The organism is Neisseria sp. HMSC073G10 (assembly GCF_001812605.1).
GTDB classification, from domain to species: domain Bacteria; phylum Pseudomonadota; class Gammaproteobacteria; order Burkholderiales; family Neisseriaceae; genus Neisseria; species Neisseria subflava_A.
The window spans coordinates 1-57428 of record NZ_KV809499.1 but is presented as its reverse complement, the minus strand read 5'-3'; the positions used below and the strand labels follow the sequence as shown (position 1 = coordinate 57428).

Sequence of the window (57428 nt, the reverse complement as noted above, 5' to 3'; positions counted from 1 at the left end):
GGTATAAGAAGTGTACATGCGCTCGAAGTCGGCTTGAGTCGTGCCGGCCGGAACACCTTCTTCAGGCCAGTTGTCGCGTTTGAGCGGGTAAATGCCTGCCACAACGTCTTTGTCGGCCAAAAGCAGACGGTAGAATGAATCGGGAGAGAAGCCGATGTCGGAGTCAATCCAAAATAAATGCGTCCATTCTTTGTTTTCTAAGAATGTGGCCACGCAGTTGTTGCGCGCGCGCGTAATCAGGCTCTCGCCGCGCTGCATCATCACTTGAAGCGGCAGGCCGTGTGCGGCATTGGTGTGGACGATGTTCAGAAGTGAGAGGGTGTAGTTGTGGAAATATTTGCCGTCATGGCTGGGGGTCATAATGACGGGATACATTTCGGCAAGGGCTGATTCGGGCAACATGACTTTTCCTTATTGTTTATTGTGAACCTCGGTATTGTAAGGTATTTGATAGTATATATAAACTGGACTATTTTAATTTATTGATTAATTGGCATTGTGTGCGTAAGAATTCGTCCAAAACCGCCTGTTGGATTTCCAAACGTTTGGCTACGGGCGAGGCAAAGCGCACGATGATGTTGTACACCTTGTCATCATGTGGCACGCGGGATACACGAGGCTGGGCGGCGGGCGTGATAAACAACTTTTGGGTTTGCACGTTTTCCAAATGCTGCTTGATGGCAGGGACATAAGGCTCGCACAATGGCTCAAGAACATCTTTCAGACGGCCTATGATTTCGTCCGAATCCAAATGAATCGGCACGGGGATTTCCACCGTATGAATCACATAATCGCCCAAAATATTGTCGCGGCGCACAGTGTGGCTCAGAAGCAGGCTGTTGGGAAACGAGAGTGTTTTGCCGGAAAGCTGGCCAATCAACGGATTGGGGCCGATTTGCATCATCAGCGTGTTCAGCATATTGATATCGACCACCCGTCCGCGCAGGCCGTTGATTTCGATGTAGTCGCCGATGGAATATTGTTTGGTTACCGAGCGCAGGATGCTGCCGGACAAACACATAATCAATTCTTTGGTCGCCACCACAATTGCCGCAGCTACCGCAAACATCGACAACGCCAAAGTTTGAATCTGCGCCGCCCAAATCATCGCCAGCCCGAACAAGAGCAGCAGCATGGTGATGTTGCGGCTGACCACCAGCGAACGGCGTTTGTTTTCGATGCTTAAATCCGGATGGCTGCGAAAATGAGCCGAGAGCAAAATGCTGCGCCCGGCAATGACGGCCACAATCATCAATACCGACATCAAAGCCGATTTGATGATTTCTTCACTGACAGGCAAAGCGTTCAGCCATTCCTGTATGGTGTTCCACATAATGCTGTTTCCTTTCCCTTTTTAGGCCGTCTGAAAATCCACGCGTTCAAAAATTTCTGCTGCACACGCTTCCGATACCGCAAACAAAGTTGCCACACTGCCCAAAGCCCGTTGTGCTGCCACGCTCAAATCATCGCGGTCTACTTCGCCCAGCCACTCAACCGGCCGCACCAGCGACATTTTCTCATCGTCCCATTGCGGACAATGCACCGCTTCGCCTGTAATCCTGCCGATCCGATAACGGCGCAAAGCAGGCGAGTAGGTCAGTACGGCATCTCCATCAGCCAATTCGTTGACAAACCGCCACATTTGAGCCGCGCCCGATTGCGCCGTTCTCAATTTCACATCCGGCACGGCCGAACGGTAAATATCGGCCAGTTCCTCACGGCCAAAACCCTTGGCCGCCGCTTCGGCCAGCATGGGCCAGGCCAATGCCGCCACACCGCGCTCGAAAAATACGTCATAAAGCGCACCTTGCGTGCTGCGAACCATATAAAGTCTGGCTTGTTTTCCCATTGCAGTACCTATTTGTTTGAAGAACCCATCCCTTTGTTTCCATGTTACCTGTTACGGCTGAAAAATTCGATATTTTATATTGCTGGAAGGGTTTGAAGTTCTCGCTGAAAATAAATGAATTATAGATGAAAGGCCGTCTGAAAAATAAAATAGGCTTATATATCAATAGATGATATATCGTAACAATATATTAATAATTGTAAAATTTTTTACGTTTGCATCAAAAAAAGATAAGATGGAATAATCAATCGAGAAAGATTGCTATTCACTGAACATTAGGAGAGAAAAAAATGACCTGCAAAACCCACGAACATCATGACCACGTTCACGGCGCAAACTGCGGCCACACTGCCATCAAACACGAAGGCCACGTCGATTATCTGCACGACGGCCACCTGCATCATGAGCACAACGGCCACTACGACGAACATACCCTGAGCGTCAATGACACCAATCCTGACGGCTGCCATCCGGTTGACACCTGCCACGGTCACGTTCACGGCGAAGGTTGCGGCCACGAAACTGTACCGCACGGCGATCACGTCGACTACATCGTCAACGGCCGTCTGCATCACCAACACGGAGATCACTGCGACGACCACGGCCCGGTTGAAATCGTTAAATAAAACTGTTTTTCAGACGGCCTTTAATATGGGGCTTCTATAGAAAAAGGGGGTGTATTTTCACCCCCTTTGTTTGGTTATCCCTGTATTTCAGACTGCTGCGGCTTACCGCTGCAAAATCTGTACTGAACCAATGTATTTACTGGGTGATTGGCATTGTTTTGGCATTGTCGCTCCCCTTTGTTGTTGCCTATCTTTCCTTATTGGTCAAAGGCTTTGTGCAATAAACTTTTCAGATAATTGCTTTATTCAATAAGGCCGTCTGAAAGCCTAAATCTTTATCCGATTTATGTTTTTAAAGCGCTTTTTAAATTAAAGGCCGTCTGAACGTATAGTTTCAGACGGCCTTTAGTTTTACCAATTCACGCGGACAGCCCTGCTGCCGAGCAATGTTTCCAGTTCGTCAAACAAGGCGGTGCTTGGCGTTACCATCCATTTTGGCGCAATTTTCAATTTGCCTGATGCTTTGCCGTTGCTGTACGACAGTTGCAGTGGGATGTGCGACGTGTCGGGCAGGCGGTGTGTAGTGAGGATGGTGGCGAGGCGTGCGATGTCGTGACCGGGGGCAAGGGCGAGGCTGAGGCTGCGGGCGTAGCGTTCGCGCGCCATTTGCAGGGTCATGACTTGGTTGGCCATGATGCGCAGTCCGTCACCACCGCCATAGTCGTCGCGGCTAACTTTGGATTCGATAATCAGCACTTGGTCGGATTTGAGGTAGTCGGCACAGTTTTCCAGCGTGTGGCCGCTGACCATGATTTCAATCTGTCCGCTCAAATCTTCGAGGCTGACGAAGGCGATTTTGCCGCGCTTGCCCATCATGGTGCGCACGGCGGTCACGAATCCGGCGAGGCGCACGCTGTCTTGCGGTTTCAGACGACCTAATTTGGTCGGGGCGATTTGACGGACTTCTTGGGCATACGGACCGAACGGGTGGCCGGACAAGTAGAAGCCGATGACGGTTTTTTCTTCGGCGAGTTTTTCCGATTCGCTCCACATGGGCGCGTCGACGAGCTGCACCGGTTCGATGGCGTCTTCCATCATGTCGAAGAGCCCGCCCTGATTGGCGTTGGCGGCTTTTTGGTCGGCGTTGTTCATGGCAAGGTCGATGTTAGCCAAGAGCATGGCGCGGTTGGGTTCGATGCTGTCGAACGCGCCGCCGCGTATCAGGGCTTCGAGGGTGCGGCGGTTCATGTGTTCTTTGCCGACGCGCTCGCAGAAGTCCAAGAGGCCGGTAAATTTTCCGCCGCTTTGCCGCGCGGCGATGATGGATTCGACGGCGGCTTCGCCCGTGCCTTTAATCGCGCCGAGTGCGTAGCGGATTTTCATGTTCGGATACGGCGTGAAGCGGTAGTCGGATTCGTTGATGTCGGGCGGTAGGAACTCGATGCCGTTGGCGCGGCAGTCGTCGTAGAAATGCTTGAGCTGGTCGGTGTTGTCCAATTCAGACGACATGGTTGCCGCCATAAATTCGGCGGGGTAGTGCGCTTTGAGCCATGCAGTCTGGTAGGAAATCAGGGCGTAGGCGGCGGCGTGGGATTTGTTGAAACCGTAGCCGGCGAATTTTTCCATGTAGTTGAAGATTTCGTCGGATTTTTCGCGCGAAATGCCTTGTTTTGCCGCACCTTCGGCGAAGATTTCGCGGTGTTTCACCATTTCTTCGGGCTTTTTCTTACCCATGGCGCGGCGCAGCAAGTCCGCGCCGCCGAGCGAGTAACCGCCGATAATCTGCGCCGCCTGCATCACTTGTTCCTGATACACCATAATGCCGTAGGTCGGCGCGAGGATGCCTTCGAGCAACGGATGGATGTATTGGAATTCCTGACCCTTCATACGCGCGACGAAGTCGGGGATGTTGTCCATCGGGCCGGGACGGTAGAGCGACACGAAGGCGATAAGTTCTTCAAACTTGGTGGTGTGCGCCGTTTTCAGCATTTTCTTCATGCCGGTCGACTCAAACTGGAACACGGCGGTGGTGTTTGCATCGCGGAAGATTTGGTAGGCGGCCTGGTCGTCAAGCGGAATCTTGCCGACATCGACGATATCGCCGGTGGTGCTTTTGATGTTGTTCTGTGCCATTTCGATAATGGTCAGGTTGCGCAGACCCAAAAAGTCGAATTTCACCAAACCCACGTCTTCCACGTCGCCCTTGTCGTACATGGATACGGGCGAGGCGGATTCGTCCGCCTGATACACGGGGCTGTAATCGGAAATCTTGCCCGGCGCAATCAATACGCCGCCCGCGTGCATACCCAAACCGCGCGTCAGGTCTTCCAGCTTTTTCGCCAGTGTAATCAGTTCGTCCGCTTCTTCTGCTTCAATCAATTCCTGAATCTGCGGCTCGGCCTCCATGGCTTTTTCCAAACTCAGAGGTTTGTTGGCTTCCAACGGAATCAGCTTGGACAGTTTGTCGCACAGCATAAACGGCAGCTCCAGCACGCGTCCGACGTCGCGAATCACCGCTTTGGACGACATCGTGCCGAAGGTAACAATCTGGCTTACCGCATCCGCGCCGTATTTCTCGCGCACATATTCAATTACGCGGCCGCGGTTTGCCTGACAGAAGTCGACGTCAAAGTCAGGCATGGAAACGCGTTCAGGGTTTAAGAAACGTTCGAATAGCAGGGCGTATTTGAGCGGATCAAGGTCGGTAATCTTCAATGAATACGCCACCAGCGAGCCTGCGCCCGAACCACGGCCCGGCCCGACCGGACAGCCGTGCGTTTTCGCCCAGTTGATAAAGTCTTGTACGATAAGGAAATAGCCGGGGAATTCCATCTGGATGATGATGTTCAGCTCAAAATCCAAACGTTCTTGATATTCCGGCATTTTTGCCGCACGCTCCGCCTCGTCGGGATAAAGCTGAACCATGCGTTCCTGCAAACCCTCGTTGGACAGCTTTACCAGATAATCATCCAGCGACAAGCCGTCCGGGGTAGGGAAGAGCGGCAGGAAGTTTTTGCCCAATGTGATGTGCAGATTACAGCGTTTGGCAATTTCTACCGTGTTTTCCAAGGCTTCAGGCAAATCGGAGAAACGTTCGGCCATGGTTTCCGGCGGAATGAAAAACTGGCTCGGCGTGAAATCGCGCGGACGTTTTTTGTCCGTCAATACCCAGCCGCCTGCGATACACACCCGTGCCTCGTGTGCATTGAAATCGTCGCGGCTCATAAACTGTGTCGGATGCGTCGCCACCACCGGCAAACCCAGTTCCTCCGCCAGCTTCACGCTGCCGGAAACGCAAGCCTCCCATTCAGGGCGTTCGGGCAGGCGTTGCAGCTCTAAATAAAACGCATCGGGAAACCACTCCGCATATTTCAACGCCGCCGCACGCGCCGCGTCTTCATTGCCGTTCAACAGATTCACGCCCACTTCGCCGTAATGCGCGCCGCTCAAACAAATCAAGCCGCTGTTGTCGCCGTTTTCCAGCCATTCGGGATTGAGTTCCGCATGATGGATATTGCGGTCTTTGCCGACATAAGCCTCCGTTAAAAGCTCGCTCAAGCGCAGATAGCCCGCATCGTTGCGGATAATCAGCATGGCGCGAAACGGCTTGTCGGGCGCATTCGGATTGCCTATCCACACATCTGCCGCGCCGATGGGCTTAATCCCTGCACCGCGGCAGGCTTTATAGAATTTCACCAAGCCGAATTCGTTCATCAAATCGCTGATGCCCAAAGCAGGTAAACCGTATTCCTGCGCTTTGGCAATCAGTTTTTTAATCCTCACCATACCGTCGGTAATCGAGAATTCGGTATGCAGGCGCAGGGGGATGTAGGTCGGCTCGGTCATGGCAAAATCGGCGTGAACAATAAAAGGCGTATTGTAGCAGGGTTGGCAGCTAAAGGCCGTCTGAAAACCAAATGTAATGGGGTTGGATAAAGCAAATAAAACAGAAGGGGGCTTTCTTTCAGACGGCCATGTTAAAATATCGCCATTATTGAAAAGGATTGAATGATGGAAGCAACCGTCTATCTTGAAGACAACGAATACATCGCTTTATGCGACCTGTTGAAATTGGCCGGTCTTGCCGAAAGCGGCGGACAGGCAAAAGCGTTTATCGCCGAAGGGCTGGTGTTGCGCAACGGCGAAACTGAAACGCGTAAAACCGCCAAAATACGCGGCGGCGAAGTGATTGAGTTTGACGGTGCGCGCTTGGAAATCGCCGATGGATACGACCCTGAAGAATAAAGCCGAAGCCATCTTGGGCGAGCCGTTATTAGACGAACCTGTCCGCCCTGAGTCGTGGGAATGTTGCGGCAGCGAGTGCGGCGATGCCTGTATCCAGACAATGTATTGGGCGGAAAAAGCCCGATATGATGCGCAACAGCGGAAATTGAAAGAAGCAGGTTGGATTGATGGCGAAGATGGTGCAAAGGCCGTCTGAAAAAGGTTTAGTTGAATAAGACCATGCTTTTTAAGATTTTTCACTGATACGTTGTTATTTTGAGTTTGCGATAAGAAAATAAAAGGCGCAATAAAAAAGGGCATGTGCATACATACTCTTTGGAAGTCAGATAGAAAACGGCATTATCGAAAAACAAATGACGGAATAAGATTTGCGGTTGGTCAACTTATCTTATTCCGCCTTGTTTTACAATCACTCAGGCGATGTTTCGCCTGCAAGATTCTCGATTTCTTCGCGATGCTCGTCAAACCATGAGCCGACCACTTGATTGACTTCGTCCATGCCTTGCTTTTTCAGGCTGGAGAACAGTTGAACGCTGATTTTTTGACGCTCGGTGTAGGGTTTGAGTGATTTTTTTACCGCCGCCAAAGTTTTAATCTGATCATTTTTAGACAGCTTGTCTGCTTTTGACAACAGGATATGCACAGGGCGGCCGGTAATGTGGAAAAAGTCCAGCATTTGAATGTCTAAAGCTTTGAGCGGATGGCGCGAGTCCATAATCAAAATCAGGCCGATCAGTTGGCGGCGTTGTTGCAGGTAGTCGCCCAAGAGTTTGACCCAGTGCGCACGGATGGCCTCCGGTACTTGCGCGTAGCCGTAGCCGGGCAAGTCGACCATGAAATTGCCGTTTTCCAGTTCAAAGAAATTGATGTGTTGGGTGCGGCCCGGTGTTTTGGAAACGTAGGCAAGGCGCACATGATTGGTTAAGGTATTGATGGCGCTGGATTTGCCGGCATTGCTTCGGCCGACAAAGGCAATCTCGGCCGGCGTGTCGGGCAGATCTTTCAGATGGTTGACCGTTGTAAAGAATTTGGCGTTTTGAAAAAGGTTCATCAGTATTTCCTTGCATGGAAACAAAACTGCAACATCATAATTTGTATCGGGCATTTATGTTGCAGCAGTTTGGTAATTTGAGTAGTAATTTAATGTAAACTTGGTATAGAATAGCACGTTTATAGAATTATCGGTTTTAATCGGGAAAATTCCCCGGTATTTGAGTATAAAAAAGGCATTGACGCGGTACGCAATGCTGTAATCAGGAGCACTCCATGAAACGATTGACTTTATTGGCCTTGGTATTGGCTGCCGGTGCGGTTTCCGCTGCCCCTAAAGCAGATGCTGAAAAAGGCAAACAGGTAGCGACTACTATCTGTGCGGCGTGTCACGCAGCCGATGGTAACAGCGGTATCGCAACTTATCCTAAACTGGCAGGTCAGGCCGCGGCCTACACCTACGGTCAAACCATGGCCATCAAAGACGGTACCCGTACCCACGGTGCTGCCGGCGTGATGAAACCGATGGTGATGAACTTGTCCGAACAAGACATCCGCGACGCTGCCGCCTACTACGCCAAACAACAAGGCAAACCGGGCGAAGCCAATCCTAAAGAAAACCCAGAGCTGGGCGCGAAAATCTATCGCGGCGGCCTGAGCGCTAAAAAACTGCCGGCATGTATGTCTTGCCACGGTCCTGGCGGAGCAGGTATCCCTGGCGGCGGTACTGAAATCCAAGCCTATCCTCGTCTGGGCGGCCAACACAAAGCTTACGTTGTCGAGCAAATGAAAGCTTACCAATCCGGCCAACGCAAAAACGCCATCATGGCCGATATTGCCAATCGCCTGAGCGAAGAAGAGTTGAACGCAGTAGCCAACTTCATCCAAGGTTTGCACTAATTTCGTTTTGAAACGAGCTTATTGATACAGGCCGTCTGAAAACCCTTCAGACGGCCTTAGCCAATATAGGCCGATAAGCCTGATTGTTTTTTTCAAATAGCGACAGAAAGATTTTTACTACAATATGCAGTATTCTTCCTTTCGCATCATAACGTCCATCGCAGCCCGATTGATTGGGTTGTTCAAAGCCGACATTTGAGACATGAGTAAATCTTCATCATCCGTCCCACTCATCCGCAGACCGTGGTTTGCCTTTTTCAGCTCCATGCGTTTTGCCGTCGCCCTGCTCAGCCTGTTGGGCGTGGCTTCGATTATCGGTACGGTCTTGCAGCAAAACCAGCCACAAGTCGATTATTTGGTGAAATTCGGCCCGTTTTGGTCGCAGATTTTCGGCTTTTTGGGCCTGTACGACGTATACGCCTCGGCGTGGTTCGTTGTCATCATGATGTTTTTGGTGATTTCCACCGGATTGTGCCTAATTCGCAATGTTCCGCCGTTTTTGCGCGAGATTCGTTCCTTTCGTGAAAACGCGAAGGAAAAATCATTGGCGGCAATGCGCCATTCCATCGTTTTAGACGGACAGGTGACGCCCGAAGTCGCGCAACGTTATTTGGAAGTGCAGGGCTATGGCTGCAAAACCGTTACGCGTGAAGACGGTTCGGTTTTGGTGGCGGCGAAAAAAGGTGCGATGAACAAATGGGGCTATATCTTTGCCCATGCCGCACTGATTGTGATTTGTTTGGGCGGTTTGATAGACAGCAATATCCTGCTGAAAATCGGTATGCTCACCGGCCAAGTCGTGCCGGACAATACTGCGGTTTACGCCAAAGACTTTAAGCCTGAAAGTGTGTTGGGAGAATCCAACCTGTCGTTTAGGGGCAACGTCAATATTGCGGAAGGGCAGAGTGCGGACGTGGTGTTTCTGAATGCGGATAACGGCATGCTGGTGCAAGACCTGCCGTTTTCGGTCAAATTAAAGAAATTCCATATCGACTTTTACGATACCGGTATGCCGCGCGATTTCGCCAGCGACTTGGAAGTCACGGACAAGGCAACCGGCAAAGTCAGCGAACACACCATCCGCGTCAACCATCCTTTGATGCTGCACGGTATTACGGTTTATCAGGCAAGTTTTGCCGACGGCGGCTCTGACTTGACGTTTAAAGCGTGGAATCTGGCTGATGCCGACCGTACTCCGGTCAAACTCAAAGCGACTTCCATGCGCGAGTTTCCGCTGGATTTGGGCAATACCTCTTATAAACTGGAATTCGACCAGTTTACTTCGATGAACGTCGAAGACATGAGCGAGCCGTCTGAAAAAGAGCAAAACCTAAAATCCGCCATCAACGATGTTCGCTCCGTCCGTCAAGAAGGCAAAAAATACACTAACATCGGCCCGTCTATCGTTTACCGTATCCGCGACAAAGCAGGGCAGGCGGTCGAATATAAAAACTATATGTTGCCGGTAAAACAAGATGAAGACTATTTCTTCATTACCGGCACACGCAGCGGCTTGGCGCAGCAATACCGCTGGTTGCGCATTCCGATGGATAAAAACGGCCAAATCGACACCTTTATGGCTTTGCGCCAATATCTGAAAGACGATGCGGCACGCCGTAAAACCGTTGCCAACGCCGTTAAAGGCGCGCCTGCCGAAATCCGTGAGCAATTCATGGCGGCGGCGGAAAACACTTTGTCGATTTTTGCCAAAGGCGGCTATTTGGCTTTGGACGAATTTGTTACCACCAACATTCCGAAAGATCAGCAGGAAAAAATGCAGGGCTATTTCTATGAGATGCTCTATGGCGTGATGAATGCCGCTTTGGAAGATACGATCAGCACATACAATCTGCCGGCTTGGCCGCAAGATGAAAAACGCAACCGATTCCTGCTGCATGCAATGGACGCTTATACCGGTTTGACTGAATATCCTGCGCCAATGATGCTGCAACTGGAAAGTTTTGCCGAAGTACGCTCTTCCGGCCTGCAGATGACCCGTTCGCCGGGCGCATTCTTAGTGTATTTGGGTTCGGTATTGCTGGTGTTGGGTACGGTGTTTATGTTCTATATCCGTGAAAAACGTGCTTGGCTGCTGTTTTCAGACGGCCGTATCCGTTTTGCCATGTCTTCCAGCCGCAACGAACGCGACTTGCAGAAAGAATTTCCGCAACACACACGGCAATTGCAGCAGCTTGCCAAGGATTTGAACCATGAATAACAAACATCAGGCCTTGCCCGAGCATGAGCTTCTGACACACAAATCATTTATCCGAAACCTCAACCTTTTCGACTGGGCATTTGCGCTGCTGATTGCAGTCGGTGCGTTTATTGCCCAAACCCAAGCCGGTTTACACATGGACATCTACGAAATGGTCATTTTGTGGGCGAGTGTCGGTATTGCCGTTTTTCTGGGTTGGTTTTTCAAACCGATGCGCTGGTTTATCCCTTTGGGCGTGTGCTTGGCGTATTTGGCCGTTGATTTGTATGGCGGCGACATCAAACACGCAGACGGCTTCCTGCTCAAATACCTGTTAAGCAGCCAGTCGGCGATTATGTGGCAATGCGCGTTTGTGTTCTTTGCCTTGTTTGCCTATATCGTCGGTGCGATAGCGGCGGTGCGCAAAAATGTGCCGTCCAATACGCTTTTGGGCATGGGTACTGTGTTTGCATGGGTTTCCGCGATGGCGGGCTTTGTCGGTTTGCTGGTGCGCTGGCATGAAAGCTATCTGTTGCGTCCCGATGCCGGCCATATTCCGGTTTCCAACCTTTACGAAGTATTCATCTTGTTCTTGGTCATTACGGCGCTGATGTACCTCTATTACGAAGGCCGTTTTGCCGTACAAAAACTGGGTGGCTTTGTCTTCAGCTTTATGGCAATTGTGGTCGGATTTGTCTTGTGGTACAGCGTTTCACGCGAGGCGCATGCCATTCAGCCGCTGATTCCGGCTTTGCAGTCTTGGTGGATGAAAATCCACGTTCCGGCCAACTTTATCGGCTACGGCGCATTTTGTATCGCCGCCATGCTGGGTATTGCCGAACTGCTGGCGCTCAGAAAAGAAGATGCGGGCAAAAAATCATGGCTGCCGCACTCGCAGGTCATTGAAGAAGTCATGTACAAAGCGATTGCCGTCGGTTTCCTGTTCTTCACGATTGCCACCATTCTCGGCGCATTGTGGGCGGCCGATGCGTGGGGCCGCTATTGGAGCTGGGACCCGAAAGAAACTTGGGCATTCATCGTTTGGCTGAATTACGCTATCTGGTTGCATTTGCGGCTGGTAGCAGGTTGGCGCGGCAAAGTGTTGGCTTGGTGGGCGGTTATCGGCCTGGTCATTACCGCCTTTGCCTTTATCGGCGTGAATATGTTCTTGAGCGGCCTGCATTCTTACGGCACTTTGTAAGCAGCCTATCCCGCACTTTATTTCAGACGGCCTTTTTCCGTTTTCGGAGAAAACGCCGTCTGAATCGTTTTTAATCATTTTTTCAGACGGCCTCAAACCATGTTGGTATTAGGAATTGAATCATCTTGCGACGAAACCGGCGTTGCGCTCTACGATACCGAGCGCGGCCTGTTGGCGCATCATTTGCACACACAGATGGCGATGCACGCCGAATACGGCGGCGTTGTTCCCGAATTGGCCAGCCGTGACCATATCCGCCGTGTCGTGCCGTTGACGCAAGGTTGCTTGAAGGAAGCAGGCGTAGGCTATGCCGACATCGACGCGGTTGCCTTTACGCAAGGTCCGGGCTTGGGTGGCGCATTACTGGCCGGTTCAGGCTTCGCCAATGCCTTGGCATTTGCCATCGGCAAGCCCGTTATCCCCGTTCACCATCTTGAAGGCCATTTGCTCTCGCCCTTGTTGGCAGACGACAAGCCTGAATTTCCATTTGTCGCTTTGCTGGTGTCGGGCGGGCATACACAATTTATGGCTGTACGCGGTATCGGCAATTACACCTTGCTGGGTGAAAGTGTGGATGATGCGGCAGGCGAGGCATTTGATAAAACGGCCAAGCTTTTAGGTTTGCCTTATCCCGGCGGTGCCAAATTATCCGAGCTGGCCAAACTCGGCACGCCTGATGCCTTCACATTCCCACGCCCCATGCTCCATTCGCACGATTTGCAGATGAGCTTTTCCGGTTTGAAAACCGCCGTTTTGACCGCTGTCGAAAAAGTCCGTGCCGAAACCGGTAGCGATGAAATTCCGGAACAAACACGCAACGATATTTGCCGTGCTTTCCAAGATGCGGTGGTTGACGTATTGGCGGCCAAAGCCAAAAAAGCATTGTTGGATACCGGCTTCAGAACTTTAGTGGTTGCCGGCGGTGTGGGCGCAAACTGGAAACTGCGCGATGAATTTTCGCGCTTAACCGTCAAAGTGCCGTCTGAAAAAGGCAAACCCAAACCGCAGGAAGAAAAAATCAATGTTTATTTTCCGCCGATGGCATACTGTACCGACAACGGCGCAATGATTGCCTTTGCCGGCGCGATGCGTCTTGCCGAGCGTCAGGCTGTCAGTGCATTCAATGTTAAGCCGCGCTGGCCGCTGTCGGATATTGTGAAGCAGGGCTGATGTATTAGACTGCTTCGATGCAATGAAAGGCCGTCTGAAAACCTGAAGATATGGTTTTCAGACGGCCTTTAATGAAACGGATGTTTGCGGTAAAACTTCATTCAAAAAGATGAGTAATTTTTTCATCCGTTTTTTCTACAATATTAACTTTGATTGATTGCAAAAGGCCGTCTGAAATGACGAATTTATCCAAAGGTTTGCTGGCTGCGATAGCGTCCAATTTGTTGTTTGCCATGCTGTTTCTGTACGGCGTATGGATGCAGCCGATGAGTGGCACAGAAATTTTCGCGTGGCGTATGGTGGCGATGTTGTCGGCTTTATGCGTGCTGATGACGATGGTCAACGGTTGGCGGGCGGCGGCGCGGTTTGCGAGCAATATCGGCCGCGATTGGAAGCGGTGGCTATTGATTGTATTGCCGACGCCGATATTTGCCAGCCAGTTGTGGCTGTTTGTCTGGGGGCCGGTCAACGGGGAAGGGGTAAACATCGCCATGGGTTATTTCCTGTTTCCTTTGGCGATGATGCTGGGTGGACGGATTTGGTTTAAAGAGCGTTTAAACCGATTGCAGACGGTTGCCGTTGCGTTGGCGTGTGCAGGCGTGGCATGTGAATTGGTACGGTCGGGTGCGTTTTCGTGGACGACTGTATGGGTGTTCGGCACCTATCCGTTTTATTATCTGCCACGCCGAAAACTGGGTGTGCCTTCTTTAATCGGTCTGACTTTTGATTTGATGATGATTACGCCATTTGCGTTGGCGTATATTATATTTGCAACGGATACGCCGGCGATGATTGCGGCCAAACCGGTTTTAATTTTCTTTATTGTGTTGCTAGGCTTCAATAGCGCAATATCTATGCATTTGAATTTGAAGGCGAGTCAGTTGTTGCAGGTTGCGGTGTTCGGCATGTTGAGCTATTTGGAGCCTGTATTGCTTTTTATTGTGTCGATTGTATGGCTGGGTGAGCCGGTGCAAAAAGGCGCATTGATCGGCTATGGCCTGATTTGGTCGGGATTGTGCGTGATGATTGTCAATGGCTTGTTGGGAATGAAGAAAGAAAAGAAATTGGCTAAAGCTTGATGATAGATTAAGGCCGTCTGAAAACTGAGTTGGTCAATATTTTCAGACGGCCTTTGATATTGAAAGGGACGTATCGGATACGCCCCTTTTGTTTTACCAGCTTTGGGCGACACGGTCGGCTTCTTGCAGGCGTTCGACTGTGCCGACGTCCAACCAAAGGCCGTTGTGGTGTTCGCCGCTGATTTGGCTTTGGCTCATGGCTTGACGCAACAGAGGGGCAAGTTTGGCAGCCTGATGCGCCGGGGTATCTTTGAAAAGTGCGGGATGATAAACGCCCACGCCGCTGAAAGTCAGGGCTTGGCCGTCTGCAGATGAGGCGGATACCAGGCCGTCTGAAAGCAGGCCGAAGTCGCCTTCGGGATGGTGTGGTGGATTGTCCACCAGCCATAAATGGGCGAGAAGGTTGTGTTCCTGCATACGCTGGGCAGCCAGTCGTGCAGCTTGGAAATCAATGTCAGTCAACACATCGCCATTGACGACCAAAAACGGCTCGTCGCCCAAAAGAGGCAGGGCAGTGGCAATGCCACCGGCGGTTTCCAGGCCTCCGGCGAGTTCTGGAGAATAGGCAATGCGCACGCCGTAGTCCGAACCGTCTTTCAAGGTATCTTCGATTTGTTGGCCAAGCCAGGCATGGTTGATGACGATTTCAGTGAAACCGGCTTGTTGCAGGCGGCGCAAGTGCCAGCCGATAAGCGGCGTGCCTGCTACTTCGAGTAAGGGTTTGGGCGTGTGGTCGGTCAGCGGGCGCATGCGTTCGCCGCGACCGGCGGCCAATATCATTGCTTTCATGGGTGTGCCTATAATGTGTGAAACAGAAAAAGTCTCAGGCCGTCTGAAACATCGGTTTCATTTTTCAGACGGCCTGAGACCTTTATTTATGCCAAAGATTTGAATTGCCTACGAAAATACAGCAATGCCGGTGCCTGCGTGTCGGTATTGCGGATTTCGTTGAGCTGAACGAAAAAGACATAATGCGTGCCGATTTCGCGTTGATCGACAATGCTGCCGTGCAGATGCGCCAGCGCGCCTTCGACTTCGAGCTGCCCGGTTTGCCCTCTATGCCAAATATGGTATTCGAAGCGTTCTTCGGGTGAGAGGTCGGTCAGTCCGGCAAAGTGTTCGGCAACATCCTGCTGGCTGTCGTTGAGTGTGTTGATGCACAAATCACGGTTACCTTGCAGGATGGGAATGATGGCGGATTGGCGGTTGATGCACAGCATGACCGTCGGCGGCTCGTCGGTAACGGCAGTTACGGCAGTCATGGTAATGCCATAGCGTCCTGCTTCGCCGTCTGTCGTGATAACGTGCACGCCGGCGGCACAGGAGGCCATGGCATCTCGGAAGGATCTCTTGAGTGTGTGTGTTGAGTCTGTCATCCGGCTTTCTTTATTTTAATGCCTGTTCGATTTTTGCCAGCTCTGCCAAGAGTTCTTTGAGTTGTGCCATTTTTTCTTTGGATAGAACTTTTTCAATCGCATCGTAGCGTTCGTCCACCAATGCGCCGGTGGATTCATAGAGTTTCTCACCTTCGGGCGTCAGTTTCAGGTAAACACGGCGTTGGTCGTTGGAAGGCTTCAAGCGCACGGCCAAACCTGCTTTTTCCAAGCGGGTCAGAATGCCAGTCAGGCTGGGGCGAAGGATGCAGGCCTGATTGGCCAAATCTTGAAAGTCGAGTGTGCCGTTTTCCGCTAAGAGCCGGATGATACGCCATTGCTGGTCAGTAATATTGGCTTGGTTCAGAATAGGGCGGAATTGGGTCATCAATGCTTCCCGTGCCTGAATCAGACCGATATTGATAGATGCATGTTTAGATTGGTTGGGCATTACTAAGTCTCCGGTGTTATCAAAAATCAAACCGTTGAAGCGTGAGGTAGATTGATAAAGGCGAATATTGCTGTTTTAAGGCTGCCGTCGGCAGCCGGGTCATGGGAACAAAAGCATCACTGCCACAATATTAGATGAAGATCTCTAACAGTTTGTTTTGATAATAATGTTTCCAATTGTTCTTATGGTTATATCTTAGTCTATTTTCTTTATAATCTCAACAAAATCATATGTTATTGGGAAAGAGATAGTTTATTTATTTATGAAATGGAATTGGTTGAATATATTCAGGTGAAATTATTCTTTAGATTTTCTATTTTTAGTGGATTTTCAATGAATTTAGCTGAAGATATTTGCCAAGTAAATTCTGATTTTTAAGCCGATATAACTGGAAAGTCCGGATGTGTGATGAATCATTTTGCCATCTTTTAATATGATAATGGTCGGAGTGACGGCTATGTTCCATTTTTGAGCCATCAGGCCGTCTGAATCATTGAAATTTGGAAAGGATAGGTTGTTTTGTTGCATATGGTGGGCAATGTCTGTGTTGCTTCCGGAGCGCAAGGCTACGCCCAGTGTTGGGATATTGTCTTGGTGCAGCTTTTCTATGGTTGATGATGTGTATGAACAAATACGACACCAGCTACCCCAAAAATAAACGACGGCAACCCGATTTTGACTGAAGGATTGAAGGGAAGTGGTTTGCCCATCGGTTAAAGTGATGGTTTGTGCTGCCGACTGCAAGGGTTGGTCAGGCTTGCGCACCCAGTCGACAATCAGGGATAAGAAGATGAAGATAATCACAGCCTGAAGCAATGATTTGGCGTAGTGGAGTAGGGTTTTCATCATATATTGCGGGGATATTGGATTATTGTTTTATAAATGAAAAAAGCCTTGCAGAGCAAGGCTTTTTGATTCGATTCTGAAAACGTATTAACGTTTGGAGAATTGTTTTGCGCGACGTGCTTTGCGCAAACCTGGTTTTTTACGTTCAACTTCACGAGCATCGCGAGTAACGAAGCCTGCTTGAGACAGGGCTGGTTTCAGGGCTGCGTCGAAGTCAATCAGGGCGCGGGTGATGCCGTGACGGATAGCGCCGGATTGACCGGTTTCGCCGCCACCGGTTACGTTAACTTTGATGTCGAAAGATTCGGCATTTTCAGTCAGAACCAGAGGTTGACGTACAACCATGCGGCTGGTTTCACGTGCGAAGAATTCGTCAACGGGACGGCCGTTTACGATGATTTGGCCGGTACCTTTAGTCAAGAATACACGAGCCACTGAACTTTTGCGGCGGCCTGTGCCGTAGTAGTATTTACCGTTCATGTCGTGTCCTTATTATTTCAGTTCCAAAACTTTAGGTTGTTGTGCAGCGTGGCCATGTTCGGCGCCGGCGTACACTTTCAGTTTTTTGATCATAGCGTAGCCCAGAGGACCTTTAGGCAGCATGCCTTTTACGGCTTGTTCCAAAGCGCGGCCTGGGAATTGCTCTTGCATTTCGCGGAAAGTACGCTCGTAGATGCCGCCTGGGAAACCAGAGTGACGGAAGTATTTTTTGTCTTCGAATTTAGCACCGGTCACGCGCAGTTTGTCTGCGTTGATGACGATGATGTAGTCGCCGGTATCAACGTGAGGGGTGTATTCGGGTTTGTGTTTGCCGCGCAGACGGTGTGCGACTTCGGCTGCGACACGACCCAGAACTTTGTCTTCTGCGTCAATGACGAACCATTCGCGCTTCACCTCGTGGGGTTTTGCAGAGAAGGTTTTCATGGTTGGAATCCAGATATATATAGAAAGTTATGGATTTTAAAGAGGAGATTGGTTTTTGTCAATCTTAATCGAACGTGTTTGATGCATGAATATGCGGTTTTTTCAGACGGCCGGAAATCTTTACGAAAGTCTTTACTTGGAAAGGGAAAAGCCACACCTGTCGGTATGGCTTTTTTAGGGAATCCCCACGAGTGCCGTTTAGGCTGAATCCGCTTGAACCTTGCTGACAAGGCGGTCACCTCGGGTAGTTTCGGGTGCGTCCGATAAACGGACGCTCGCGCCCACTACAGCTCCCGGCAACCTAAAGCGAACGTATTGGTTCAAAGGAATGTATGCCTTCGCGAACACCGCAGGGAAAAGGGGAAAATCAGTTTTACTCCAAGCGCGCCAGTGCTTTTTGGCACGCGTTGTTCATGTCGGTTATTCTACGCTCAAATTCACCGATTGCCAAATCGTCGTTGAGGGTGGCTTTCAAGAGGTCGTGTACAACGTTGAGGGCTGCCATGACGACGATTTTGTCCGTGCCGACGATGCGGCCGCTTTCTTTAATCGCATCGCTTTTTTTGTTTAGCATTTCAACGGCTTGCAGGAGGGTGGCTTTTTCTTCACTCGGCGTGTTGATGGTGAAGTTGACATTCATGATGTCGAGATTGACTTGTTCGATACTCACGAGGCATCCTTTTATTGTTGTGTTTCTTGGGGCAATCGGGCAATGAGGCTGCGGATTTGGTCTGCACTTTGGGCCAGCGCGTTGCGGTAGTTTTCTTTTTCGGCAGTCAGGTTGTCAATTTTGCTTTGCAGGTCTTCTTTGAGTTTGCCGACTTGAACCAGCAAGGCTTCACTAAGTTCGTCAATGGCAGCGTCGTGTTGGTGTTTTTGTTGCTCTTGCTCGAGTTTGAGTCTGTCGATTTCTTCGTTGAGACGGCGGTTTTCTGAAACCAGCGTTTCAAATTTTTGGACAAGTTGGTAAACGTTGATTTCCAGATTGTTCAGTGATTGGTTCATGTGTTTCCCTTCAGACGGCCTGATGGCCGCCATATTGTGCGTCAGGCCGTCTGAATGGCAGACGGCGCGACCGTTTATTCGAAGCGCGCGCTTCGTTCCATCAGTCGTTCAACGACTTGCTGCGGGGTCATTTCTTTGCGGATGAGTTGTAGCAGGGTTTGAGTGATGGGCATATCGATTTGGTATTTGGCAGCGGTGTTGAAGACTTCTTCAATGGTGCTGACGCCTTCGGAAACGTGGCCGATTTCAACAAGCACTTGATGCAACTCTTTGCCTTCTGCGAGGCCGAGGCCGACGCGGCGGTTGCGCGAGAGTGCGCCGGTACAGGTTAGGATAAGGTCGCCGATGCCTGCCAAGCCCATCATGGTTTTAGGTTGTGCGCCCATGGCGATGGCAAGGCGAGTGATTTCGGCAAGGCCGCGCGTTACTAAGGCTGCACGTGCATTGAGGCCGTATTCGAGGCCGTCTGAAAGGCCGGTGGCAATCGCCATGACGTTTTTAACGGCACCGCCCACAGCGACGCCGATGACGTCGGTGCTGCCGTACAGACGCATCACGTTGGTGTTCAGTTGGGCAGTGGTTTCCTCCACCCAGTCTTTGTTTTCGGAAGCAAGCACGACGGCGCAAGGCAGTTGGGCTGCAAGTTCTTGGGCAAAGCTCGGACCTGAGAGAACGCCGATTTTTTTATTGTTAGGCAGGACTTCTTTCAGTACTTGGAAAGTCAGAAGGCCGGTATCTTGTTCAAAACCTTTGCAGGCGGCGAGAACGGGAATATCGGCGGCGTTATGCTGTTTGAGCAGCTCGGCGCTGCTTCTGAGTCCGGCTACGGAGGTCACGATCAGGGCAAGTTGGCTGTCTTTCAGCGCTTCGCCCAAATCGGCATGAGCGGTCAGGGACTCAGGGAAAGGGAAGCCGGGCAGGCCGCGTTTGTTTTGGCGTTCTGCTTGCAGGGTGCGGATTTGGTCGGGATTGCGTGTCCAAAGGGCAACTTCATTGTTGTGGTGCGCAAAGTGCAACGCGAGAGCTGTACCCCACGAACCTGCGCCGATGACGGTAATTTTCATGTTTCTCTTCCATATGGGAACGGGGCTTACTTTAAAACAAACGGCTTTGGGGTGCAAGGGCGGCGTTTGTGAAAAATTTTTTGTGCCGTTTAAAAAGCCTTAGGCCGTCTGAAAGTTCAGACGGCCTGCTTCGGTTTATGATTTATTGTTACCGGAATGGTAGGCATCGTAGGCGTAGTAGTCGTAGCTGTTGTTGGCTTCGCGCTTCATGCCGTTGAGGACGACACCTTTGATGTTGATACGGTTTTGTTTGAGGCGTTCAACGCTGGCCTCAAGCTCTCGTGCACGCGTGTGTGCATAACGGCTTATCATCAGGACGGTGCCTGCATGTTGGCCGATGATGACGGCGTCGGTCACGGCCAATACAGGCGGCGTGTCCAAGATGACGTAATCGTAGCGTTGGCGCGCGTGGGCGAGCAACTCGTTGAAACGTTTGTCCATCAAAAGCTCGGATGGATTGCTAGGATAGCTGCCGCTGCTGATGAGGTGGAGGTTTTCAATGCCGGTCTCTTGTACGGCTTTGGCCGGAGCCGCTTTGCCGTTGAGGATGTCAGACAAGCCGAACTCGGGGGTAAGGCCGAAGAGTCGGTCGAGGTAGCCTTTGCGCATATCGGTATCGATAAGCAGAACGCGTTTGCCTGACTGCGCCATTACGGTGGCGAGGTTGGCGGAGATAAAGGATTTACCTGCTTCAGGCGCGGCACCGGTAATCATGAGGATGTTGTTAGGCGCGTCCAGCATGGAGAAGTAGATATTGGTGCGCAGGGCGCGGATGGCTTCGACGGCAGTATCGGCGCGGTCTTCACTGGCCAGCAGATAGTTGGAACGGCCGCCGGTTTTCTTGAATTTGCTTTTGAAGAAGTCGCGTTTTTGCTGGGTTTTGGAGTGCGGAACAAGAGCGACGACTTCCAAATTGAGGTTTTCGATTTCTGCAGATGAAGTAATGCCGTTTTTCATGCGGTTGCCGATCATGAGCCACAAAGCGGTCAATGAACCTGCGGCAAGTGCGCTCAGGAGTGTGATGACGGCTTTGCGCGGGGCAACAGGGTTTTCAGGAACATAGGCATAATCGACGATGCGTACATTACCTTGCGCACTGGCTTTCATGATGTTGAGTTCTTGTTGTTTGCTCAACAGTTGGACGTAGGTAGCCTGGTTGGTTTCTACGTCGCGGGTCAGGCGGATAACTTCTTGTTGGGTATTCGGCAACTCGGCGATTTGTTGATTAATTTTGTTTTTAGCGCGCTCGAGAACGGCAAGTTTGTCCAATACGGCTTTATAGGAAGGGTGTTCCGGCGTGTACAGCTCGGCTAAGCCTGCTTCTTCGGTTTTGAGCAGGGTAATTTGGGTTTCGATGCTGGTCAGGCTTTCCAATGCGCCTTTGGACTCGAGCGGAATGTCGAGGGAGCCTGATTGTTGGCGGTAGGCATTGAGTTTGTTTTCAGCGTCTTGCAAGGTTTCTTTCAAGCGTGGCAATTCTTCGCTGATGAAGGCCAAACCGCTGGATGCAACTTGGACATCGCGTTCACGATTTTGCGCAACGTAGTTGTCGGCAATGCTGTTGAGGATGACGCTGGTACGTTTAGGGTCGGTGCCGGTAAAGGCAAGGTTGATGATGGGGCTGGTTTTACCTTTGCTGATAACAGCCAGTTTGTTTTGGATGTTTTCGATGGCGCTGATGCGGGAGAACTTGGTCAACGCAAATTCTTGACCCGGATTGGCCAAGATTTGATCGATTTTGAGGGTGGTGTGATTGTTGATTTTCAGAGGCACGCCGACCTTGCCTTCGACGACGCGTTTGTCAGGCAGGGTAAGGGTATAGGCCTTGTTGCTTTTGGCGGTCAGCGTGAAGGTTTTGTTGAACCATTCGTCTTGTACGGTAAAGCTGCCGACGGTCAATTTAGGATCGGGGTCGCCGCTGATGTTGTGCATCAGGCTGCCGATAACGGGTGTGTATTTGGCTTTGACTTCTTGGTCAAGTTGAAGGTCGTCAACGGTTTTACCCAGCACTAAGCGTGATTGAACCAGCTCGACTTCTGCTTCAGACGGCGTGGTTTGATTGTTGAAGATGCTGTTGATTTCGGTCAGGATTTGGTTTTGTCGCGTTTCAATTTCCAGCATGGCGTCGGCACGGTATTGCGGAGTGGATGCCAAGCTAAAGGCTGCGCCAAGAATGCCGCCTGCAAGCAGGGCAGCGAGGATTTTGTATTTATTTGTCCAAATGACGCGCAGCTGTTGGCCGAAGTCGATTTCGTCGTTGTCTGCGCTGTAAGGTATGTAGGTCGTTTTTTTCATTGCTTGCTTTCTTGTTCATGCCGGTTTTATACCGGTTGAGTTTTTCCGTTTAGTTTGGTTTTCCAAGTGTCTGCGGCAGCATTGAGCTGTTCAAAAACGGCTTCAAACATTTCGCTGCTTTGTTTGTATGGGTCAGGTACGGTTTTTTTAGGCAACCATTGGGCAAACAGCATGGTTTTGCTGCGTGCCGGCGAATGGATGTCGGCCACCATATCGATTTGACTGGGCTCCATCACAAGAATCAAATCGGCCTGTTCGCACATTTGGGCGGTCAGCTGGCGTGCCGTATGGCCTGCAACGATAACGCCGTGTTTGAGTGCGGTTTTAATGGCTTGGAAATCGGCATCCTTCCCTGTCAGTGCTTTTATGCCGGCGCTGCTGATTTGATGGCCGGGTAGTTTTTTCTGCATGATCCGCTCTGCTGTAGGGGAGCGGCAGATGTTGCCTAGGCAGACGATGAGTATGTTGTGGTACATGATATTGTTTTCGGTTTATGGTCTGAAAAAAGCGTGAGTCAGACTATAAGATACTGCTTTTCCGTTTATGTGGTGTGTACGGCTTTTGTATGCCGTTTATGTAATTGGTTTGGATTGTGCGTAATTTTGTATCCTGCTGTCAAACAAGGGTCTGACAGCAGGAACCACTGTTTATTTAAATGTATTGTCGAGGGTGTTGACGTTGCTGATGGAGTTGGTAATTTGTGACATTACGCGGTTCCAACGGGTAACCGGGGCAGCGGTAACGTAAACGGTATCTTCCGAACGCAGTTTGAATTCGCTGCCCAACGCGTAAGAAGTCGCATCTTTCAGGTTGAGCTGGTAGATGTGGATAGGTTTGGCCGCATCTTCTGGTGCGCGGCGGATCACGAATACGCCGGTTGCATCAGCATAGTTTTGGTTCATGCCGCCGACTTCGCCGAGCGCTTGGGTCAGGTTGAGGCCGTGATTGCCGATCGGCAGGGTGGCTTGTTTGCCGACTTCACCCATGATGTAGATTTTGTTGTTGCTGCTGTTAGGAACGTAAACGATGTCGCCATGGCTGAGAAGATGGTTTTGCGACATATCGCCGTATTGCAGCATGTCTTGCAGGGAGAGGGTGCGGTCGACGCCGTTGTGCGTCCATTTGATGTGTTGGGTGTCGGCACTTTGGGTGACGCCGCCTGCTTGGTTGATGGCATCCAAAATGGTCATCGGGATATTGGTAATCGGCAGCTGACCTGCTTGGTTGATGGCACCGGATACTGAAATACGTTGCGAACGGAATTCGGTAACGTTGATCGCTACTTGAGGATTTTTAATGTAGCGTTTCAGAAGGCTGGTTAGGGTGTTTTGCAATTCGTCCAAAGTTTTGCCTTTGGCTTGAATTTTGCCTGCCAATGGATAAGTAATATAACCGCCCTCATCTACCCAGGCACCGCGGCTGACTTGGTTGGTTTGCGGGTTGCTTTGCTGGATAGGGGAGTTGAGGTCGGAGTGCGCCCAAACCATGATATTGAGGACGTCGCCGCTGCCGATGCGATAGCGGTAAGCACTTTTGCTTTGCTCCAAACCTTTGTTGTTTTGGGAAAGTACAGGCGGCTTGCGCATTTTTTCAATCAGATTGGGCGTAATGGGGTAAACGGCAACGCGGCTGTCGAGGTTGGTATCGGCTGCGGTGTCGGTATCGGTGTAAACAATGGTTTTGGTTCTGGTTTTGATGGTTGAACCAGGAATGACTGTCGTGCTGTTACAGGCAGTCAGTGCTAATAGAGTAAGCAGGGAGAGTGTTTTTTTCATGTAGTAGTCCTTGCAGTATGGTGTCTGGGCTGTCTGAAAATGTTCAGACGGCATTATTGTTTTGTTGCCAAACCAAGTCGCAGATACCGTCTTTAGGTACGAAGCCTGTCGGTGCGCGTAACAGAAGCTGGCGCAGGCTGTTTTGGTCGCTTTGGAGACAAGCAGTTTCGAGTTCCGACAGTATGTCAGATAATTGCGTCCATGGAAGCATTACTTCACTGGCGGTCATAATACGGGGATGAGTGGTTTTTTGCACCTCATCACCGATGAGCAGTTCTTCATAAAGTTTCTCGCCCGGGCGCAGGCCGGTAATCTTGATTTCGATGTCGCCGTGTGGGTGTTGCTCGTCTTTCACTTTGAGGCCGCTGAGGACAATCATTTGACGGGCAAGGTCGATGATTTTTACGGATTCACCCATGTCGAGGACGAATACGTCGCCACCTTTACCCATTGCGCCGGCTTGGATAACCAGTTGCGCCGCTTCGGGAATGGTCATGAAGTAGCGGGTAATGTCTTGGTGGGTCAGGGTAATCGGGCCGCCTTCGGCAATTTGTTTTTCAAATACGGGGACAACGGAGCCGGACGAACCCAATACATTGCCGAAACGCACCATGCAGAAGCGTGTTTTTTGCTCCGGCTCGGCGGCAAGCGCTTGCAGGCAGAGTTCGGCCATGCGTTTGCTGGCGCCCATGGTGTTGGTCGGACGGACGGCTTTGTCGGTGGAAATCAAAACAAAGGTGGAAACGCCCGCATCTACGGCAGCCTGTGCGCAGCAGAGTGTGCCGAACACGTTGTTTTGAATGCCTTCGATGGTGTTGAACTCGACCATAGGGACGTGTTTGTAGGCCGCGGCATGATAAACGGTGTCGACGTGATAGGCCTTCATGATGCTGCTAAGGCGTTCTTTGTTTTGAACCGAACCCAAAAGCGGTACGACTTCGACTTGGCTGCCTTGCGCGGCTTGGGTTTCGCGCAATTCTTTGTCTATGCTGTATAGGGCGAATTCGGACAATTCAAACAACAGCAGTTTGGTCGGACGGCAGTTGAGAATCTGACGGCAAAGTTCGGAGCCGATAGAACCGCCTGCGCCGGTTACCATCACGACTTTGTCGCTGATGTCGGCGCTCATCAATTCAGGGCGCGGTGCCACAGGGGCGCGGCCGAGCAAATCGACCACAGAGATTTTTTTCAATGAGCTGACGTTGATTTTGCCGTCAACCAAATCTTTCATACCCGGAATGGTCAGGACTTCGCATTTGTATGCTTCGAGGCGGCGGATGATGTCTTTGCGTTCTTCCGGCGTAGAACTTGGAATCGCCAGCAGGATTTTGCGGACGCCGTAGTGGCTGATCAGCATCGGGATTTCATTGGGGTTATGGACGGCAAGGTCATAGATGACGGTACGTTGGATTTTCGGGTTGTCATCGACAAAGGCAATGGCCGAGTATTCGTTAACCTGTTTGATTGCTTCCAACAACTGGCGGCCGGATTGGCCTGCACCGTAGATGATGACGGGCGTCATCTGTTTGCGGTGATGGTCGGTCAGAATCGCACGCAGGATCATGCGCGAGCTGGTGACACCGACCACCAAGACCAAGAAATAGACGATGGGCAGGGCAAGGTGTAGTTTTTGTTCAAAAATCAGGGTGGTCAGGCAGAACAAGACCGCTGAAATGATGCTGCCGAATGCGGCGGCGGTCAGGACGCGGATGCTGACGAAGCGCGTGACGGCGCGATAGAGGCCGATACGGATGAAAAGGATGATGGTCAGCACGGCAGTGCTGCCGAAAGCCAGCCAGTTGGCGATACTCAACCATTCGTCGGAATATTGCACTTTGAGGCTTTGGGCAAACCAAAACGCCACGAATATCATCAAGATATCGTGGATGACGAAGAAGGTTTTTTTAAGGTTGCGCGGCAGAGCCAGCAGGGTTTCCAAGTTCATTTTATATTTCTTGTGTCTGAGTGTTGTAATGTGGCTTGGTACGGATTGTTTGAAGCAGGCTGTTTTATTTTTTCAGACGGCCTGAAGTTGCAGGCCGTCTGAAAATGATTATGCCGTGGCTTCAGTCAATACGGCTTCGATGTTTTCTTTGCAGAACGCAATTTCTTCATCGGTTAGGGTTGGGTGCACCAAGAACATCAGGCTGGTGTCGCCCAACTCGACAGCGTTTTTCAAACGCTCTTTCGGACGCCAAGGCGTGTCGTCGAAGGCTTTTTCCAAATACACTTCGGAGCAGCTGCCTTGATAGCATGGGACTTTGCGCGCGTTCAGTTCGTTTACGATGCGGTCGCGTGTCCAGCCTTCTTTGAGGTGTTCGGGTTTGACGAAAACGTAGAACTTGTATTGCGCGTGTTCAATGTAGTCGGCAACTTCAACCAAACGAATGCTGGCAAATTTGCCCAAGCTTTCAGCCAGTTTGGCGGCGTTCGCTTGACGGCGGGCAGTCCATTCGGGCATGCGTTTGAGCTGGATGCGGCCGATGACAGCCTGCATTTCCATCATGCGCCAGTTGGTGCCGAAGCTTTCGTGCAACCAGCGGAAACCGGGTGCGTGTTCGCGGTGGTACACGGCATCGTAGCTTTTGCCGTGGTCTTTGTACGACCACATTTTGCTCCACAGCTCATTGTCGTTGGTAGTAACCATGCCGCCTTCGCCGCCGGTGGTCATGATTTTGTCTTGGCAGAACGACCAAGCACCGACGTGGCCGATAGAACCGACGGATTTGCCTTTGTATTTTGCACCGTGCGCTTGGGCGCAGTCTTCGATAACCCACAAGTTATGTTCTTTTGCCAAAGCCATGATGTCGTCCATTTCGGCAGGCATACCGGCAAGGTGAACCACGATGATGGCTTTGGTGTTTGGCGTCAAAGCGGCTTTGATGGTTTCGGCGCTGATGTTTTGGCTGTTCAAATCGACATCGGCGAAAACCGGATTTGCGCCGGCGGTCACGATGCAGGATGCGGAAGCCAAGAAAGTGCGCGAAGTGACAATCACATCATCGCCTTGGCCTATGCCCATTGCTTTGAGGGCTACGTCCAAAGCCAACGTACCGTTGGAAAGGGCGACGGCGTATTGCGTGCCGACAAAGGCGGCAAATTCTTTTTCAAATTCGCGACATTCCGTACCTGTCCAGTAGTTAACTTTGTTGGACAGCAGGACTTTGGAAACGGCATCGGCTTCTTCTTGAGTAAAGCTTGGCCATGGGGAGAGTGATGTATTAAGCATTTGTTTTTCCTGCGAAAAGACTAGTTGATCCTTTAGGGGCGATTTCTTCCAGCAGTTGGCGGTTGATCAGGGTGTATTTTTGACCGTTGATTTCGACGTATGCACCGTCGTAAGGCGGGAACCAGAACGCACGGATTTTTTTCTCCACATCGTCGCCGTCGCGGATTTGCTTCATGGCTTCCATCTCATCACGGCTGACGTAGCGGCCACCGATGTTTGGCGTAGTCGGCAATTTGGTTTTTGACTCGATGGCGCGGGTGATGATGCGTCGCGCGAAATCTTCCAATGCCTGCATGGTTTTGCGTTCGAGCGATTGGGCGGTTTCTGTTTCAGCTTCGATAGGGAAACGATCCACTTCGATGATTTCGCCGGTATCGATGGAAGCATCGACGTAGTGGGCGGTATTGCCCCATTCGTTCAGCTCGTCCATGATGGCCAGGTTGTAGCCGCCTGTGCCTTTGTATTCGGGTAACAGCGCAGGGTGGAAGTTGATCGTGCCTAAAATCGGAATGCTCAGGAATTCATCACGCAGCTTGCGCCAGTAAAGGACAGACAAGCCCAAATCGTATTTCAGACGGCCTTCTCGCATTGCTTCCAAAGCCGTATCGAAGGTGTACAGGGGTAAGCCCAATTCCTGCGCGGCAGCCGTGGTCGGCGAGCCTTGCAGATGGCTGTCGGTCAAGACACCGACGATTTCGATATGGTCTTGTTTGGTCAAAAAACGAAGCAGGTTGGCGGAAACCTGTTTACGACCCATAAATAAGATTTTCATGGAGAAATGTCCCTTATGCATTTGCTTTTTCGGTGGCGGAAGTTGTCAGTGTAGCCAATTCTTCCAGGGTGTTTATCCAAAGGGTGGGCTGGTATTCACGACCGTATTGCTCGGGATCGGCTTGATGAATATTGTGCGGCTTAGGCATGATGCCTATGGAGAGCCAACCCAGTTTGTTGGGTGCGACAAAATCTTTTTTGATGTTGTCGCCGATGTAGATGAAACGTTTTGCAGCCGGATATTTGTTTTGCAGGAAGACAAAACGCTTATCGTCGGGTTTTTCCGATTGCATGGCTTCCGAAATCAAAATGTCGTCAAACAAATCGGTCAAACCCAAGGCCTGTATTTTCAAACGCTGTGTCAGACTGCGGCCGTCTGTAATCAGGGCACGTGCGGCAAAAGGGCGCATCAGCTTCCGTAAAAAAGACGGTTCGACATAGGGTCGGATAACAGGCCGGTGTAGTCGATATTGCCACAAAAGTGATTGTTTCTCTAGTTCGTTTAATTTGCAATGATGACACAAATTTTCGAGCCAGTCTTTACTTTTATTGTCTGCAATTTCATTTAGTACGTCGGCATCGTATTGTGGGTAAAGCGACGTAATTGTCCCTACAACTGCCTGTATTCCGGAGCATTTGTAGTCGTACTCAGAGTAAAGCGTATCGTCAAGATCGAAGACGATGACGGATTCTTCCGGTTTAATCATGTTCTCTTACCAAAATCTTAGCATCATAACGAAGCATGATTAAATTGTTTTCCCAGTCGTCGGAGAAAGGGATGTCTTGGCCGCCGATGTATTCTTGAATCAGCCAGCCTGGATAGTTGCCGCCTGCGGCGTAAGTCAGGGGGAAACCGCCGCCGAAACGCGGGTTGATTTCCACGCCGTAGGTTGTGCTGTCGGTTTTGCTGACGAAGAATTGCGCGGTAATGCAGCCGCGTGCGCCTTCCAATACGGCCATTTTTTCAACCAGCTCTTCATACAGGGCATTGCGTCGGGTTGCGCCTTTGCTGACTTCGCCGGTGCGCACTTCCAAACGTTCGCGAGGAATGGCGCATTTCAGACGGCCTTGACGGTCGTAATACATATCGACGGTAAATTCGGAGAAAGTATTCTCGATATCGATGTATTGGGTGAACATCATTTTCGGGTCTTCGGTAATGTCGACAGTCAAATCAGCCGGTGTGTTGATTTTTTTCGCACCGATGGCGCGGCTGCCGTCATAAGGCTTGGTAAAACATGGGAAAACCAGGCGGTCCCGTTCGTAAATTTCAGGCGAACGGATGCTGTATTGTGCAAACAGGCCTGAGGTCAGGCGCTTGTCGCGGCACAGGGTAATCAGTTTTGCATCGGAAATGACAATATGTATTCCTTCAGCTTCAAAACGGTCACGTGCTTCGGCCAGTTTGAGCAGCTCGGTATCGATGGTTGGCACAATCAGACCGATGTCGTGTTGTTGGGCCAGCTCGAAAATGCTGTCAATGTATTCGGCTGCATCGATGCGCGGCACGCTGAAAGTGCGGTCGGCAACATGGCAGGCAGAAGACATGTGGGGGTTGAGGTCAGTGGCAAAAACGCCGATACCGTCTGAAAAACGTGCGGCTTCGGTTTGAAAGTCCTGCACCAATTCGACACGGCGACCTGCCGACAGAATCAGTATATTATTTTTTTTCATCAGTTTTGTTACCCGTGAAATAAGGCATTGTGGCTTCCCCTTCGGCTGAGATGCCTTCTTTGACGAAGACTTTTTTAACTGTCAGGAACAAAATTTTTATATCCAGCCAAAAGCTAAAGTTGTCGATGTACCAAACATCGTGGGCGAATTTTTCATCCCATGAAATGGCGTTGCGGCCATTGACTTGAGCCCAACCGGTCACGCCCGGTTTCATTTCGTGGCGGCGGTTTTGAAAGTCGTTGTACAACGGCAGATAGTGCATCAGCAGCGGACGAGGGCCAACTAGACTCATCTCACCTTTTAAGACATTCCATAATTCAGGAAGTTCGTCCAAACTGGTGGCACGTAATTTTTTGCCGAAATCGGTCAGGCGTTCGCTGTCCGGCAGTGGGTTGCCGTCTTTGTCGATTGCATCGCGCATGGAGCGGAATTTAATCATTTTAAAAGGCTTGCCATCTTTGCCCGGCCGCTCTTGGATGAAGAACACGGGCGAGCCTAGGTTTTTACGGATGAGGTACACCAGAATCAAAAACACAGGCGACAGGATAATCAGTCCTGAAGCGGAGGCGACAATGTCAAACAGGCGTTTGAAAAATTTATTCATGAGCTAATCTTTCAATCAGGTTGACGATTTTTTGATAGGCAACGTCGCGTTTGAAGCGGCCGACGATTTCTTCGGACTGAACAGGATCGCTTTTGCGCTTCAAAATATCTTTGGCGGCTTGAACGAAACCGTCCACATCGCCGGAATGGTAGTTCGCATGCGGCAGCAGGGTAAGGACTTCGGCAACTTCGTCGTTGACTTGGCTGTTCAGAATCGGTTTTTGCAAAGCCATATAGTCGGAGAGTTTGTTGGTAATCGATGCCATTGAATAGGACTGGATGGCGTTGATGGCAATGTCGCAGCCCTTGGCAACCGACATCATTTCGGCATAGGGAATGTAGCCGTAAAACTTGATGTCGTCGCAGGCGTATTGTTTGAGCCTGTCCAAATCAGGGCCGCCGCCCATGATGTGCAACTCGACGTTTTCGCCGGCGTCCAACAGCTTGAGAACGCCTTTGCACACGGTTTCCACGTCATAGCTGTAACTGAGCGTGCCCAAGTAGAAAAAGCGGGTTTTGTCGTCGCCAAAATCTTTGGCAGGCGCGGCATCGAGTTTGGGAAAGTCAGCACCGATATAGACGACTTCGCCAGGTACATTCGGATTGGCTTCTTTGGCGCGGTCGAGATAAGTCTGCGATACGGCAACCAGCGCGTCGGCGTAACGGTAGGCCTGGTTGGCGCGTGAAGCAAAGGGCAGCAGGTTGTGCGGTACTTTTTTCAAAAACGGTACGACTGAGGAGAAAGACTCCGGCCATACGTCCTGCACATCGACAATCAGTTTGTAACCCAAACGCGCTTTGTGTTTGCCCAACAGCAGGTTGGTGGCAATCAGCGGATAGGCGGAAAAGACGACGTCTTGTTCGCCCGGACGGCAGTTTTCCAACCATTTTTCAAAATGTTTGACGAAGTGGTGATGGCTGGCCAAGCGTTCTAAAGACACGTTTTTGCTGTATCCACTTTCTTCCAACAGCATGACTTTCAGACGGCCTTGTGAGGCGGCCTCGGCATCTTCGGGCCGTCTGAAAGATTTGTCGTAGTGCTTGAAGTTGCTGGTAATCAGCAACACGTCATGCGACTGCGACAACAGCTCGGCAAGATACCAGAAGCGGTTGAAATGCGGCTCGGACGGCAGTGAGCAATAAGGGGCGACGATGGTAATGTTCATGTTTCAGATAGCCTTACATTTCGTACGCAGCCATAGTGGTGCGGTAGATTTCGTCGTCGGAGCATAAGGTTTCGACGTGTTTGTGCAGGGCTTTACCCATTTGACCGCGCAACTCCGGATGCTTGATGAGTGTATCGACGGCTTCGATAAATGCTTCGTCATCGCCGAAAGGAATGCAGTAGCCGGTTTGGCCGGTAATGACCATTTCGGAAATGCCCGCCATGTTGTAGGTCACGACAGGCGTGTCGTAAAGGCCGGCTTCCAAAATATTGTTGCCGACACCTGCGCCGTGGTCGCCCACGCAATGCGGCGTGTTCACCAAAATATCGACTTCTTTGAAGTAGCCGGTCAAGTCGCGGACGCCGCCGAGGAAGGTGACTTTGTCTTCAATGCCTAAACGTTTGGCTTGGGCTTTGAGGTTGTCCATTTCTTCGCCGATACCTGCAACGTTGAGGCGTACAGGCATACTGCGGTCAACCATTTTCTTCAAAATATCCAACATCAGATGCACGGCGCGGACGGTGTCCAAACGGGAAAGCGTGCCCAGTTGGACATAGTCTTTGACTGTTTTTTCAGGAATGAAATCTACTTTGTGCAGGGCATTGTAGGTGTAGGTGATGCGGTTGGCAGGGAAACCGTAGCGGATGAGTTTTTCACGTTCGTGTTTGCAGTTGCCGATGATGTACACGCCCAGCTTGTCGAAAAGCTTGGCGATTTTTGGATAAGTTTCCGGATCAAGGCCGCGCGCGTGGTAGAACACTTTGGTTTTCGGCGAAGCGAGCTTGGCTGCAATGGCACAGGCTGGAACGATACGCGCCATTTGGCAGTGAATCACATCGGGCTTCTCTTTTTTCAGCAGTTTCATATAGGCAAACATGCCTTTGACGTAACCCAAAAGACCACCTTGGTAAAAATCAATCGGCTGCCAACGGATGCCCAATGCTTGCGCTTCCTGAATCAAAGGGCCGTCTGAAGAGGCCAATACGATATCGTGTCCGCGTTGTTTGAGCAGGCGACCGAGGCGGAAAGTGGCGTTTTCAGTGCCACCGAGGCCAGACATGGAGGTAGTCAGGGTGATTTTCATGATATTCCCTTTGTTTTAGATGGGGTATAGCTATATGTGTAAGCGGCCTGATTTTGTAATTTGGATGCGACAAATGTGCTGTAAATGTAAATCAGCAGGCAGGGTAGCCAGATGAAGGGCATACGCAAAATGGTGGACGGAATAAAACCTGCCAACAAGAAAATGCCCAAGGCAACCCAAGCCAGTACGCGTGATTTGTTGGTTAGTGCACGGCTTGAGGCAGTGTAGAGGAAATAAAACGCTACAAATGCAATAAAGCCGAGCAGGGAAATTATGCCGAAACCCAAATACAGTTCGATGATGAAACTGTGCGGATTTTCAAAACCCAGGCTGTTACTCAAGTGGCCGCCAAAATAGTCGCGAAAATTTTTTGGTCCGTAGCCGGTTAGCAACAGGGGCGGATTATTCCAAAAATAGTTGTAAATCTCCTGACGGTAGGACACAGAGTTGTCGCTGTCTAAATCGAATAGAAAAAGGTACACGCGGCTGGAAAACCGTTCAAGAAAAGGGTTGCCGTTAAGTGACAGCAAAAATTCCGCGATGACACGGGATGGAATCATCGATAATGTTAACGCGAGCAGTCCTGTGGCAATAACGGTAATAAAACCATTTTTACGATAAGCTATATAAATGAGTGAAATCAAAAGGTAGCAGGCAATAGCTGTTCTTGATACGCAAACAAAAATGGCCATACCTAGTAGTAAATATAATCCCCAGCCCAGTAGTTTCTCTTTGTGTTTGCGTCCTTGCAGTTGAAAGAAAAACAGGATGGCGGGTGCGAGGCAAACGGCAGTAGCAGCAAGGTTGTTGGGGTTGAAAAACAGCCCTTTGAGCGAGCCTTCTTTAATGGCCAGTTCATCACTGGCACTGACAAACTGAATGCCGGTAATCAATTCCACAAATGGTGGAATGGCAACATAAAGGGCAAAGACCAATAAAAACTTCTGAATAACGCCCAATGGATCTTCAGCGCGCATAAGCACTTGGTAAAACAAGTAGAAAAAAACCGGCACCGCCATAAAAAACAAGATGTCCATGTATTGAGTCGGTATCAGCGATGTAATGCCCATGTGGATGGCCGGCCAAATACACATGGCGGCCAGGGCGCAGAGCATGACAAAAATTTTGCGCGGAATATGCTTGCCCTCCAAAAAGAATACGGCAAGGCCAATCAATACGAACAACAACGATAAAGGATTATCGATGCGCGGTACGCCGATTTTAAAAGACAGCGCCGGCCCCAGCATATAAGCTGTAAACATAATGTATAGGATGTAAGTGTATAAATTTAGACGTTTTATTTTCATAGTCGTTCTGTTGTTATCGTAGAGACCTGAATCTCAGGTTGGCTATTTTGCCGAACGGTTTAATTTGGCTTTGATTTTTTCGGTCGCGGCAAATAGTGCGTGTTTGTATTTTAGGAACAGGAAACCTAGCCCGACTGCCCATGCCAGCGCAAACCAGATGTAGTTGTCGCGCGTACCCAGCCAAGTATAGGCAAGGCAGATCATCAGGCAGAGCGTTGAGTTTGTATAAATCTTCAGGCGCGGCAAAGGCTGCCACAGGCGTGAAGAGAATTCGGTTTTAAAGATGAAAAACAGCCAAAAAGCCGTTGCGCTGGCCATAGCCGCACCTTTTGCACCGAATTTCGGTACCAGCAGATAGAGCAGGGCGGTATTGGCGATAAAGGCAACGATGTTGATGACGGTAATCAGCCAAGTTGAGCGGACAACGTTCAAACCGATGCCGCTGACTTCGGTCAGCGTGTAAAACAGGGGGAAGAGCATACACGAGAGCAGGATAAATTGAACCTGCGTGTATTTTTCCGGCAGTATCCAGGTCACCATCGGCGAGAAAATCCCAATGAGGCAAATCATTGCGCTGATGAGGACGGTCATGGAAAGCGTGATGTCGCCGATTTTATCCAGATTGGTTTTTTCTTCTACCCATTTGAACACCAAAGGCGCCCAAATAGTGGAAAACACACTTTGGAAAATCAAGGCGACGGCACCAAAGCTGACTGCCATCGAATAGATGCCCAATTCGTCCAAACCCGAGATGTCTTTGAGGACAAAGCGGTCAATCGAAGTCAGGCCCCAATAGGCCAAGTTGCCGAATGCCAGCGGCAGGCCGTAGCGCAGGCCGTCCCGATGCAGCTCGGGCGACCATTTCGCATGGGAAACGGCTTGCAGGTCTTGGCGCAGCTGATATATCAACAGTACAACGGTCAGCACTTGGGCTGCGGTGTAGGTAAAAACCAGCGAAGTAGTATTGGTAGGTAAGCCGGAAGCAATCACGGCAAAAACCAACACCAAAATCAAGAATTTCGGCGCAAGCTGGCTGACGGAAAAAGCCAATGCCTGCTCTTTCATCCGCAAAATCAAGGCTAAAAAACGGGTAATCAGCGTAGTGGCCAAGAAAATCAGAAAGAGAATCCCCAAATTTGCACTGGGGATGTCAAAAATGATTTCAGACGGCCATGATGCGTTTATCAGTAACACTAAAACCACAACCGCCACAGTCAGAATCAATGGCGATAAAAAAACGGATTTGAACAGCGCGGCCTTGTCTTTAACGGCGTAATAGTCGCGAATATAGGATTGGTCCAGCCCCAAGCCCAGCAACAGGATGCTCAGTCCGGCAATGGTCTGCAAGAGTACGATACGGCCGATGTCTTCCGCAGGGAAGTACCATGAGATGAGCGGCAGGGAAAGCAGGCCGAAAGCGGCGCTTCCTATCGGGCCCAATGCGTAGCCGAGGATTTTTTTCGCGTTCATATTATTTGTTTTCAGACGGCCAGAAGTTCGAGCTGAGCGTTTTTCGTAGGGTATGTGTTGTTACCGTTGCCGGTTTGCCAAGGCCGTCTGAAAAACAAATAGCCTTGGGAAACCGGCTACCGTCCCGGTCGGGGAAACCGGAGGCAGCCGGATGTGTCTGAAGCAAGATTATGCTTTGATGACTTTAGGATTTTTTACTGGGAATTTGCCGCGTGTATCGACAATCAGCTTGGCATGTTCGGTGATCATGTCATAGTCGAATTTGTCGTGATCGGTGGTCAGAACCACGCAATCGTATTGGGCGACAGTTTCAGGAGTCAGCGCTTCGCTCTTCAGGTCGAAGTAGTGGTGGCCGGGGATGTGCGGAAACTCTGGAACGTGCGGGTCAGAGTAGGAAACCACTGCGCCCAGTTTGTGCAGGCGGTCCATCACTTCTACAGACGGGCTTTCACGCATATCGTCCACGTTTTTCTTGTAGGCGATACCCAATACCAAGATTTTGCTGTCTTTGATAGAACGGTTGTGGTCATTCAAAGCCAGGCCGACTTTTTCGATAACGTAGTCAGGCATGTGGGAGTTTACTTCGCCGGCAAGCTCGATGAAGCGGGTGTTTACGCCGTATTCGCGTGCTTTCCAAGTCAGGTAGAACGGGTCGATAGGGATACAGTGACCACCCAAGCCTGGACCTGGGTAATAAGCAACGAAGCCGAACGGTTTGGTCGCAGCGGCATTGATGACTTCGTGAATGTCGATGCCCATTTTGTCGGCAACGATTTTCATCTCGTTCACCAAGCCAATGTTTACGGCGCGGTGGATGTTTTCCAGGAGTTTGGTCAGCTCGGCCGCTTTGGTGGAGCTTACTGGAACAACTTTATCGATGGCAGGTTGGTACAGCGCAAGGCCGACTTCCAAACAGGCAGGGGTATGGCCGCCGATGACTTTTGGAATGGTACGGGTTTCAAAGTTAGGGTTACCCGGGTCTTCACGCTCAGGAGAGTAAACTAAGAACACGTCTTGACCGACTTTCAAGCCGCCTTCTTCCATACGTGGCAGCAATTCTTCTTCGGTAGTACCGGGGTAGGTGGTGGATTCTAAAGACAGCACTTGACCGGCGCGCAGGTAAGGTTTTACCGCATCGGTAGTGTCAATCACAAAGCTCATGTCCGGCTCACGGTATTTGTTCAGCGGAGTCGGTACGCACAAAATGACGGCTTCTACTTCGCCGATGCGGGAGAAGTCGGTCGTTGCTTCAAACAGGCTGTTGGAAGCAGCGGCAATTTTGTCGGAAGGGATATGCTCAATGTAGCTTTCGCCTTTGTTGAGCTTGTCGACTTTGTTGGTGTCAATGTCGAAACCCAAAACTTGGTAACCGATATCCACATAGCGCAACATCAGTGGTAAACCGACGTAGCCTAAGCCAACGATGCCGATTTTTGCGGTCTTATCGGCAAATTTTTGTATCGTAACGTTTTTCATGATGTCTTTCGTTTAATGAATGAGTAAATCGGGAGTGTTTTCCCGATGCCTGAGTTGTTTGCTGCAACCGCATAGCCATAGCCGGCTGCCGTATCGTGTGAAGCCTTAAAACCATACTTATAATTACATTAGACGGAATCATAAGCACTTATCTGATTCGTCTCAATCAAAAAAGTTTAACGGTCGTTCAGACGGCCTGTAAGGTATGAAAAAGGTATTTTTGAATATTGAATTTTTAGAAATTACACTCAACCAAATGTTTTAATTTTAAATATCTCTTTGTCAAATGCATGGTTCATGAAATTAAACTACCGTTTATGCCGTTTAAAACCCTTCTAGAATAAAAACTTTTAACAAATTTTCATGGTTTAACTTATCTTAATAATTCATTCTTTTGTGATGAAAAAAAGGAAAATTTGTCGACAATCAGCTCGAGGATAGTTAGTGCAAGTCAAAGTTTTAAATTGGAATACGTTATAGTCATTATAATATTTCGGCGAAAAACACATTTATTGCCATGCAAATGATAGATAGATTCTATTGAAAATGGTTTAATTATCAAGCTGAGGCAATTAGGTGGATTTTTTCCGGAGAACCCATTTAATGTCCTGCCCGATGATTTCTACTGATTGACTTTGCCAAGGGCCGTCTGAAAGCAGGACGGCCGGATTTTCAGGAATGGAGAAAAGAGGTTTGCCTGCGCCTAATAGTTTCGGCGCTTGGTAGAGGACGATTTTATCCACCAAGTCATCCTTCAGGAAGGCTGAAGCAAGTGTTGAGCCGGCTTCTACCAGAACTTCGCCAAAGCCAAGCTCTGCCAGTTGCGGCATGAGTGAAAGAAGATTGATGCGACCGTTGATGTGTTCAGACGGCCTGATGATGCGGATATGTTCAAATGCACTCAGAGCCTGCAAACGTTGTTCGTCTGAGGAAAGGGTAACGATAACGGTCGGGCTTTCGGTATCGGTCACGAGGTGGCAGTCCAAAGGGATTTGCAGTCGGCTGTCCAAGACGATACGCGCAGGTTGACGTAGGGTGGGGAAGCTGCGAACGTTGAGTTTCGGGTTGTCGGCAAGTACGGTACCGATACCGGTCAAAACGGCGCAACTTTCGGCACGGAGAATTTGTACGTCTTCGCGTGCCGCTTCGCCGGTAATCCAAAAGCTGCGGCCGTCTGAAAGAGCGGTTTTGCCGTCCAAACTGGCAGCGCATTTGAGGCGGACAAACGGTCTGCCGCGTTCGATACGCGACAGGAAACCGCGGTTGAGTTCGCGCGCCTGAGCTTCCAGCAAACCGCTTTCTGTACGGATTCCGGCGGCTTCCAGCATGGATAAGCCTTTGCCTGCGACCAACGGGTTAGGGTCGGTCATGGCGGCGACTACGCGCGTTACGCCGGAATGAACCAGCGCTTCGGCGCACGGTGGTGTACGGCCGTAATGGCTGCAAGGTTCCAGCGTGACATAGGCTGTTGCGCCTTTTGCCGCCGCTCCGGCCTGCCTTAACGCGTGAACTTCAGCGTGCGGCTCGCCTGCTTTGACGTGGAAACCTTGTCCGATGATTTGGGCGCCGTGTGCAATCACGCAACCGACGCGGGGATTGGGGGAAGTAGAAAACCGCCCAAGCTTGGCCAGCTCGAGGGCGGTTTGCATCATTTGGGTATCAAGTGCGGAAAACATGGTTTCAGACGGCCTTATTTGGCTTTGCATTCGGCGATGACTTGGGTGAATTCGGAAACGTCTTTAAAGCTTTTATAGACGGACGCGAAGCGGACATAGGCAACTTGGTCGATTTTTGCCAGCTCTTCCATCGCCATTTCGCCGACGATGCGCGAAGCGACTTCTTTTTTGCCCAAACGGTAGAGGCGCTGCTCGATAAGGGCAACGGTTTCATCGATTTGTTCTTGTGTGACAGGGCGTTTGTGCAGCGCGCGCTCAAGGCTGGTTTGCAGTTTGTGCGGATTGAAGGGAACCCGTGTGCCGTTGGATTTGATGACTTGCGGCATCCGCATTTCAACGGTTTCAAAGGTGCTGAAGCGTTGTCCGCATTCCAAGCATTTGCGACGGCGACGGATGCTGTTGGTGTCTTCCAGCCATCGCGAGTCGGCTACTTGTGTATTGGGGTGTTGGCAAAACGGGCACTTCATCGGGTTTCCTTGTCATACGCTCGGCAAGGTCGCTAAGCAATTGAATTCATTGTTTGTGACCTATTATTGTAGCGGATTGCGCTATTTTCGTATAGTAAACGCTTTGACTATGGATTAAGTATAAAAAGGCCGTCTGAAAGGGCAACTTTGGCAAAGTTGCCCTTTCAGACGGCCTTGAGTTTTTCAGTCAATCAACCGTTAAACCGATACACCGACGGCGCGGGCGATTTCCAAACCCTCTTCCGCACTCATGTAAACCGGATTGTTGGGGCGGTCGCTGAGGACAATGTCGCCGTCTTGAAACATCACCAATTCATTGACTGCCAATTGCGACCAGGTTTCATCTCGTGTCAGGGGCAGGGTGGCGATGACGGAAACTTTATCGTTCGGGGTGGTCACTTCTGAAAAATCGACCATGACATCATCGTCCAGCAAACGCGCTTTGCCAAACGGGGCTTTGCGCACGATGTAGTGCAGCAAGGTGCTGGCGTGGGCAAACAGGCAGTCACCGTTGGACATCACAAAGTTGAACAAGCCGTAGCGGCGGATTTCATGGGTTAGGCCGGCAATGGCATCAAACAAAACTTCAGGTTCGGGCTTGGTGGCAAAGCGGCTGCGCAGGCGGTTGAGGATAAAGCAGAACGCGCGTTCGGAATCGGTCGTGCCGACGGCATGGTAGTACTCGCCCTGCTCGGGGTAAAAATCAATCAAATGGCCGTTGTGGGCAAACAGCCAATATTCGCCCCACATCTCGCGCATGAAGGGATGAGTGTTCGCCAATGAGGTCTGACCTTGTGAGGCCTTGCGGATATGGGCGATAACGTTTTCGGATTTGATTTGGTAGGCGCGCACCAAGTCGGCAACGGGCGAGTTGGCACTGGGTTTGTCGTCGTGAAACAAGCGCACGCCTTTGCCTTCAAAGAAACCGATGCCGAAACCATCGGCATGGTGGTCGGTAATGCCGCCTCGACGGCGGAAGCCTTCAAAAGAAAACATGATGTCTGTGGGAGTGTTGCAATTCATGCCGAGCAGTTGGCACATGGCGTTAACCTTTTTTCCGAGTATTTATAGGGTCATTATGGTGTATCGGGCAGGCAGTTTCAATATATTCTTTGCCGTTTTAGGGTAGGTGATACAGGCTGTATCGAATTAAAAATAAAGAATTTCGCTTTGTAGGGGGATTGTTAGGATATTTACTAATTCTGTGCTAACACTTCCCCTATAAAATGCTTTGCAGAACAAAAAGACCTCCTCACATAACGATATGTTCTACTCACAACGAAACATAATTTTCCCCACCATCGTTTTACCTCAAGGAGTGTTCAATGAAACTGAATCTGCAAAAAACCACCGCTGCTGTTTTGGCTGTTGTGTTCAGCGTAGGCGCATTTGCAGCTAATAATGCCTATAACCCATTCGAGTATGGCTACAAAAATCACAAATACGGCAAAAAATGGGGCAAGCCTGCATCTGAAGCCGAAGGCGAAAAAGTGATGAAACACGCTGCCTACCGTTCAGGCGTGTACTACACCAACGTAAACCGTATGCCTGGCAATGCAGACCGCAATGGCGTGAAAACCGTACAGGTTAACGACGCATATACCCGTCAAAACCTCGGCCGCTATGCGTTCAACACCATCAAGAGCGGTGACTCTGAAGTATACTACGGTGAGTGGGTCGGTAAAGAATACGCTAAAGGCTCTAACCGCGGCGTTTTCTACTCCGGCGACAAACGCGCTACCTCTATGCCTGTATCCGGTGTAGCCAACTACGCAGTTAAAGGTATCAATAACTACACCGGCAACAACCCGATGGTTGGTACTTTGCGCGCAGACTTCGGTCAACGCGTCTTGACCGGTTCTATGAAAAATAACACTGTACAGATGGACATCCATTCCCGCATCAAGCCATCCAGCGCATCATTTGAAGGCTACGCTCGCGCCAACGGCCACTTCGGTAAAACCGAAGGCCACTTCTTCGGCAACGGTGCAAGCGCGTTGGCCGGTGTTGCCAAATTTAAGACCGACCGCAATCTGGATACGGCATACGGCGGCGTAAAACGCTAAAATCTGTCTTTAAGTAAAATAAAGCCTGCCATCCGCAGGCTTTTTTAAACACTTGCTTCCAAATTTCTCAAGGTCGTCTGAAACTTGCGACCGGAAAGCCGATCCCATGTACAAACCGTCTGCCTGCCTGATTCTGCTTCTTTCTGCTCCCGTCCTTGCCGCGCCGCGTTCTGATTTTTCAGACGACCGCACCGCGCAACGCCTGTGGCAGGATACCCGCCAAACCATGCAGGAGCAGGAACAAAAAGTGCGCGAATATCATCTCGATATTTCTGCTCCGCATACCGGGAAGACAGCCGAGAGCGACTCCGAAGCCGACCAAGGCGAGGCACTGTTTAATGCTGTCAACCGCAGCGATTGGCAAACCGTTCGCCCTCTGCTGGAGCGTTATACCCAGCAAACCGAATACGATCCCGATATCGCTTCGTTTGCCCGTGCTTCTCTTGCACGAGGCGAAGGTAAGTGGAAAGCCGCCAAACAAGAATACGAAACCCTGTTGCAACGTCATCCCGATTTTACACGCGGACGGCTTGATTACGCACGCCTGCTTTTTGAAGGCCGTCTGAACCGCGAAGCATCTTCTGAATTTGTACACCTTCAAAACGAAGACTTGCCTGAAGCCGTCAAAGAAAACATCGCCCATTTCCAAGATGCCTTGAACCAGCGTCAAAGCTGGAAAGGCAGCCTCTCCGTCGGCGCCGTCCACAATAGCAACATCAACGAAGCCAGCGGCAAAGTGTGGTGTAAAACCGAAATCGACGGCGAATGTTGGGAAGAATTTTCAGGCGACAAACCCATTTCCGCCAACGGCATCAAATACGAAGCCGCCGCCGTCCGCCGCTGGCAGGTTAAAGGACACCACGGCATTGCCGCTCGCGCGCTCGGCTATGGCCGCTTCTACCGCGACCATAAAGATTTCAACGAACACACGCTCAACCTCAGTGCAGGCTATCAGTTTGAAAACCAGCGCCACACTTTCGCCTTCGCACCACTTGTCGAATGGAATGGCAGCGGCAGCAAAACCCTCAATCGCGCCTACGGCGTGCGCAGCGAGTGGAATCTCGACAAAGGCAGCTGGACGTGGAACACCGAAGCCGAGTGGAAACACCTTTCTTATGCAGACAAAACCCGTTTGCTCGACGGCAGCCTCCTCTCCGTTTACAACACCTTGTCTTATTTCCCGCGCAACGACCTCATGCTCTACGGCGGCATAGACTGGCAACAACGCAAAACGAAAGACCCTGTGGACAGCTATCGCCAAATTTCCGCACGGCTGGGTGCGGCAAAAATGTTTGAAGCCGGTTTCGATGCCTCGATTTCTGCGACTTTCGGTATCCGCAGCCATAGGGAAGAGAATGCCATCCTCGAACAACGCCGCCGCGACAAAGAACAAACCTACCGCCTCAGCATAGGCGCGGACCGCTGGAAATTCGCCGACCTTAAGCCCGTCCTCAGCTATAAACACCGCCGTGTCAACGGTAACACCGACTGGCTATACAGCTACAAACAAAACGAAGTCGGTTTGTCACTGGTGAGGTCGTTTTAATTTGCGGTAAAGAGAAATAAAAATGAAAAGGCCGTCTGAAAGTATTTTTCAGACGGCCTGATTGATGATGGAAACGCTGATTTTAAGAATATTGAACTTTGATTCAATGGAAACAGGTTGCTTAAAAACTAGGAGCTGTATTTTCGTTTTGGAAATTTAGAAAAATTCAGACGGCCTTAAAGTGTTTCCAGACAGGGCGGCATTGTTCGGGTAGGTCGGGACAGGCGCCGAGTATGCCGCCGCTGAAGTCGTTGGGGCGGTGGAAGTCGCTGCCTGCGCTGGCGAGAAAGTCGAAACGGTCGGCAAGCAGGGCATAGTTGAGGCGGTCGTTTTTGCAGCAGTTGCCGCTGTGCACTTCAATTCCTGCGCCGCCGAGATTTTTAAATTCTTGAAAGAGGTTTCGTTTGGCGGTGGCGGATAATTCATAGCGCATCGGGTGGGCGATAATGGCCATGCCGCCCGCGCCTGTAATCGCGACTACGCAGTCTTCCAGTGTGGCCCATTCATGTCTGACGGAACAGGATTTGCCGTCGCCCAGATATTTGGTAAATGCCTGCTGTTTGTTTTTAACATGGCCTTCGCGAATGAGGAATTCGGCAATGTGGGTACGGCTGGCCATTTCTTTGTTGGCGGCCAATGCCAGCGCGCCTTCATACGAGCCTGTTATGCCTTTTTTCTCCAGTTTGGCCGCGATGGCTTCCAATCGTTTTAGACGGCCTTTGCGGACTTCGGCAAGCAGGTTTTGCAGGGCTTCGTTGTGTTCGTCAAAGTCCAAACCGACAATGTGGATGGTGCGGCCGCGCCAAGTGACGGATATTTCCACGCCGTTGACGAAGGGGAGGCCGAGGGTATCGGCTTCGGCACGTGCTTCGGCAAGTCCGCCGGTATGGTCGTGGTCGGTCAGGGCGAGCAGGGTGCAACCGTTTTGAAGGGCGAGTCGGACGACTTCGGTTGGGGAAAGCATGCCGTCTGAAACGGTTGAATGGCAGTGTAAATCAATCATGGTTTTGCTTTGAATTTTCTCAAAAAAGGCCGTCTGAACGTTTCAGACGGCCTTGATTTGTTAGAACAGAGAGTCCAGTTGTTGTCTGTTATTGTTGCCGGTATTGCTTGGCAGAACTGGGGTTTCGTCTAATTCTTCACGGGCTGGCGCATTGCCGCTCTCGGTACGGCGGCGGTTTTCATTCGGAACGGCACGATGGGCAGGACGCGGAGCAACGCCGCTGTTGTCCAAGGCCAGGTCGGAGCTGGTGGTCATGCGTTCGCGCATATACACTTCGCCGCCGTTTGTAACCACGCCTTCAGGTGCTTTCATCGGTTTGACGCTGGTGCCTTTCAGGGCGAAGCGCATGTATTCTACCCAAACCGGTACGGCGATTGTACCACCGTAACCTGCACGACCCATGCTGCGCGGTTTGTCAAAGCCGATATAGACGGCAGTCACAACGCTAGGGTTGAAGCCGACAAACCATGCGTCTTTGTTGTCGTTGGTGGTACCGGTTTTACCGGCGATGTCGGCGCGGCCGAGTGCGGCTGCACCGCGTGCGGTACCGACACGGACAACGTCTTGCATGATTTTGTACATGATGTAGGCGTTGCGCGGGTCAATGGCTTGAGGTGCGTTTTCACCGGCTACCAAAGGTTGCATTTGCGCTCTCAGACGGCCTTGGCTGTCATAGATTTTGTCGATGACGTGGGCAGATACTTTGTAACCGCCGTTGGCAAAGACACTGTAACCTTCTGCAATACGCAACGGCGTGGTTTCGCCTGTACCCAAAGCCATAGACAGGCTGGCAGGGATTTCAGACGGCTTGAAGCCGAAGCGTTGGATGTATTGTTGCGCGTAGCCAATGCCGATAGACATCAGGATGCGGATAGACACCATGTTTTTTGAAGCGGTCAAAGCCTGGCGCAGCGTGATGTAACCGGAATAGCGGCCGTCTGAATTTTTCGGGTTCCACACTTTGCCGTTTGCACCTTTGCCCGGCAGGGAAATCGGCGCATCGTTAATCATGGTGGAAGCAGTCATGCCTTTTGCCAAAGCGGCGGAATAAACGAACGGTTTGAACGTAGAGCCGGGTTGGCGCATGGCTTGAGTTGCGCGGTTGAAGGTTTTGCTGTGGTAGTCGTAGCCGCCGACCAATGCGCGGACTGCACCGGTTTTCGCATCTAAAGACACCAATGCGCCTTGCAACAAAGGCTCTTGAACAACGGTAAAGGTATCGCCGCTGCCTTTAACGCGAATGACGGAGCCGCGACGGATGCGGTCATCCCCCATTTTTTCGTTGTTGACGGCACGGGCGGCAAAGCCTAAAGCGTGGCTGTTCAGCGTCACTTTACGGCCGCTTGGCAACTGAATCTGTACACCTTTACGGGAGGCTTCCAATACAACTGCCGGAATCATTTTATCGACGGTGTAAAGCGTAGAAAGGTATTGGCTGACAGTTTCTTCTACGTTGTCGCTTTTGCTCAGGTCGATGTAGTTTTCTGCACCGCGGTAGCTGCTGCCACGGTCGAAATTGCGCAGGACTTTACGCAGGGCTTCGGTAGCGACGCGTTGGTGTGCGGTATCGACTGTGGTATATACCTTGAAGCCTTGAGTGTAGGCATCTTCACCGTATTTTTCAAACAGCTCCTGACGTACCATTTCGGCAACGTACAGGGCGCTTTGATCGATGTTTTGTACAAAACGCTCGTAATGCAACTCTTCTTTCAAAGCCTGATCGCGTTGCTGCAGGGTAATCATGCCTTCTTCCAGCATATTGTTCAGAATATAAGTCTGACGCAATTTGGCACGCTCAGGGTTCACAATCGGATTGTAGGCGGAAGGTGCTTTAGGCAAGCCGGCCAACATGGCGGCCTCGGCCAATGTTAATTCATTAACATTTTTGTTGAAATAAATTTGGGCTGCAGATGCAAAACCATAAGCGCGTTGACCCAAATAGATTTGGTTGAAGTACAGCTCCAAAATCTTGTCTTTGCTCAAAGACTGCTCGATTTTGTAGGCCAACAGGGCTTCGTTGAATTTACGGGTGAACGAACGCTCGCTGCTCAGGTAGAAGTTTTTGGCAACCTGTTGCGTAATCGTACTGGCACCGGATTGAACGCCGCCGGCCATGACGTTGCCGATCGCGGCGCGCGCCACGCCCCAAACGTCTACGCCCCAGTGATCGTAGAAGCGTTTGTCTTCGGCGGCAATCACGGCGTCTTTCAAAATTTTCGGGAAGTCGCCGATTTTGGTAAATTCACGCCGTTGTTCGCCGTAAACGCCAATGACTTGGCCGTCTGAAGAATAAATCGTCAGCGGCATTTTGGGTTTGTAGTGTTGTAAAGTGTCCAAAGACGGCAGTTTTGGATAGGTTACCAAAATTGCAATTGCAATCAGACCTACACCAAAAAGAGCCAGTCCTAATAAGAGACCCATGCAGGTCGTTATAATCTTTTTAATCATGACTAGGTAATAATTTTGCCATTAATGGCGATAAATAAAGTAAAATGGGAAACGATTTCTATCAGCCACAGTCAATACTGTGTAAAGAATAAGAAGTCCTTTACGGATAACGAAACAGTTACTCACTCCTAAATGATACAGGGAAGTCAAATCATGCGCTTATTTAAAAGCACGAAAGATACCAAAACAGGTAAGGCTTCTAGCGGATTGAACAACCGCTCTGCCATCGGCGTCGATATCAGCCAACATGCCATTAAGATGGTACAACTGACAGGCCGTAGTTTAAACCAAATTCAGCTGGAAAAATACGTTATTACCAAATTGCCTAAAAATATTGTCAAAGGCAACAAAATTCAAGACTACGATCAGCTTGCTACTTACATCCAACATACTTACACACAATTACGCAGTTCTTGCAAAAATATTGTTGCTGCCGTGCCACAAAATTTGGCGACAGTCGAGCAGATTATTTACAACCCGCGTGATACCGATTTGGACTTGGAAGAGTTTGTCGAGGCGGAAGTCGGCCAATTTGCGCCTATTGAAGAGATGAACTACGACTTTCAAGCCGAAGAAGTCGGTTCAAGCCAGCATGTTTTAGCTGTTGCCGCCAAAAAAGACGATGTCGAGCCGCGTATTGAAATGTTTGAAAATGCGGGCTTGCCTTTGTCCGCTTTGGATTTGGACTTGCTGGCGCAACGCAATGCCTTTGTCTATTGGATGAATACGCATGCTCCCGAAATGGCAGAGGAAAAAGTTGCCGTGTTCGGCATTCATGCGACTCAAATGTATGCCCTGATTCTGCAAAACGGCTGTATCCTCTACAAACAAGAAACACCGGTCAGCACAGAGCAGCTCAATCAGTTGATTCAGCGTACTTATCAGGTAACGGAAGAAAAAGCCGCACAAATGATGGCTTCTCAAAACAAGCCTTCCGACTACCAGTCTCAGATTGCCGACCGTTTTAATGTACAGGTTGCGCAAGAAGTTCAGCGTGTTCTGCAATTTTACTATACCACACAGGCCACTGATTCTTTTCACAATATCAAACACATCCTGCTGACCGGCTTTACCGCGCAACAGGCAGGTTTGGCAGAAAGCATTTTCTCGCAAACCAATACGCCAACAGAATATCTGCATCCGATTTCATATGTGGAACGCAGTGCAAAAGTAGAATTGCCGCAGTTTCAAATTGATGCGCCGTCACTGACTTTGGCGTTCGGATTGGCATTAAGGGGACTTTGAGAACATGATCGAATTAACCAGAATCAACCTTCTCCCATATCGGGAAGAGATTAAACAGCGCAAGCAGCAGCAATTCAAAATATTGATGCTTGGCGCTTTTGCAGTAGGTTTGGGCTTGGCGGCCGCTACCTATCTTGGTATTGACAGCGCCATCAGCAATCAAGAAGGCCGCAACAACTTCCTGCAAACCGAAATCGACAGACTTGATAGAGAATTGGGCGAAATCGATAAACTTCAGCAAGAAAAAGAAGCCTTCTTGGCCAAAAAACTGAAAGTTGAAGAGTTACAGGAAAAACGCTATCAAGCGGCCTATATCCTTGATTCTTTGAATACACTTACGCCCGATAATACTTATTTGACCGCGTTGGAAGCCGAAAGTCCGACCAGCTATAAAATCAGCGGTCATGCCATCAGCGACAATAAAATTGCCGTTATGATGCGCTCCTTGCCAAGTACAGGTATTTTCTTGCAGCCTGAATTGTTGAGTATTAAAAAAGTAGATAACTACCAAGAATTTACTTTGAAATCTTCAATCAACCAAGTGAATACGCCGGCTCCTGCGCCAACTGCCCAAAAAGTGGCCGAACCTGTGGTAGAACCTGCTCCGGAGGCTCAATAATGGCATCTAAAAACCTGAAACAATTGGACGTACAAGATCTGTACCTGCTCAATATGCCTTCAAAACTTTTGCTGGCAGGTTTATTGATTGTTGGTATGTTGGCTTTGGGCTATGTCGGCGTATTTAAAGATCAGATTGAAACCTTGAATACGCAGGAAGCCAAAGAAGAAGAGCTGAAGGAAACCTTTACGCGTAAAAGCATTCAGGCGGCAAGCTTGAACAATCTGAAGGCTGAGTTGGCTTCGATCCGTTCTGCATTTGACGTTTTGTTGAAACAACTGCCGACCGACGCGGAAATTCCGAACCTGATTCAAGAGCTGCATCAGGCAGGTTCAACCAACGGATTGCGTTTGGACAGCGTTGCACCGCTCCAACCTGAAAACGATGGTCCGATTCAAAAACTGCCGTATCAGATTTCCATTACAGGCAAATATTCACAGATCAGCCAATTTACCCGTGATGTAGGCGATTTGTCGCGCATTATTACTTTAGATTCTTTAAAACTCGTGAACCCAGGCGAGGACAAAGACGGCAAAGGCAATAAAGGCGAGTTGACATTGAGCGCGATTGCGACAACTTACAAAGCCCGTCCGGCCGAAGAGATTGCTGCAGAATTGGCTGCGCAACAGGCACAAGAAGAAGGTAAACCTGCCGAGAATGAGCAAAAATAAAAGAATAGGGAAATCATGAAAAAAATCATCTTACTCTTAAGTCTTCTTCCCTTGGCAGCCTGTACGCAAAGTTATGAAGATTTGACTCAATGGATGACGCAAACCCGTCAGGAAGCGAAATCCAAGATTATTCCGTTTGAAGAGCCGACGGTTACATTGCCTAAGCCGTATAACCCTCCGAATTTTAAAGGCTTAAATGCGTTTGATTCACGCCGTTTGGACACTGCCCCTAAAGGCGGCAATGCGCCGGATATGAACCGTCCGAAAGAAACATTGGAAGCCTTCAGTTTGGAAAACATGGCCTTTGTCGGAACGCTGCAAAGCGGCGGCAAGGTTTCCGGATTTATCAAGGTCAAGGACCATGTTTATACCGTTTATCCCGGAAACTACATCGGTCAGAATTACGGCAGAATCCAAAGTATTACCGAAGACAAAATTATCGTGACCGAGCAAGTTGAAGACAGCTACGGCAACTGGGTGTACCGGAAGGCCGAATTGCCATTGAGCAGTAAAGAGGCGGATTCTTCCAATAGCTCAGATAGTTCGAATTCAAATTAATTTAGGGGTCTCACTCGATTATGAAAACCAAGCACATGACAAAATTATTTGCCGGCTTCAGCGTTGCCCTCGCTGTTCAGACGGCCTTTGCAGGCAATATTACCGATATCAACGTTTCCACTTTGCCTGACAACCAAAAAATCATCAAAATCCGTTTCGACAAAGACGTCACTACACCTCATGGTTTTGTAACATCTACTCCGGCACGTATCGCATTGGATTTTGCCAATACCAATATTCGTTTGCCTCAGCCTGTTTTGGAATATGCCGACCCATTGCTGAATCAAATTACTGCGGCGCAAAACAATGACCGTGCACGCGTGGTTTTGGGTTTGAACAAAATCAGCCAATACAATACTGAAATTCGCGGCAACGAAGTTTGGGTATTTGTAAACGAATCTACTGACCAAACCAATGCGGCCGTTGCCAATGAACGTGCGGCTACGCCGTCTACCGCGCGCGCTGCTCAGACTTATCAAGCCGTTTCAGCAGCCAATATTGATTTCCGCAAAGGCGCACGCAATTCCGGCATTATTGAATTGTCCGCCCCTGGTTTCAGCGGACAGCCGGACATCAAACAGCAGCGCGACCGTGTGGTTGTGACATTGAAAAACCATACGCTGCCGACACAAGCGCAACGCAGTTTGGATGTAGCTGACTTCAATACCCCTGTACAAAACGTTACGCTCAAACGTATCGGCAATTCTACCCAGCTCATTATCCGCAACAATAATGCGAATTGGGACATCAATACCAAAGCTTCTTCAGGCCGTTTTGTATTTGAAGTATCGCCTAAAGCCGCCAATACCGAATCCGGCGGCTTGAACCACAATGCAAACAAATCGTTTAAAGGCCGTAAAATTTCCTTGGACTTCCAAGATGTAGAAGTCCGTACCATTTTGCAGATTTTAGCGAAAGAGTCCGGTGTGAATATTGTTGCCAGCGATACCGTCAAAGGCACCATGACCCTGTCCCTGAAAGATGTACCTTGGGATCAGGCTTTGGACTTGGTTATGCAGGCGCGCAATTTGGATATGCGCCGTCAAGGCAACATCATCAATATCGCACCTCGCGATGAATTGTTGGCAAAAGACAAAGCCTTCTTGCAGGCTGAAAAAGAGATTGCCGAATTGGGTCCGCTGTATTCTCAAACCTTCCAGTTGAAATACAAAAATGTGGAAGAATTCCGCAAAATTCTGCGTTTGGAAGAATACGATAGCAATAATTCCAATACCCGCAATACTCTGTTGAGCAACCGAGGCAGCGCCTTAATCGATCCGGCTACCAATACGCTGATCGTGACCGACAACCGCGGCGTGATTGAGAAATTCCGCAAACTGATTGATGAATTGGACGTTCCAACCCGTCAAGTGATGGTGGAAGCGCGCATTGTTGAAGCAGAAGATACCTTCTTCCGCAACTTGGGCGTTAAATTCGGTTCCGGTGGTGCAAGTGGCCGTAACGCATGGGGCAGCAACTGGAGCAATGCACAAACCAACTACAATACCAATGCCTCGTTTAACCGTGGTGATGTCCGCTATCCTACTTGGTCTTTGGATCCGAACGTCAGCCTGCCGACCGCAGCCGCAGTCAACAGCATTGCGCTGGTGCGTGCGTTCTCGTCCGGTGCATTGGGTTTGGAAATCAGCGCGTCTGAAGAACAAGGTAAGAGCAAAACTATTTCCAATCCGCGCGTGCTGACACAAGACCGCAAAGAAGCCAAAATCGAATCCGGTACGGAAATTCCTTACCAAGAAGCTTCTTCCAGCGGTGCGACTTCGATTACCTTCAAGAAAGCCGTTTTGGGCTTGACCGTAACGCCGAATATTACGCCTGACGGTCAAATCATCATGACTGTGAAGATTAATCGCGATACCCCGATCGACTGTACCGTAGATTCTCTGACAACCAAGTGTATCAACACCAAACACTTGAATACCCAAGCCATGGTTGAAGATGGCGGTACGCTGATTGTCGGCGGTATTTACGAAGAAGAAAGCACCAATGCAGTGAACAAAGTACCTGTTTTGGGCGATATTCCTGTTGTCGGCAATCTGTTCAAATCACGCGGCAAACGTGAAAACCGCCGTGAGCTGTTGATCTTTATCACGCCGCGCATTATGGATAATGTGGGTAACAATCTGCGTTACTGATTTTTAAAATGACAAACAGGCATATCTGCAAAGGTATGCCTGTTTTGGTTTTCAGACGGCCTGAGATGAAAAGGCTGTCTGAAAAACGACGAACTTTTCCACGAAACCACCATATCGTATAAAATGACCCTCATGGAAAAAATCAACGGCAATTTAATTTTAATCGGGCTGATGGGCGCGGGCAAAACCACTTTGGGCAAGCAGCTTGCCCAAATGTTTGAATGCCCGTTTTACGACAGCGACTACGAAATCTGCACTTCTTCGGGCGTATCCATTCCGACCATTTTTGAGATGGAAGGGGAGGAAGGCTTCCGCAACCGCGAAACCAATATGCTGAAGAAGCTCGCTTCCCGGCGCAACATCGTTTTATCGACCGGTGGCGGCTCTGTATTACGCAGTGAAAACAGACAGATTTTGCGCCAAAACGGCACGGTTGTTTATCTGCATGCCAGCCCCGAAACCTTGCTGGAGCGTACCCGTTACGACAGCAACCGGCCGCTGTTGCAAGTTGCCGACCCTTTGGCCAAACTGCAAGAGCTGTATGACCAACGCGATACGCTGTACCGTCAAACCGCCCATCTCGTCATCGAATCCGACAGCTGTCACAAAACGCTCAAACGCCTGATACAGGCTTTAGGCGAATAAATACGTTTTGCAAAGGAATACCATGCGCACACTGACTGTCCAAACCCCGTCTCATCAATACCCTATCTTTATCGGACATAAACTGATTGAGCAGGCTGATACGCTGCTTCAGCCCTATTTAGGCAAAAAAGTAGCCATTATTACCAACGAAACCGTTGCACCGCTTTATCTCAAACAGCTTCAGACGGCCTTAGACAGATTGGGCGTGCCGCATTTCAGCATCATCCTTCCCGACGGCGAAGAATATAAAAACTGGCAGACGCTCAACCTGATTTACGATGGCCTGATGCAAAACCGTGCCGAACGCAAAACCACTTTAATCGCTTTGGGCGGCGGCGTGATAGGCGATATGGTCGGCTTTGCCGCAGCGACTTATCAGCGTGGCGCACCTTTTATCCAAGTGCCGACCACATTGCTCAGCCAGGTCGATTCCTCGGTCGGCGGTAAAACCGCCATCAACCATCCGCTCGGTAAAAACATGATTGGCGCGTTCTACCAGCCGCAAGCCGTGCTGGCCGATTTGACCGCTTTGCAAACGCTGCCGCAACGCGAACTTTCTGCGGGTATGGCCGAAGTCATCAAATACGGTGCCTTGGGCGATGCCGAATTTTTTGCTTGGTTGGAAGAAAATATGGCCGACCTGATGGCACAACACCAAGAAAAAATGGCAGAAGCCGTTTACCATTGCTGCAAAATGAAGGCCGATATTGTTGCCCAAGACGAAACCGAGCAGGGCATCCGCGCATGGCTTAATCTCGGCCACACTTTCGGCCATGCCATCGAAGCCGAAATGGGCTACGGCGTATGGCTGCACGGCGAAGCCGTTGCCGCCGGTTGCGTCCTCGCTTCTCGTTTGTCGCAAATTTTGGGCAAACCCCAACAAGCCGATACCGACTGCATTGCCGCTTTAATGGAAGCCGCCTCCCTCCCGTCTGCACCGCCTGTTTTCTCCTTTGAAAAATGGATTGAACACATGAGCCACGACAAAAAAGTCAGCAGCGGCATCATGCGTTTTGTCGGCTTGGAATACTTGGGCAAAGCCAATATCACCGAAATTACCGATATGGAAATCCTCCGCCAAACCTTGCAACCGTATTTGTGAGGAATGAATTAGGTTTACTTTAAAATATAAAAAGGCCGTCTGAAAGTCATTTTCAGACGGCCTTTGGTTTTAAAACGTTTTGATTCATCGGCTTAAAGATAGATAAACCAATTTGGGCGGGTCAATCATTTAAAGCATCTTTTTATCCAACTCGGCAATAATCAACAAGCCGCTGTCAAAGCGTCGGCTGTCGGCCAGTTTCAGACGGCCTTGATGGCGTTTGACAATGGTGTTTGCGATGGACAGACCAAGTCCAGTGCCTTGTTGTTCGGTGCCGAGAATGCGGTAGAAGGGGTCGATAACGCGTTGGCGTTCGCTTGTGGGAATACCGGGGCCGTCGTCTTCCACCCAAATGTTGAGGTATTCGGCGGTTTCATCAAAGCCTAAATCGATGCGGCCGCCTTTAGGGGTATAGCGGATGGCGTTGTCGGTAAAGGTTTTGATGAGGGTGTAGATTTCGGTGTCGTCGGCGTAGATTTGGCAGTCGTTTTCAACGGCGACGCCGATGTCTTGACCTTTGGCCAGCGCCAGTGGCATGAGTTCCTGCAAGACGCGGCGGAACTGGTTTTGCAGGCTGATCAGGGTTTTGGGGCGTTGGGTTTCGGGTGCTTGGGCGCGTGCGAGGGAAAGGAGTTGCTCGAGCAGGTGGCGGTTGCGCTGTATGCTTTGTTGCAACAGGGCGGACTGCTCGCGCGCTTCGGCGGACAGCTGCATATTGTTGAGCCGCTCTGCCTGAAGGGAAAGGGCGGTCATGGGGCTGCGCAATTCGTGTGCGGCATCGGCGATAAAGCGTTGCTGTTGGCGGACATTTTCGTCGGTACGCTGCAACAGGTTGTTAATGGCAACGACAAAGCCTTGGATTTCGCTGGGAATGTTTTGGGTGTCCATCGGCGAGAGGTCGTTGATTTGGCGCTGTTCCAAATCGTTGGACAGGGTTTTGACGGAACGCATGGCGCGGTGGGTAATCCAGACGGTGAGCAGGATAATCAGGGGCAGGGCGAGGAGCATGGGGAGGATGCTCTGTACGGCGGCCATTTCGGCCAGCTCTTCGCGGTAGTCGCTTTCCTGCATGACGGCGATGCGGCCTTGCTTGGTGTTGCGGGTATAAACGCGGTAGTAATCGTCGTCGTCGTCGGCCTGAATGGTGTGCAGGCCGTCTGAAATCTTCTCAGGCAGGCTGACAATGGGGTTGGGCGTATTGGGAAATTGAACGGAAATCTTGTTGTCGTTATCGAGCGAGTGATTCTCGTCATCGGCATCGCTCGGGTCGAGATAGTTCGCGACTTGGCGCAACAGGTCGTCTTGAACCTCTTGGGTCTCGTGATAAGTATCGTAATATGAAAATATGCCTGCAAGGATGGATAGAGGCAGGAGCATACAGATCAGGGCGAGGCTGATCTTGACTTGCAGGGATTGTTTGATGGTGTGGATAAGGCGTTGCATGGTTTGTGTGTTGGTGTTGTTGTGGTTTTTCAGACAGCCTGGTTGTTTTGTGCAACCAGCCAGCCGACCCCGCGGACGTTTTGAATCGCTTCTTTGCCGAGTTTTTTGCGTAAGGCGTGAATCAGGAAGTCAACGGCGTTGCTTTCGACTTCTTCACCCCAGCCGTAAATTTTGTCTTCCAAATCACTGCGTGACAGAATCATGCCCGGACGCAGCAGCAGGGCTTGGAGGACGGCAAATTCTTTGTTGCTGAGCATGATGGCCTGTTCCTGCCCGACCACTTCCGCCTGATGGGTGGAAGGATTGAGTGTGATGATGCCGTTGGTCAGCAGCGTTTGCGCCTGTCCGCCGTGTCGGCGCAATACGGCGCGCATACGGGCTTGCAGTTCCGCCATGTCGAAGGGTTTGACGATGTAGTCGTCTGCGCCGCCGTCTAGGCCGTTGAGCCGGCTGTGCAAATCGTCGCGCGCGGTCACGATTAAGACGGGAATGGTACAGCCGCCGTTGCGGATTTGCGCCAATACGTCCAAACCGTCTTTGCCGGGCAAACCCAAATCCAAGAGCAGCAAATCGTATGCTTGCGCCGCCACTGCTGCGGCAACTTCCGAACCGCGGCTGACCCAATCGACAGCGTAGCCGGTGTCTTTCAGGTTGGCACTGACGGCTTGGGCAATCATGGCATCGTCTTCAACCAATAATACGCGCATGGAAGTTCTCCGGAGGATGGGTGGATAGTGATTATACCTGCACTCAATTAGTAAAAATTTAGGAAGGGTTGAAAAACTGATTTTTTGCAAAAGATGAGGCCGTCTGAAATTCGTTTTTCAGACGGCCTGTATGCTTCAATTCCGATTATTTAGGGTTTTTCTCAATCAAGGCAACCAATTGGTCGATATAGCCTTGAACAAAGCCGCGCGCGGATTCGATGAGCTGGCCGTTGTCGTCAAACAGGGTAGGCGAGTTGCCGAGGAACACTTCCGGTTGGCCGGTCAATGGCATATCGAAATACGAAAGGGCAAGGCGCAGATTTTTTTGCGCGCTATAACCGCCCATTTTGCCGACGGAATGGCTGATGATGCCGGCAGGTGTTTTTTTCCAGGCAACATCGGCATTGGGTTTGGAGCCGATGTCGATGGCGTTTTTCAGGCAGGCCGGTACGGTACGGTTGTTTTCGGAAGTCACGAACAATACGCCGGCAGAGGCTTTGATGGTTTCACGGAACTCGGTATAGCTGGACGGAGTAGGGAAGTCGGTAACGGCAGGATCGTCGTAGTCGAAGTTGTATAAAGGCAAATGCCCGATTTCGACGATTTGCGCTTCGTAGCCTTCGGGGAACATGGAAACGACGTTTTGTGCGACTTTTCGTGCGAACGAGCCTTTACGCAGGCTGCCGACCAAGATGCTGACTTTCTTTGACATGTTTTTCTCCTGTTTAATAATAAAAATGAAAACAATTCTAAATTTTAGTGTTATCTGGGGAAGCGGTCAAGGTTTCAGACGGCCTGTCAAAACGGTTTATGCTAAAATAACGGTTTCGCTGATATTTCAAATTATTATGCACGCTTCTGATTCGCAAGAGGGCGAAACGGTACACGAATACTACGCCGACAACCCCGACTTTCCTGCTAAAACCATTGTGGCGACGCTGTTTATCGGCGCATTTTTCGGCTATCTCAACGACACGCTGCTGAATGTCGCGCTTACGCCGATTATGAAGGATTTCGGTGTCGATAAGACCACGGTTCAATGGCTGACGACGGGTTTTCTGCTGGTCATGGGTGCATTTACGCCGATTACGGCAGGCGTGATTCAATGGTTTGAAACGCGAAAAATGGTGCTGTTTACGCAGGCAACGTTTTTAGCAGGCTCGTTGATTTGCGCGTTTGCACCGACTTTCGGAATTTTGGTTGTGGGGCGTATGGTGCAGGCAGTGTCTGCCGCGTTTTTTGTCCCGCTTCTGTTTAACGGCGTATTGTCAATTTTCCCGCCCAATAAGCGCGGAACGGCGATGGGCGTGATTACCATGATGTTTACCGCCGCGCCTGCAATGGGGCCGACGCTGTCGGGCATCATCATCGACCATACGCATTGGCGCGTACTGTTCGGCTTTACCGCGCCGTTTATGTTGGCGGCGATGGTGCTGGTGGGTAGATATTTGACGGTTAATTTAAGCAACATCAGCCGTCCGAAAATCGATATGTTGTCAGCTGTGCTGTCGATTGCGGGCTTCGGCGGGCTGGTTTATGCGAGCAGTAATTTTGCCCATATGCCGCTGCTGGAATTTATCCTGCTCTTTGCCGCTTCCGTTGTACTGGTGGGTTGGTTTGCGCACCGTCAGTTCCGTTTGGCTACGCCGTTGTTGAACCTTCGTGCTTTTGAATACAAACAGTTCAGATATTGCGTTGTGATTTTGGCCGGTGCGGTATTCCTGTTCTTGGGCTTGGAACTGATGGTGCCGATGTACACGCAGCAAGTGTTGATGCTGACCGGTACGGCAACCGGTCTGATTCTGATGCCTGCCAGTATTGCCCAAGCGGTTGCCGCACCTTTGTTCGGCAAATTGTTGGACAAAAAGGGCGGACGCTTTGTCGTTTTGCCGGCAACAGTGATGCTGGTGGTGTCGTTGGCGGTATTGTGGCTGTTTTTGCGGATTGATACGCAAGTGGTGATGTTGACGGCGATGTTTACGCTGTTGGCGCTTTCCGTGTCTGCTTGTGTAACCGGCGAAACTCATGGTCTGAACGCGTTGCCGAAAACGCTCAATCCGCACGGTGCGGCGATTCTGACCACCATCAACCCGATTGCCGGTGCCATCGGCGCGGCGTTTTTTGTCGGTGCAACCAATATCGGCGAGAAACTTTCCAGTGCAGATATGCCGCAACAGGCAATGTTGGATGGTATCCATTTGGCGATGGGTTGCGCTTTGGTTGTCGGTGTCGTGGTCGTCATGTTTGCTTTGCGTTTGAAAGCGCATCAGAAATAAATAAAAAGGCCGTCTGAAACGTTCAGACGGCCTAAGTACCTCGTAAGAATTTATAAGATTGAGACCTTTGCAAAATTCCTTTCCCCCAACAGC

General features: G+C 50.3%; 54 protein-coding genes and 1 other RNA gene (1 of these 55 running past the window's edge). 18 read left to right on the top strand and 37 right to left on the bottom strand.

The genetic code is table 11. The features are described from left to right. From HMPREF2865_RS02380 to HMPREF2865_RS02370, 3 genes are all read right to left on the bottom strand, one after another. Positions 1-402 carry the start of a hypothetical protein gene (locus HMPREF2865_RS02380; protein WP_070645370.1) on the bottom strand. The gene continues 465 nt to the left of window position 1, outside the view, so the window shows 402 of its 867 coding nt (coding positions 1-402); it begins with the start codon at positions 400-402; its stop codon lies off the left edge, out of view. 67 nt (positions 403-469) lie between these two features. Then, entirely contained in the window at positions 470-1333 is an 864-nt protein-coding gene (locus HMPREF2865_RS02375) for a mechanosensitive ion channel family protein (protein WP_070645366.1), read from the bottom strand. A 21-nt stretch (positions 1334-1354) separates the two neighbouring features. Beyond that, positions 1355-1849 carry a restriction endonuclease gene (locus HMPREF2865_RS02370; RefSeq protein WP_070645365.1) on the bottom strand — a complete coding sequence of 165 codons (495 nt, stop codon included), beginning with the start codon at positions 1847-1849 and terminating at the stop codon, positions 1355-1357. A 290-nt stretch (positions 1850-2139) separates the two neighbouring features. Between HMPREF2865_RS02370 and HMPREF2865_RS02365 the strand changes: the two genes are divergently transcribed. After that, positions 2140-2475 (top strand): hypothetical protein, encoded by a 336-nt coding sequence (locus HMPREF2865_RS02365; RefSeq protein WP_070645362.1) that lies wholly within the window; start codon positions 2140-2142, stop codon positions 2473-2475. Between the two features lie 351 nt (positions 2476-2826). Here HMPREF2865_RS02365 and dnaE read toward each other — a convergent pair whose 3' ends face one another. Further along, positions 2827-6261: a DNA polymerase III subunit alpha gene (gene dnaE / locus HMPREF2865_RS02360; protein ID WP_070645360.1), complete on the bottom strand. Its 3435-nt coding sequence runs from the start codon at positions 6259-6261 to the stop codon at positions 2827-2829. A 165-nt stretch (positions 6262-6426) separates the two neighbouring features. Here dnaE and HMPREF2865_RS02355 point away from each other — a divergent pair, with 165 nt between their 5' ends. Together HMPREF2865_RS02355 and HMPREF2865_RS02350 are read left to right on the top strand one after the other, a co-directional pair. Beyond that, on the top strand, positions 6427-6660 hold the full coding sequence (locus tag HMPREF2865_RS02355) for an RNA-binding S4 domain-containing protein (RefSeq protein WP_002221492.1): 234 nt from the start codon (positions 6427-6429) through the stop codon (positions 6658-6660). Continuing rightward, complete coding sequence (locus tag HMPREF2865_RS02350; RefSeq protein ID WP_070645358.1) at positions 6638-6856, top strand: hypothetical protein; 219 nt, start codon at positions 6638-6640, stop codon at positions 6854-6856. The genes HMPREF2865_RS02355 and HMPREF2865_RS02350 overlap by 23 nt, the downstream gene beginning before the upstream one ends. A gap of 213 nt (positions 6857-7069) precedes the next feature. Here the strand turns inward: HMPREF2865_RS02350 and yihA are convergent, their stop codons facing one another. Further along, positions 7070-7711 carry a ribosome biogenesis GTP-binding protein YihA/YsxC gene (gene yihA / locus HMPREF2865_RS02345; RefSeq protein WP_070645356.1) on the bottom strand — a complete coding sequence of 214 codons (642 nt, stop codon included), beginning with the start codon at positions 7709-7711 and terminating at the stop codon, positions 7070-7072. A gap of 215 nt (positions 7712-7926) precedes the next feature. Here yihA and HMPREF2865_RS02340 point away from each other — a divergent pair, with 215 nt between their 5' ends. The 5 genes from HMPREF2865_RS02340 to rarD all read left to right on the top strand — a co-directional run bounded on the left by HMPREF2865_RS02340 (position 7927) and on the right by rarD (position 14197). Next, positions 7927-8550: a c-type cytochrome gene (locus HMPREF2865_RS02340; RefSeq protein WP_070645354.1), complete on the top strand. Its 624-nt coding sequence runs from the start codon at positions 7927-7929 to the stop codon at positions 8548-8550. Between the two features lie 265 nt (positions 8551-8815). Further along, positions 8816-10768 carry a cytochrome c biogenesis protein ResB gene (locus HMPREF2865_RS02335; protein ID WP_070645352.1) on the top strand — a complete coding sequence of 651 codons (1953 nt, stop codon included), beginning with the start codon at positions 8816-8818 and terminating at the stop codon, positions 10766-10768. Next, positions 10761-11948: a c-type cytochrome biogenesis protein CcsB gene (gene ccsB / locus HMPREF2865_RS02330; RefSeq protein ID WP_070645350.1), complete on the top strand. Its 1188-nt coding sequence runs from the start codon at positions 10761-10763 to the stop codon at positions 11946-11948. Before HMPREF2865_RS02335 ends, ccsB begins: the two co-directional genes overlap by 8 nt. Positions 11949-12047: 99 nt before the next feature. Next, positions 12048-13118, top strand: a complete 1071-nt coding sequence (gene tsaD, locus HMPREF2865_RS02325; RefSeq protein WP_070645348.1) for a tRNA (adenosine(37)-N6)-threonylcarbamoyltransferase complex transferase subunit TsaD — start codon at positions 12048-12050, stop codon at positions 13116-13118. 176 nt (positions 13119-13294) lie between these two features. Then, positions 13295-14197, top strand: coding sequence for an EamA family transporter RarD (gene rarD / locus HMPREF2865_RS02320; RefSeq protein WP_070460489.1), 903 nt, complete (start codon positions 13295-13297; stop codon positions 14195-14197). A gap of 93 nt (positions 14198-14290) precedes the next feature. Here the strand turns inward: rarD and murU are convergent, their stop codons facing one another. The 27 genes from murU to HMPREF2865_RS02185 all read right to left on the bottom strand — a co-directional run bounded on the left by murU (position 14291) and on the right by HMPREF2865_RS02185 (position 39894). Continuing rightward, positions 14291-14986 (bottom strand): N-acetylmuramate alpha-1-phosphate uridylyltransferase MurU, encoded by a 696-nt coding sequence (murU, locus tag HMPREF2865_RS02315; RefSeq protein WP_070645347.1) that lies wholly within the window; start codon positions 14984-14986, stop codon positions 14291-14293. Positions 14987-15072: 86 nt separating this feature from the next. Next, positions 15073-15573 (bottom strand): 4-hydroxyphenylacetate 3-monooxygenase, reductase component, encoded by a 501-nt coding sequence (gene hpaC / locus HMPREF2865_RS02310; protein ID WP_070645345.1) that lies wholly within the window; start codon positions 15571-15573, stop codon positions 15073-15075. A gap of 10 nt (positions 15574-15583) precedes the next feature. Next, complete coding sequence (gene hpaR / locus HMPREF2865_RS02305) at positions 15584-16021, bottom strand: homoprotocatechuate degradation operon regulator HpaR (RefSeq protein ID WP_003681518.1); 438 nt, start codon at positions 16019-16021, stop codon at positions 15584-15586. Positions 16022-16360: 339 nt separating this feature from the next. Beyond that, complete coding sequence (locus tag HMPREF2865_RS02300) at positions 16361-16867, bottom strand: protein disulfide oxidoreductase (RefSeq protein WP_070645396.1); 507 nt, start codon at positions 16865-16867, stop codon at positions 16361-16363. Positions 16868-16954: 87 nt separating this feature from the next. After that, positions 16955-17347, bottom strand: coding sequence for a 30S ribosomal protein S9 (gene rpsI / locus HMPREF2865_RS02295; protein WP_003681515.1), 393 nt, complete (start codon positions 17345-17347; stop codon positions 16955-16957). A 12-nt stretch (positions 17348-17359) separates the two neighbouring features. Then, positions 17360-17791, bottom strand: a complete 432-nt coding sequence (gene rplM / locus HMPREF2865_RS02290) for a 50S ribosomal protein L13 (protein WP_003684605.1) — start codon at positions 17789-17791, stop codon at positions 17360-17362. A gap of 178 nt (positions 17792-17969) precedes the next feature. Further along, a non-coding RNA gene (gene ssrS / locus HMPREF2865_RS02285) (6S RNA) lies at positions 17970-18150 on the bottom strand. 14 nt (positions 18151-18164) lie between these two features. Next, a complete protein-coding gene (gene zapA / locus HMPREF2865_RS02280) occupies positions 18165-18461 on the bottom strand; it encodes a cell division protein ZapA (RefSeq protein WP_070460483.1) in 297 nt (98 codons plus the stop codon). Positions 18462-18472: 11 nt separating this feature from the next. After that, on the bottom strand, positions 18473-18796 hold the full coding sequence (locus HMPREF2865_RS02275) for a hypothetical protein (protein WP_039864236.1): 324 nt from the start codon (positions 18794-18796) through the stop codon (positions 18473-18475). A 74-nt stretch (positions 18797-18870) separates the two neighbouring features. Then, positions 18871-19860: an NAD(P)H-dependent glycerol-3-phosphate dehydrogenase gene (locus HMPREF2865_RS02270; RefSeq protein ID WP_070584687.1), complete on the bottom strand. Its 990-nt coding sequence runs from the start codon at positions 19858-19860 to the stop codon at positions 18871-18873. Positions 19861-19995: 135 nt separating this feature from the next. After that, positions 19996-22155 (bottom strand): polysaccharide biosynthesis tyrosine autokinase, encoded by a 2160-nt coding sequence (locus HMPREF2865_RS02265; protein WP_070645343.1) that lies wholly within the window; start codon positions 22153-22155, stop codon positions 19996-19998. 26 nt (positions 22156-22181) lie between these two features. After that, on the bottom strand, positions 22182-22631 hold the full coding sequence (locus HMPREF2865_RS02260; RefSeq protein WP_070460478.1) for a low molecular weight protein-tyrosine-phosphatase: 450 nt from the start codon (positions 22629-22631) through the stop codon (positions 22182-22184). 171 nt (positions 22632-22802) lie between these two features. Continuing rightward, positions 22803-23930: a polysaccharide export protein gene (locus HMPREF2865_RS02255; protein ID WP_070645341.1), complete on the bottom strand. Its 1128-nt coding sequence runs from the start codon at positions 23928-23930 to the stop codon at positions 22803-22805. A 43-nt stretch (positions 23931-23973) separates the two neighbouring features. Then, complete coding sequence (locus tag HMPREF2865_RS02250) at positions 23974-25875, bottom strand: polysaccharide biosynthesis protein (protein WP_070645339.1); 1902 nt, start codon at positions 25873-25875, stop codon at positions 23974-23976. A 108-nt stretch (positions 25876-25983) separates the two neighbouring features. Next, a complete protein-coding gene (locus tag HMPREF2865_RS02245; protein ID WP_070645337.1) occupies positions 25984-27159 on the bottom strand; it encodes a DegT/DnrJ/EryC1/StrS family aminotransferase in 1176 nt (391 codons plus the stop codon). Next, positions 27152-27931, bottom strand: a complete 780-nt coding sequence (locus HMPREF2865_RS02240) for a methionyl-tRNA formyltransferase (RefSeq protein ID WP_070645335.1) — start codon at positions 27929-27931, stop codon at positions 27152-27154. The genes HMPREF2865_RS02245 and HMPREF2865_RS02240 overlap by 8 nt, the downstream gene beginning before the upstream one ends. A gap of 13 nt (positions 27932-27944) precedes the next feature. Next, positions 27945-28637 (bottom strand): HAD family hydrolase, encoded by a 693-nt coding sequence (locus HMPREF2865_RS02235; RefSeq protein ID WP_070645333.1) that lies wholly within the window; start codon positions 28635-28637, stop codon positions 27945-27947. Beyond that, positions 28630-29604, bottom strand: a complete 975-nt coding sequence (locus HMPREF2865_RS02230; RefSeq protein WP_070645330.1) for an ATP-grasp domain-containing protein — start codon at positions 29602-29604, stop codon at positions 28630-28632. Before HMPREF2865_RS02230 ends, HMPREF2865_RS02235 begins: the two co-directional genes overlap by 8 nt. Then, positions 29591-30208 (bottom strand): sugar transferase, encoded by a 618-nt coding sequence (locus tag HMPREF2865_RS02225; RefSeq protein WP_049333552.1) that lies wholly within the window; start codon positions 30206-30208, stop codon positions 29591-29593. The genes HMPREF2865_RS02230 and HMPREF2865_RS02225 overlap by 14 nt, the downstream gene beginning before the upstream one ends. After that, positions 30201-31373 carry a glycosyltransferase gene (locus tag HMPREF2865_RS02220; protein ID WP_070645328.1) on the bottom strand — a complete coding sequence of 391 codons (1173 nt, stop codon included), beginning with the start codon at positions 31371-31373 and terminating at the stop codon, positions 30201-30203. The genes HMPREF2865_RS02225 and HMPREF2865_RS02220 overlap by 8 nt, the downstream gene beginning before the upstream one ends. A gap of 13 nt (positions 31374-31386) precedes the next feature. Beyond that, the gene (locus HMPREF2865_RS02215; protein WP_070645326.1) at positions 31387-32457 is read right to left on the bottom strand and encodes a glycosyltransferase family 4 protein; all 1071 of its coding nucleotides are present in this window, start codon (positions 32455-32457) and stop codon (positions 31387-31389) included. After that, positions 32454-33764: an O-antigen ligase family protein gene (locus HMPREF2865_RS02210; protein ID WP_070645324.1), complete on the bottom strand. Its 1311-nt coding sequence runs from the start codon at positions 33762-33764 to the stop codon at positions 32454-32456. The genes HMPREF2865_RS02215 and HMPREF2865_RS02210 overlap by 4 nt, the downstream gene beginning before the upstream one ends. Before the next feature lie 42 nt (positions 33765-33806). Next, complete coding sequence (locus tag HMPREF2865_RS02205) at positions 33807-35234, bottom strand: oligosaccharide flippase family protein (protein WP_070460460.1); 1428 nt, start codon at positions 35232-35234, stop codon at positions 33807-33809. 168 nt (positions 35235-35402) lie between these two features. Continuing rightward, a complete protein-coding gene (locus tag HMPREF2865_RS02200; protein WP_070460459.1) occupies positions 35403-36710 on the bottom strand; it encodes a nucleotide sugar dehydrogenase in 1308 nt (435 codons plus the stop codon). 572 nt (positions 36711-37282) lie between these two features. Beyond that, on the bottom strand, positions 37283-38386 hold the full coding sequence (gene ribD / locus HMPREF2865_RS02195; protein WP_070645321.1) for a bifunctional diaminohydroxyphosphoribosylaminopyrimidine deaminase/5-amino-6-(5-phosphoribosylamino)uracil reductase RibD: 1104 nt from the start codon (positions 38384-38386) through the stop codon (positions 37283-37285). Between the two features lie 14 nt (positions 38387-38400). Then, positions 38401-38853, bottom strand: coding sequence for a transcriptional regulator NrdR (nrdR, locus tag HMPREF2865_RS02190; RefSeq protein WP_070584707.1), 453 nt, complete (start codon positions 38851-38853; stop codon positions 38401-38403). 198 nt (positions 38854-39051) lie between these two features. Then, the gene (locus HMPREF2865_RS02185; RefSeq protein ID WP_070645319.1) at positions 39052-39894 is read right to left on the bottom strand and encodes a class II glutamine amidotransferase; all 843 of its coding nucleotides are present in this window, start codon (positions 39892-39894) and stop codon (positions 39052-39054) included. A gap of 284 nt (positions 39895-40178) precedes the next feature. Between HMPREF2865_RS02185 and HMPREF2865_RS02180 the strand changes: the two genes are divergently transcribed. Both HMPREF2865_RS02180 and HMPREF2865_RS02175 read left to right on the top strand, forming a co-directional pair. Next, entirely contained in the window at positions 40179-40919 is a 741-nt protein-coding gene (locus tag HMPREF2865_RS02180; RefSeq protein WP_070645318.1) for a Slam-dependent surface lipoprotein, read from the top strand. A gap of 106 nt (positions 40920-41025) precedes the next feature. Further along, positions 41026-42465 (top strand): surface lipoprotein assembly modifier, encoded by a 1440-nt coding sequence (locus HMPREF2865_RS02175; protein WP_070645316.1) that lies wholly within the window; start codon positions 41026-41028, stop codon positions 42463-42465. A 166-nt stretch (positions 42466-42631) separates the two neighbouring features. Here HMPREF2865_RS02175 and HMPREF2865_RS02170 read toward each other — a convergent pair whose 3' ends face one another. Together HMPREF2865_RS02170 and HMPREF2865_RS02165 are read right to left on the bottom strand one after the other, a co-directional pair. After that, positions 42632-43468, bottom strand: coding sequence for a PHP domain-containing protein (locus HMPREF2865_RS02170; protein ID WP_070645314.1), 837 nt, complete (start codon positions 43466-43468; stop codon positions 42632-42634). A gap of 60 nt (positions 43469-43528) precedes the next feature. Beyond that, positions 43529-45916, bottom strand: a complete 2388-nt coding sequence (locus tag HMPREF2865_RS02165) for a penicillin-binding protein 1A (protein WP_070645312.1) — start codon at positions 45914-45916, stop codon at positions 43529-43531. Positions 45917-46069: 153 nt separating this feature from the next. Here HMPREF2865_RS02165 and pilM point away from each other — a divergent pair, with 153 nt between their 5' ends. The 7 genes from pilM (at position 46070) to aroB (ending at position 52909) form a co-directional block, all read left to right on the top strand. Continuing rightward, positions 46070-47161, top strand: a complete 1092-nt coding sequence (pilM, locus tag HMPREF2865_RS02160; RefSeq protein WP_070645311.1) for a type IV pilus assembly protein PilM — start codon at positions 46070-46072, stop codon at positions 47159-47161. A gap of 4 nt (positions 47162-47165) precedes the next feature. Next, positions 47166-47780 (top strand): PilN domain-containing protein, encoded by a 615-nt coding sequence (locus HMPREF2865_RS02155; RefSeq protein ID WP_070645309.1) that lies wholly within the window; start codon positions 47166-47168, stop codon positions 47778-47780. Then, positions 47780-48451 (top strand): type IV pilus inner membrane component PilO, encoded by a 672-nt coding sequence (pilO, locus tag HMPREF2865_RS02150; RefSeq protein WP_070584717.1) that lies wholly within the window; start codon positions 47780-47782, stop codon positions 48449-48451. Before HMPREF2865_RS02155 ends, pilO begins: the two co-directional genes overlap by 1 nt. Positions 48452-48466: 15 nt before the next feature. After that, positions 48467-49009: a pilus assembly protein PilP gene (locus HMPREF2865_RS02145; RefSeq protein ID WP_070584719.1), complete on the top strand. Its 543-nt coding sequence runs from the start codon at positions 48467-48469 to the stop codon at positions 49007-49009. Positions 49010-49029: 20 nt separating this feature from the next. Beyond that, positions 49030-51162 carry a type IV pilus secretin PilQ gene (pilQ, locus tag HMPREF2865_RS02140; RefSeq protein WP_070584722.1) on the top strand — a complete coding sequence of 711 codons (2133 nt, stop codon included), beginning with the start codon at positions 49030-49032 and terminating at the stop codon, positions 51160-51162. Positions 51163-51294: 132 nt separating this feature from the next. Next, positions 51295-51807, top strand: coding sequence for a shikimate kinase (locus tag HMPREF2865_RS02135; RefSeq protein ID WP_049333679.1), 513 nt, complete (start codon positions 51295-51297; stop codon positions 51805-51807). Between the two features lie 22 nt (positions 51808-51829). Next, a complete protein-coding gene (gene aroB / locus HMPREF2865_RS02130) occupies positions 51830-52909 on the top strand; it encodes a 3-dehydroquinate synthase (protein WP_070645307.1) in 1080 nt (359 codons plus the stop codon). 129 nt (positions 52910-53038) lie between these two features. Here aroB and HMPREF2865_RS02125 read toward each other — a convergent pair whose 3' ends face one another. The 3 genes from HMPREF2865_RS02125 to HMPREF2865_RS02115 all read right to left on the bottom strand — a co-directional run bounded on the left by HMPREF2865_RS02125 (position 53039) and on the right by HMPREF2865_RS02115 (position 55771). Further along, positions 53039-54352, bottom strand: a complete 1314-nt coding sequence (locus tag HMPREF2865_RS02125; RefSeq protein ID WP_070584725.1) for a sensor histidine kinase — start codon at positions 54350-54352, stop codon at positions 53039-53041. A 29-nt stretch (positions 54353-54381) separates the two neighbouring features. Beyond that, positions 54382-55059, bottom strand: a complete 678-nt coding sequence (locus HMPREF2865_RS02120; RefSeq protein WP_070584727.1) for a response regulator — start codon at positions 55057-55059, stop codon at positions 54382-54384. A 145-nt stretch (positions 55060-55204) separates the two neighbouring features. Next, a complete protein-coding gene (locus HMPREF2865_RS02115; protein WP_039864340.1) occupies positions 55205-55771 on the bottom strand; it encodes an NADPH-dependent FMN reductase in 567 nt (188 codons plus the stop codon). 136 nt (positions 55772-55907) lie between these two features. Between HMPREF2865_RS02115 and HMPREF2865_RS02110 the strand changes: the two genes are divergently transcribed. Beyond that, a complete protein-coding gene (locus HMPREF2865_RS02110) occupies positions 55908-57335 on the top strand; it encodes an MFS transporter (RefSeq protein ID WP_070645305.1) in 1428 nt (475 codons plus the stop codon). The last annotated feature ends 93 nt before the right edge of the window (positions 57336-57428 follow it).

Coding starts and splice junctions, on each gene's coding strand:
- ccsB (WP_070645350.1), top strand. CDS start 10,761: ATGAATAACAAACATCAGGCCTTGCCCGAGCATGAGCTTCTGACACAC.
- HMPREF2865_RS02275 (WP_039864236.1), bottom strand. CDS start 18,796: ATGAACCAATCACTGAACAATCTGGAAATCAACGTTTACCAACTTGTC.
- HMPREF2865_RS02240 (WP_070645335.1), bottom strand. CDS start 27,931: ATGAAAATCTTATTTATGGGTCGTAAACAGGTTTCCGCCAACCTGCTT.
- HMPREF2865_RS02355 (WP_002221492.1), top strand. CDS start 6,427: ATGGAAGCAACCGTCTATCTTGAAGACAACGAATACATCGCTTTATGC.
- HMPREF2865_RS02245 (WP_070645337.1), bottom strand. CDS start 27,159: ATGCTTAATACATCACTCTCCCCATGGCCAAGCTTTACTCAAGAAGAA.
- HMPREF2865_RS02200 (WP_070460459.1), bottom strand. CDS start 36,710: ATGAAAAACGTTACGATACAAAAATTTGCCGATAAGACCGCAAAAATC.
- rpsI (WP_003681515.1), bottom strand. CDS start 17,347: ATGAACGGTAAATACTACTACGGCACAGGCCGCCGCAAAAGTTCAGTG.
- HMPREF2865_RS02155 (WP_070645309.1), top strand. CDS start 47,166: ATGATCGAATTAACCAGAATCAACCTTCTCCCATATCGGGAAGAGATT.
- aroB (WP_070645307.1), top strand. CDS start 51,830: ATGCGCACACTGACTGTCCAAACCCCGTCTCATCAATACCCTATCTTT.
- rplM (WP_003684605.1), bottom strand. CDS start 17,791: ATGAAAACCTTCTCTGCAAAACCCCACGAGGTGAAGCGCGAATGGTTC.
- HMPREF2865_RS02210 (WP_070645324.1), bottom strand. CDS start 33,764: ATGAAAATAAAACGTCTAAATTTATACACTTACATCCTATACATTATG.
- rarD (WP_070460489.1), top strand. CDS start 13,295: ATGACGAATTTATCCAAAGGTTTGCTGGCTGCGATAGCGTCCAATTTG.
- yihA (WP_070645356.1), bottom strand. CDS start 7,711: ATGAACCTTTTTCAAAACGCCAAATTCTTTACAACGGTCAACCATCTG.
- HMPREF2865_RS02230 (WP_070645330.1), bottom strand. CDS start 29,604: ATGAAAAAAAATAATATACTGATTCTGTCGGCAGGTCGCCGTGTCGAA.
- HMPREF2865_RS02135 (WP_049333679.1), top strand. CDS start 51,295: ATGGAAAAAATCAACGGCAATTTAATTTTAATCGGGCTGATGGGCGCG.
- HMPREF2865_RS02270 (WP_070584687.1), bottom strand. CDS start 19,860: ATGAAAATTACCGTCATCGGCGCAGGTTCGTGGGGTACAGCTCTCGCG.
- HMPREF2865_RS02335 (WP_070645352.1), top strand. CDS start 8,816: ATGCGTTTTGCCGTCGCCCTGCTCAGCCTGTTGGGCGTGGCTTCGATT.
- HMPREF2865_RS02175 (WP_070645316.1), top strand. CDS start 41,026: ATGTACAAACCGTCTGCCTGCCTGATTCTGCTTCTTTCTGCTCCCGTC.
- HMPREF2865_RS02125 (WP_070584725.1), bottom strand. CDS start 54,352: ATGCAACGCCTTATCCACACCATCAAACAATCCCTGCAAGTCAAGATC.
- HMPREF2865_RS02170 (WP_070645314.1), bottom strand. CDS start 43,468: ATGATTGATTTACACTGCCATTCAACCGTTTCAGACGGCATGCTTTCC.
- HMPREF2865_RS02120 (WP_070584727.1), bottom strand. CDS start 55,059: ATGCGCGTATTATTGGTTGAAGACGATGCCATGATTGCCCAAGCCGTC.
- HMPREF2865_RS02220 (WP_070645328.1), bottom strand. CDS start 31,373: ATGAACATTACCATCGTCGCCCCTTATTGCTCACTGCCGTCCGAGCCG.
- tsaD (WP_070645348.1), top strand. CDS start 12,048: ATGTTGGTATTAGGAATTGAATCATCTTGCGACGAAACCGGCGTTGCG.
- HMPREF2865_RS02180 (WP_070645318.1), top strand. CDS start 40,179: ATGAAACTGAATCTGCAAAAAACCACCGCTGCTGTTTTGGCTGTTGTG.
- HMPREF2865_RS02375 (WP_070645366.1), bottom strand. CDS start 1,333: ATGTGGAACACCATACAGGAATGGCTGAACGCTTTGCCTGTCAGTGAA.
- pilO (WP_070584717.1), top strand. CDS start 47,780: ATGGCATCTAAAAACCTGAAACAATTGGACGTACAAGATCTGTACCTG.
- HMPREF2865_RS02365 (WP_070645362.1), top strand. CDS start 2,140: ATGACCTGCAAAACCCACGAACATCATGACCACGTTCACGGCGCAAAC.
- HMPREF2865_RS02235 (WP_070645333.1), bottom strand. CDS start 28,637: ATGATTAAACCGGAAGAATCCGTCATCGTCTTCGATCTTGACGATACG.
- HMPREF2865_RS02370 (WP_070645365.1), bottom strand. CDS start 1,849: ATGGGAAAACAAGCCAGACTTTATATGGTTCGCAGCACGCAAGGTGCG.
- hpaC (WP_070645345.1), bottom strand. CDS start 15,573: ATGACAGACTCAACACACACACTCAAGAGATCCTTCCGAGATGCCATG.
- ribD (WP_070645321.1), bottom strand. CDS start 38,386: ATGTTTTCCGCACTTGATACCCAAATGATGCAAACCGCCCTCGAGCTG.
- HMPREF2865_RS02225 (WP_049333552.1), bottom strand. CDS start 30,208: ATGAATAAATTTTTCAAACGCCTGTTTGACATTGTCGCCTCCGCTTCA.
- HMPREF2865_RS02205 (WP_070460460.1), bottom strand. CDS start 35,234: ATGAACGCGAAAAAAATCCTCGGCTACGCATTGGGCCCGATAGGAAGC.
- HMPREF2865_RS02265 (WP_070645343.1), bottom strand. CDS start 22,155: ATGAAAAAAACGACCTACATACCTTACAGCGCAGACAACGACGAAATC.
- HMPREF2865_RS02250 (WP_070645339.1), bottom strand. CDS start 25,875: ATGAACTTGGAAACCCTGCTGGCTCTGCCGCGCAACCTTAAAAAAACC.
- HMPREF2865_RS02350 (WP_070645358.1), top strand. CDS start 6,638: ATGGATACGACCCTGAAGAATAAAGCCGAAGCCATCTTGGGCGAGCCG.
- dnaE (WP_070645360.1), bottom strand. CDS start 6,261: ATGACCGAGCCGACCTACATCCCCCTGCGCCTGCATACCGAATTCTCG.
- nrdR (WP_070584707.1), bottom strand. CDS start 38,853: ATGAAGTGCCCGTTTTGCCAACACCCCAATACACAAGTAGCCGACTCG.
- pilM (WP_070645311.1), top strand. CDS start 46,070: ATGCGCTTATTTAAAAGCACGAAAGATACCAAAACAGGTAAGGCTTCT.
- HMPREF2865_RS02300 (WP_070645396.1), bottom strand. CDS start 16,867: ATGAAAACCCTACTCCACTACGCCAAATCATTGCTTCAGGCTGTGATT.
- HMPREF2865_RS02145 (WP_070584719.1), top strand. CDS start 48,467: ATGAAAAAAATCATCTTACTCTTAAGTCTTCTTCCCTTGGCAGCCTGT.
- HMPREF2865_RS02185 (WP_070645319.1), bottom strand. CDS start 39,894: ATGTGCCAACTGCTCGGCATGAATTGCAACACTCCCACAGACATCATG.
- HMPREF2865_RS02340 (WP_070645354.1), top strand. CDS start 7,927: ATGAAACGATTGACTTTATTGGCCTTGGTATTGGCTGCCGGTGCGGTT.
- HMPREF2865_RS02110 (WP_070645305.1), top strand. CDS start 55,908: ATGCACGCTTCTGATTCGCAAGAGGGCGAAACGGTACACGAATACTAC.
- HMPREF2865_RS02165 (WP_070645312.1), bottom strand. CDS start 45,916: ATGATTAAAAAGATTATAACGACCTGCATGGGTCTCTTATTAGGACTG.
- HMPREF2865_RS02215 (WP_070645326.1), bottom strand. CDS start 32,457: ATGAAAATCACCCTGACTACCTCCATGTCTGGCCTCGGTGGCACTGAA.
- HMPREF2865_RS02260 (WP_070460478.1), bottom strand. CDS start 22,631: ATGTACCACAACATACTCATCGTCTGCCTAGGCAACATCTGCCGCTCC.
- hpaR (WP_003681518.1), bottom strand. CDS start 16,021: ATGCCCAACCAATCTAAACATGCATCTATCAATATCGGTCTGATTCAG.
- HMPREF2865_RS02115 (WP_039864340.1), bottom strand. CDS start 55,771: ATGTCAAAGAAAGTCAGCATCTTGGTCGGCAGCCTGCGTAAAGGCTCG.
- HMPREF2865_RS02255 (WP_070645341.1), bottom strand. CDS start 23,930: ATGAAAAAAACACTCTCCCTGCTTACTCTATTAGCACTGACTGCCTGT.
- pilQ (WP_070584722.1), top strand. CDS start 49,030: ATGAAAACCAAGCACATGACAAAATTATTTGCCGGCTTCAGCGTTGCC.
- murU (WP_070645347.1), bottom strand. CDS start 14,986: ATGAAAGCAATGATATTGGCCGCCGGTCGCGGCGAACGCATGCGCCCG.